Origin of the sequence: Lacinutrix mariniflava (assembly GCF_001418015.1) — a bacterium.
In the GTDB taxonomy this organism is placed as follows: domain Bacteria; phylum Bacteroidota; class Bacteroidia; order Flavobacteriales; family Flavobacteriaceae; genus Lacinutrix; species Lacinutrix mariniflava.
The window spans coordinates 922744-980414 of sequence record NZ_LIQG01000026.1 but is presented as its reverse complement, the minus strand read 5'-3'; the positions used below and the strand labels follow the sequence as shown (position 1 = coordinate 980414).

Sequence of the window (57671 nt, the reverse complement as noted above, 5' to 3'; positions counted from 1 at the left end):
GGTGATGATTTAGGAGAACGCATGAAAAATGCTTTCGAAAATGGGTTTAAAAAAGGTTACGAAAAAATAATAATCGTTGGTAGCGATTTATACGACTTAAATACCGAAATAATAAATCAAGCTTTTAAGCAATTAGATACTAACGATAATGTTATTGGTCCTGCAGAGGATGGTGGCTATTATCTATTAGGCATGAAAACACTTAACCCATCTGTTTTCGACATTGAAAATTGGGGAACCGAAACGGTTTACAAACAAACCATCTCAAAATTAACATCTAGTCTGTATGTTTTAGAGACTTTAAACGACATAGATTATGTCGAAGACTTAAAGCCTTACGATATTTTTAATAAATATTTAAAATAAAACAAAACGACTATGAAAACAAAACTACTTTATTTAGCTGCATTTTTTGCGGCTTTTTTTCAATTAACACATGCACAATGCGTAGAAAACGTAAGTGGCTTTAATAACAATACATCTGTACCAATGTACAATATATCGGGAGATGTTAATGTTACAGTAAACCCTGACAATACTGTTACTTTAGATTTAGGCGACAATTTCATGACTGCCGATGGTCCTGATGTAAGAGCATATCTTGTAAAATCTAATGGCGCATCGGATGCCACTTTAAAGAACACACAAATTGCTAATTTAGATACTATAGAATTTGGAATAGTTGGTGATAATACAACATCTATTAATGGTGCCAAATCATTTACAATTTCAATTCCTAGTGGTGATACTATAGAAGATTACGACAAAGTATTTTTTTACTGCTTTTCATTTAACCAATTTTGGGATCTAGGAACATTTACTTCTTTTAACTCAACCAATTGCGCTTTATTAAGTGTTAACGAAAACGAGTTATTAAACAACGTCTCTTTTTACCCAAACCCTACAAACAATCAAATTGAGATTTCGAATCCTAAACAGTTAAATTTAGATATAAATCTATATAATGTACTTGGTAAAAAAGTATTAGAGGCAAATACAGTTTCTTTAAGAAATCAAACTTTAAATTTATCTTCATTAAATTCTGGCGTATATTTGGTAGAAATTAAAGCCGAAGGTAGAAGCATTACTAAGAAGCTTGTTAAGCAATAAAATTAATGATTAAATATATTAATGAAACTGTAGAATACCTTCAAGAGAAAGGATTTAAAAGTCCTGAAATTGGAATTATTCTAGGAACTGGTTTAGGACAACTTATTAATGAGGTTGAAATTATTGAAGAAGTAAGCTATAACCATATTCCAAACTTTCCTACTGCAACAGTAGAATTCCATAAAGGCAAATTAATTTATGGAACCTTAGAAGGTAAAACAGTAATTGTTATGCAAGGCCGTTTTCATTTATACGAAGGTTACACGTTACAAGATGTAACATATCCTGTGCGTGTAATGGAGAAACTAGGTATTAAAACATTATTAGTTTCTAATGCCTCTGGAGCCATTAATCTTGATTATAAAAAAGGTGAATTAATGCTTATAGATGACCATATTAATTTACAAGGTGGCTCTCCATTAGCATTTAAAGGTGTTGAAACATTAGGCGAACGTTTTGCAGATATGAGTGCGCCTTACAATCTAGAAATCAACTCAAAATTTAAAGCCATTGCCAAAGCAAATAACATAACACTACACGAAGGTGTTTATGCAAGTGTTGTTGGTCCACAATTAGAAACAAGAGCAGAATATAGAATGCTTAAACTTATTGGTGCAGACGCTGTTGGAATGAGCACAGTACCAGAAATTATAGTAGCTAATCATTTAAATTTAAAAGTAGCTGCAGTTTCTGTATTAACTGATGAGTGCGATCCAGACAACCTTAAACCTGTAGATATTAGCGAAATTATTGCTATGGCAGGCAAAGCAGAGCCTGATATGATTACATTATTTAAAGATTTAATAAAAAGTTTATAACGTCATTTCATTCTTCGCAATGACAAAAAAATAAAAAAATGAGCTACTTAGACGCAACAAACGATTTATACAAAGAAGCGGCACTAACTCCAGATGTTGGATTATGTTGTACAACCAATCCTATTTGGGAATTACCAGGTTTAAAAATCCCAAAAATAATGCAGGAAATGAATTACGGTTGTGGTAGCACTGTAAATGCAAGAGACTTAACTAATAACCCAAAAATGCTTTATGTAGGTGTTGGTGGTGGTATGGAGTTGTTGCAATTCGCATATTTTAACCGTCAGAAAGGAGGCGTTATTGGTGTAGATGTTGTAGATGAAATGTTAGAAGCTTCAAAGAAAAACTTTTTAGAAGCCGAAGCACAAAACGATTGGTTTAAAAGTGATTTTGTAGACCTTGTAAAAGGAGATGCTTTGAATTTAAATGTTGAAGACAGTTCTATTGATGTTGCAGCACAAAACTGTTTATTCAATATTTTTAAAGCTGAAGATTTAAAGAAAGCTATAGAAGAAATGTATCGCGTTTTAAAACCTCATGGAAAACTAGTAATGAGCGATCCTACTTGCGAGCAACCAATGAATGACACTTTACGTAACGACGACAGACTACGTGCTTTATGCTTAAGCGGAAGCTTACCAATTGCCGAATACGTAAAGGCGTTAACAGATGCTGGTTTTGGAACTATAGAAATTAGAGCCCGTAAACCTTATAGAATATTAGATCCTAAAAATTATCCTACCGAAGAATTAATTTACATAGAGTCTATTGAAGTTGCAGCCATTAAAGATCCAATGCCAGAAGATGGACCATGTATTTTTACAGGTAAAGCAGCTATTTATTATGGAAGCGAAGATTATTTTGATGATAAAAAAGGACACATTTTATTAAAAAACCAGCCTATTGCTATTTGCGATAAAACAGCAGGCGATATAGCCGCTTTAGGAAGAGACGATATTTTTATTAGCGAATCTACTTACCATTACGATGGTGGAGGATGTTGTTAAGAATCAATATTATATTTAAAAACAAAACACATATGTAAATTACATATTGGGTTTTGTTTTTAATAAAGGTTTATAATCGTTTCTAAAATTTAATATTTAAAGCTTCAAATAAATGGCTCATTGTCCATGCAGGCCCAATCATTAAAAACTGAAGGTCTTTTAAAAAAGACGGTTTCTTTCCTTCGTGGTTATGACCAACAAACTGTACAATCCAAGCGATTACAAAAATGGCTACCATTATTGCCCAAACAGGAGCAATATTAGCATTCGCAATTACATTTATTCCTAAAAGCACTAAAGCTGAAAAAACTAACATGCCTATAAAAAGCGTAACAGACAAGCGTAAGTAATAAAACAAACCTAAAACTATTATTAGCGTTCCTAAATGCATAAACGGCGCTAACCACACTGGCACAGCTTCTTGTAGAGAAGAACCTATTGGTATCGCTGAAAATAATCCTATTAGACTAAAGAAAATAGCTGGCACACAAAAGTAGTGTACAATTTTATTAAATCGCGTTTGGTGACTTTCTCCGTATTCGGATAACAAACTATCTATTTTTCTCATGACACTATTAATTTAATGAATGATTATTAAAAAAACTCGAAACAAAAATATGTTATTTTTACTTTAAATATACGACTGAACAATTTATATGGAAAAATATATAGACATTATTAAAAATGCCTATTCTGGCTACTGGAACTACCTTAAAAACGAGATTATAACTATAAACCATTGGGATAATTACTTTTATGGCTTAATAGCAATATCTTTAATTGTATGGTCATTAGAAATTATTTTTCCGTGGCGAAAAAATCAATCTATATTTAGAAAAGACTTTTGGTTAGACACCTTTTACATGTTCTTTAATTTCTTTATTCTAAACCTTATTGTTTTAATAGCATTAACAGATACAACAGCTGCTTTTTTTAATGATATTTTAGGTGTTGTTGGTCTTTCTATTTCTAGTTTTCAACTTTTTGATGTCGACAATTTACCACTCTGGCTAGGGCTATTTATCTTTTTTATTGTTAGTGATTTTTCACAGTGGAATACACACAGACTGCTGCACCGTTTTACATTTCTATGGAATTTTCATAAAGTCCATCACAGTGTTAAAGAAATGGGTTTTGCAGCACATTTACGCTACCATTGGATGGAACCAATAGCGTATAAATCTATACTTTATATTCCTATTGCTATTATTGGTGGCTTTGATGCACAGCATGTTGCTATCGTTCATTTTATTGCTATAACGGTTGGCCATTTAAACCATGCTAATTTAGGCTGGGATTATGGTGTTTTAAAATATGTTTTTAATAACCCAAAAATGCATATTTGGCATCATGCAAAAGAATTACCAGAACATGCAAGGTTTGGTGTTAATTACGGACTAACCCTAAGTATTTGGGATTATCTTTTTAAAACCAGCTATATACCTCACAACGGAAGAGATATAGAACTTGGTTTTGATGGAGATGAAAAATTCCCGAAAGATTTTATTAGTCAAGAATTATATCCATTAAAAAAATGAAACACTTAATATTATTAGCATTAACAGCATTCTTATTTTCTTGTTCTGGAGCAAAAAAAGTAATAGAAAACAGCCCAAAAGAACAACCAAAAGAGATTGTGGCTTCTCCTGTTGAAACAACACCAGAAGTTGTAATAGAAACTCCAATTAAGGTAGTAGAAACAGAACTTGAAATTGAAACAGAAGAGATTATTGAAACTGCTGACGTTATTAAACATGAAACAATAATTGCAAATCCAGAAACTTTTAATCACGAAGCTTGGAATAGTTTATTACAAGACTATGTTTCTGATGCTGGAAACGTAAACTACAAAGATCTTAAGTCTAACAGAAAAAAGTTAACTAATTATATTGCATCATTAAGCGATAACATGCCTAATGACACTTGGAAAAAAGAAGACAAACTAGCCTATTGGATGAACGCCTACAATGCCATGACAGTAGATTTAATTCTTAGAAACTACCCATTACAAAGTATAAAAGATATTAAAGACCCTTGGGATCAGCGTTTATGGAAACTTGATAATAAATGGTATAATTTAGAAGAAATAGAACACCAAATACTTAGAAAAATGGACGAACCGAGAATTCATTTCGGTATTGTTTGTGCTTCATTTTCTTGTCCGAAATTACAAAACGAAGCGTTTACGGCTTCTAATTTAGAAATGCAACTAACTAATGCTACGAGAGAATTTTTAGCGGACAAAAACAGAAACATAATTTCTAAAAACACTTTAAAACTATCAAAGATTTTTAAATGGTTTAAAAAAGATTTTGAACAAAATGGTTCTTTAATAGATTTTCTAAACACATATTCTGATATATCAATTTCAGAAAAAGCCAACAAATCTTATTTAGATTATAACTGGGATTTAAACGATTAATTTAGAACTCAATAAAGCTAAATCACAAGCTATCTAACTTAAGAGCACTAACTTAGCTTCCTAACCGAATAACACTATTTTACATGAAAAAAGCAATTGGATTATTAATAATTACTTTAGTATTAAACAGTTGTTTTTCGGCTAAAGGTCTACCTGTTAAAACTGTAGGAGAAACGAGTACAAATAACACTTCAAATTCAATTACAATAGATCATTCTAATTTTGATGCACTTCTAAAAAAGTACGTAGCAAAAAATGGAGATGTAGACTATAAAGGTTTTAAAACTGAAACAGATAAACTAAATAGTTACATTTTAAATCTAGAACAACAATACCCAAGTAAAGATTGGAGTGTAGAAACCCAATTAGCTTATTTTATTAATGTTTACAATGCAAATACTATAAAGTTAATTATAGACAACTACCCAACAAAAAGCATAAAGGACATTAGTAATCCGTGGTTAAAAAACAGATTTACAATCGGAGGAAAAGATTTTTCGCTTGCTGCTTTAGAAAATGGCATTTTACGTAAAATGAATGAACCTAGAATACATTTTGCTATTAATTGCGCCTCAGCATCTTGTCCTAAATTATTCCCAATGGCTTACACCGAAAAAAATGTAATGGACTTAATGGAAACTGCTACAAAAGAATTTATTAATAATTCTGAAAAAAATAAATTAACTTCGAACACTGCTAAAATATCAGAAATATTTAAGTGGTATGAAAGTGATTTTACTAAAAATGGGACTGTTATAGATTACATAAATAAATATAGTAACACCAAGGTAAATACAAACACCAAAAGCGAGTATTTAGATTACGATTGGAGCTTAAACAAACAAAACCAATAACCACATATTTGCGTAAGTAATTCTATGATTAGCATAGTAATTCCCATTTTAAATGAAGCCGATACTATTGAAGAACTCCTTTTTCATTTAATCGACAATGCTTCGTTACAAAACATACAAGAAATTATTGTTGTCGATGGTGGCAGCACAGATGGTTCTCAAGAAATTGTAGAAAATTTAGATTTAAAGGTGAGACTTATTCACTCTAAAAAAGGAAGAGCCAGACAAATGAATATTGGAGCCAGTGTTGCAAAAGGTGAAATTTTATACTTTTTACATGCCGATTCTTTTCCGCCAACACATTACGACAAACACATTATAGATGAAGTAAAACAGAATAATCAAGCAGGTTGTTTTCGTTTAACTTTCGACAATAACCATTGGTGGTTGCGTATGGCAAGTTGGCTAACACAGTTTTCTTGGCGCGCTTGTAGAGGTGGAGATCAAAGTCAATTTATTACCAAAGCTTTATTTGAAGACATTGGTGGTTTTGATGAAGGTTTTACAATCTATGAAGACAACATTTTAATTAACGAACTTTATAAACGTAAGGAATTTGTTGTTATCAATAAAAAGATAAAAACATCTGACAGACTATACCAACGTCACGGTGTTTTTAAGCTACAATTTCATTTCTGGACTATCTATGTAAAGAAATGGTTTGGAGCTAGCGCCGAAGATTTACATGCTTATTATATAAAGCATATTGCATAATTATTAGATTAAGCACAGTTGAAAAACTAATCTGTTTCAAAAACCTTTCGACCGTGCTTAATGCAATAACATAAAATTATTATTCTCTAATTCGTGCTCTAATTTCGGTAAGTGAAGTATCTATTAACAATTTCCCATCTCTGTAGACTTCTTTTAATTCGCCTTGTTTCTCTTCTTCCCAAGACACTTGGTCTACTAATGTATAGCTCCCGTTTTCTTTAACAATTTTTAATAAACCTTTCGCAGATTTCTTTGTTCCATCATCTGTAATCGGATTTTTATAGATCTCTCGTCCTTCTCCATCGACTTCTCCGTAAGTTGCCTTCATTGCAAAACCAAAAGTATCTCTTGTGTTATATTGATAAGTAAAAGAACCAATGCCCAAGACTACATTTGTAGAGGCAAAACCATTTTCTTTTAAGCGTTCACAAATTTGTGTTGCACGATCTATAGTAATACTATCTCCATAAATAGCACCAATATGCGAGTCTAATTCTTTATAACCTTTACTATTTGTTTTACCTCCAAAAACCTCCCAAAGTAATTGAATCACTCCTTTTTTTTCAGCTTCATTTTTACCATTTGGGTTACCACAAATAATAGCGACTGGATCTCCACTGTCTGGTCTTATAACCACCTTACCATCACGAGCTAATACTTCTTCTTTTAAATTAGGAAGGTATTCTGTGAGTACTTTCCACAAATCCCAAGTATCTGAAACTATAGACACAATACCATTAGGATAAACTTCAGAAATTAACCTCTTAAACGTTTCCTGTTCACCTGTATTTGTTCCCATACACATTACAGAATGTTCTGTTGCTGCAACTGTTCCTCCTACAAGTTCTGTGTCTGAATTCGCATTATAATACGTTTCTAAAAAATCGATGGTTGGTATCGTATCTGTTCCTGTAAAACTTAATAAATGTCCTGCAGAAGATACTGTCGCAGCTTCTAATCCTCCCATGCCTCGCATAGAAAAATCATGACCTTGCCAATCTACAAACTCCGGAACAGAAGATGTTTCTTTTGCATATTGGTCTAATATTTTACGGTATTGTTTTGCTATTGTTGCAGAGTTACATGGTAACCATAATGTTGTAGATAAAATGGTTTCGAAATAATTAGTTAGCCAGAAAAATTCTGCTTCCGTATTATACATCGTTAACATTGGCACACGAATTGGAACCGAAACACCTTCAGGCAATGCTTTAATTACCATTGGCAAATAACCAAAATCGTGTAAATCTTCTATATGTTTAATACCAACCTGGTTTGCTCCTAAATAATTATTGATTCTGCGTTGGTATTTTTTGCAAACTTCAGCTTTTGATTTATTGAAGAAATTAGTTTCGAAATCTTCAATTAAATATTTTTTAATAAAATATTGTAATCCAAAAAACACAACCTCATCAACGTCTTTAATACGACTCATTCTTGGTGTCCAATTCGAATACACCAAGGTTGTTTTGTTTGGATATTGTCTTCTGTGGTCAACTTTGTAACCGTCTGTATATAATAGTGGATTCATAGTTTTATGTTTTTAATTAATTTTCATTTATTAAAATTCTTTCTTTAAATATTCGATAGCTTCATCAAAACTATCAAAAAAAGGCGTGTTATACTTATTGCAAAGCACATTTATATAACGTCTTTGATAAAATTTATTTGGACAAACAACCACCAATTTAGAAGATTTTACATACATCCCTAATTCTAGTATAGAGATGGGCGACTTAGAATCTTCTTTAAAATTTAATATAATCTTATCTGATATAATTAAAGCATCTAATTCCCATTCAATATGTTCTTTCATTTGAGAATCGCTAAAATCGTTATGCTCAATTCTAGTAGCATCTAAAAAATGAACCAAATGTTTCATTTCTTGCATTATTTTTTGCCTCCAACTATTAGACTCATTAAAATCCATACTTCCTGCTAAAAAATAATATTTTTTACGCTCTTCTTTTAATGGCAATATGTTTTTTGACGTATAAATCATTATTTATTTCGTCCTATTTCGTTTGGGTATAATGTGTATACGTTATCACTTTGAAAAACATCTTTAGTATCAATATCTATTGCTGATAACTTACCTTTAAATGCTGCTCCGGTATCGACATTCCATACATTTATAGCATTAATTGGAGTATCTATATTAAAATTAGTTGTTGGTGTATGGCCTATATAAATTTCGTGATAATGCTTTAGCCTTTTAGGATAAAAATTTGAGTCTGTTGTTATGTTTTTATCCATTGCTAAAGCCATTTCCCAAAGTGTTCTATCGTAATAAACATTTTCTTTATTAACTTCTTTTTCTACACCATTTAATGATGTAAAACCTGCGTGAAGGAATAATCGATTTTTATCATCAAGAATATAAAGCTTCATGTTTTTGAAAAAACTAAGATGTGTCGATTTTTCAGCTTCAGAAAACCCATCGTAACTCTCCATAGTTTCTTTTCCTCCATGTTGAAACCAGACCGGATTTACCTCTTCTGTCTCTAACCATTGCTCACACCAAACATCATGATTTCCTTTTATAAATTTACAATTGTATTGTTCTGAAAATTCTATTAAAAACTGAATAACCTGAGCCGCATCACTCCAACCATCGACATAGTCTCCTAAAAAAGTGAAGCTATCGTTTTCTTTAATTTCTACACGTTCTAATAATTGCTCTAAAGCTTTTAATCCGCCGTGGATATCTCCTATTGCTAATGTTCTATTCATAATATTAATGATGCCAAATTAATCCATTTTCATTCAAGTCGAACTGAAATCGTTGTGCGTCTCCAAATTCTTTAAAGACTCTTTTTTTGCCAAGAATTATTTCTTCATAAGCAAGGTACATCTGGTAAGCCGCAATATGAAATGGCATTCGACCACATCCAGTACATAATCCAGGAATACTTACTGAGTTGATAGCATTATTTTTTTTACAAGCTATTAATATTCCTTTCATAGCTAAATATGGATTTACAGAAGTTGCTATATTAAAATTCATTGGTACTCGCATTGTTGGAGCTGATATTAAAAACGGAACTTTTGAATCTCCTGTTTCTAAAGTTATGGTTTTACCTACTAACAATTCACCCTCATCAGATTCGTAAATCAATTTTTTAAGACTATCTTGAATGTGCCAACCAAATCGTTCAGACAACACATAGTCTAAACTTCCATCCATAAACCCAAATGAATTAGCAGGACTTACCACAGCATCGCACTCAATTTTAGAAATATCACCTTTTATTATTTCTACGTTATCAATTTCAGAAAAATATTTGCTCCAAGCCTTTCCTAGAAACTCATCTATAAATACAAGTTTAATTTTCATAATTCAATTTTTAAAATTAATAAACTCTATTGGAACTCTATCTGTTAACCAAACATCATTTTTTGATTGGTAGAATTTAAATCCTTTTTTAAACATGTCACCTGTTCTCACACTTAAAACCAATGGTTTTCCTCGTCTTGACCCAACAGTAATTGCTGTATCTATACTTTTACTTAGGTGCACGTGTTGCCTACTCCTTTTTTGTAGTCCTTCTTTTCTAATCGCTCCTATAAACTTAGAAACCGTCCCATGATATAGGAACATTGGTGGTTCTACTGCTTCAAATTCTAAATCAATAGTTTTTACTGAGTGTCCTTGATTTGCCCTAATTTTTGTTTCATCCTCATTAAATGAGAAACGTTGCTTATCATTTGTAATAACAATTGTTTTTAATTCTTCTACTGAAAAAAAAATCCTTCTACTTTTAGATTTTGTTTGTAACTCATCTATAATTGCCCAACCGTTTTTATCAAGTCTTAAATCTATATGCTCTGGATCGTGTCTTAAAACTAGGCTTAAAAATTTGCTTATTCTTTTTTTATCTTTCTCATTCATTATAGTAAATTTTGATAAATCTCAAAGTTTTCATCATCAAAGCAAACAAAAATCACCTTTTCTAAATCATTAAACTCTTTTACTGTTTGCATCGCTATCTCTGCAGCTAATTGTTTTGGAAAACGATATATTCCTGTACTAATGTTTGGAAAAGCTATCGTTTTTAAACCATGTTCTTTTGCTAACAATAAGCTGTTTTTGTAACAATTAATTAAAGCCTGTTTTTCTTTTTCCAAACGTTTTCCTCCATTATAAACTGGACCAACTGTATGTATTACTTTTTTTGCTGGCAAGTTTCCTGCTGTTGTAATTACAGCCTCTCCTGTTTTACATTTTCCTTGACGATTTCTAATCTCTTGACAGGCTTCTAAAATATCTTTTCCTCCGGCACGATGTATTGCACCATCTACTCCACCGCCACCTAAAAGAGAAGAATTAGCCGCATTTACAATAGCGTCTGCTTCTACTTTAGTGATGTCTCCTTTTATTATTTTAATTCTTAATTTCATTTTAATAATTCTTCTAATTTAACAACCTCAACACCTTCATCAATTGTTCTAAAACTATTGGTAGAATATATTTTAGTAAACGTTTCATTTAACTCATCAACACCTTTACTAAAAATACCGTGACTTACTGCTAAGTAAAGATTTCCTGCATTTTTATTTTTAAGTTCTTTAGCCAAACCTAAAAAGGTTCCACCTCCATCGCAAATATCATCAACTATTAAGCAGTCTTTTCCTTTTAAATCGTCTTCGTAAACTTTAAACCCTTCTAGTTTTCCGTTTTTTACATTTCGTTTTTTAGAACACTCTACTACTTCAACACCTCCTAAATATTCTGAAACTTTATATATTTTCTTTAAGGCACCTCCATCTGGTGAAATTAAAATTAAATCTGTTCCTATATTTTTTATAACCTCCTGGATAAAAGTATGGTTAGAGATAGATTCGCAGTTGTTTAGTACAGCAGATGTTACTTCGGAATGTGCATCGAATACCGTTACTTTATTTAAGTTTAGAGCATTTAAAATATCTGCATATACTTTTACAGATAATGGTTCGCCTTGCACCATAACACGATCTTGCCTCGCTGCAGGAAAATAAGGAATAAACACATTAATTTTCTCTATTTGAAATCTTTGTAAAGCATCTATAGCTAATAGCAACAAACCAAAATCGTTAAAAGATTTTGTTCTTGCTGTTACTGTAACCTCTTTAATATTTGATAAATCTGATGTGATTTTAATATGTGGTTCTCCTCCAGAAAAAGTAAAAGATTGAAATTCTATACTATTTTCTTTACCAAAAGGAGCGAACTGAGAATCTAAATTTAAATACATTTGCGTTGTTTTTACACAAATATAAAAGATTTAATGGTTGCGGCAAAACATTTTGTGTAAAATTTACACAAACTTAATTTCAAAATGAAAGCCTTCCTTTAAAAGACTATCATATTTTGTGGTATTAAACTTAAATAATTTAGCAGGTCTTCCACTTCCTTTTTGTGACATCTTATTTGTTTCTTCTAAAATGCCATAGCTCATTATTTTCTTACGGAAGTTTCTACGATCTATTTCTTTTTCAAGAATTGAAGTATATAAATGTTCTAAATCTGAAAACGGAAATTCCTTATTAAGCAAGTCGAAACCTATAGGTTGGTATGTTAATTTAGACTGTAATCGTGACTTTGCCATTTCGAAAATTGTTTGATGATCGAATGCAAGATTAGGTAAGTTATCTACAGAAAACCATTGTGCTTCTTGAGCATCTGTATCTGCTTTTATTGTAAAATGATTTGGCTTTACTAGTCCGAAATAACTAATTGAAATTACGCGATTTCTTGGATCACGATTTGGTTTCCCAAAGGAGTATAACTGCTCTAAATAATCTATAGTAACTCCCGTTTCTTCTTTTAATTCTCTCTTTACAGCGTCTTCAAGTGATTCGTTTTCTAAAACCAACCCTCCTGGTAACGCCCAAGAATTCTTAAAAGGCTCGATACCTCTTTTTATTAATAAAATGGAAAGATTTCCTTTAGACTCGTAACCAAACACAACAGCATCTACTGCAACTTTGATATCTTGTTTTACAGACATATATTTTGTGTATTATCAACACAAATATAAACATTAATTAAAGACTATAAATTAATGCAATTATAAATTAGGGGCTTTTTGAATGTGTTGCGCGTGCAAAATCTGCTTAAAACAAAGCGCTTACAGATTTCCAGTTTTACTAAAAATACTGACCAATACCAAAAACCAATCCTTGTGTATCTCCATTGGTTACACCAAAACCATAATCGATTCTAAAAATAGCATTAAAGATACGTTTATGTATAAAACGCAAACCTAAACCAGGGTAGATTCTAATATTTTGTGCGTTTCCAAAATCTCCTAAATCACCTCCTGGATTTCTCCATGAGCCAGCATCTACAAAAGCATTACCTTGAAGTGCAAACCAATCTTTTTCGTAAACAGTATGTCGATATTCGGTATTTAAAACCACAGCTCCTGTGCCACGATCTATTGTATTACCAACACCTCTTATGTTTAAATTATTATCTACAGAAAACGGTGCAAAAGGTGTATCATCATTAGAAGAAAAACCAACTCGTAATCTACTTGCCCAATTACCTTTATCTCCTACTCTTTTGTAATAATGAAAATCGTTCCAACCAATTATAAATTCTGGCAAATCATCACTTGTAGAGGTGACATATTGCAGATTAAACACACTTTTAAAACCTGAGACATATTGGTAGTAATAATCTAAATTATTAAACTCATAAATACCTTTGTATAAGAGTTTTTTTACTGATAGCGCTTGTGGTACAGATGGATTTGTTGCTCCTGCTAAATACTGATATTCTTCAAGAAAGTAATTAATTCCAAATTCAAAACGGTTCTTAAAATTTGGTTGATACAAAGCTAAAACCTCATAAGATTTATTTCTATATTTATAATCTGAAGTTGTATTATCGAAAAAAACTGGCTCTTGCGTGTTTAAATCTTGATGATTTAATGCTAAACCCAATTCACGACTAAATAAAAAAGGAGCTCTTAAATTAATACCGTAAGAGCTGAAAATATCTTTCTGGTAAAATCCTCCAAAAGTAATGTTTTGTCCTAATGCATTAAATTCGTATAAACCTAAACGATACGCAAACTCATCGTCGTTAGTTGTATATACATTTACAGATGGAATAATAGTAAAATTCTCTTCAACATTATAAAACACATTGTAATTATTATCATTAGATAAAAATACTTGATAATAAGCATGCGCCACAGCTGGCAACCGTTTTAGTCGTTTTATATCTTCTTCTAAAATAGTTGAATCTAAAACGGCTCCAGCTCTAGCCTTCGCTATTTTTTTTATAAAAGAAGATTTAAGTTTTTTATTGCCCTGAATTTTCAAGTCTAAAATTACGTTCTCTTGCGCGCTGGTAGTATTGAAAAAAATTCCGAATATAAAAAGAAGAGCTATGTTATATCTCATGGTGTATTAAAAGCTTTTTGAGACACTAAATTAACCCAATTATCAAGGCTAACGTCCATTAAAGTAAAATTGTAATTTGTATTATTTTCTAATACAGGAATACCTTCTGTTATGTTCAAAACCACATTTGCGGTGTCGTAAAATTTAAAATTAGCGTCGTATGTATAAGTGCCAGAAACTAAATCGTTATTGGCATTAGACACTATTTGAAAATAAATAGCATTATCACCAAACGCATTAGCTTGCCATAAAAAATGAGGCATTAACTCTTGGTCTAAATCAATATTAACATCTGTATTCCAGACCGTTGGTTTTTGTATTTGTTTTGTACGAATAGGATTAGATATTTTAATATCATTTCCTAATTCGTAAGTAATAACTATCCATTTTTCTATATCGGTATGTCTTGTAAACTTTCCTAAAGATCCATTAAAAAACGGCTCACTTTCTAAAACTAAGTGCTGGTATTTGGTGTAATCTAATTTATTAACAGCTGCAGTTTCTGTTTCATAGTATCTAACATTTGTTGCTCCATCTTCTGGATAATAAAATGTTAAAATAGCATTAGAATTTTCGTCTTTTGCTGCACAAGCTATAACTGCTCCTGTTTCTGTACTATTATTCAACAAATAATCTGCTAATACATTAGATACCGCAGCACTGTCATCATCACTAGAACATGATAATATGGTAAAACTAATTATAAAGATTATTAACTGTTTCATTATTGCTTTTTAAAATGGGCTTTAATAATTTCCTCAACAGGCTTGTTTTGCGGTGTAAACTGACTATTATTCTCACCACCTACAGTATCATGCTCAATAAACCATTTCCATACAAAACCACCAGCAAACCAATCTTCTTTCCAGAAGGTTTCAAACAAAGCTTTAGTTGTATTATTCTGTGCTTCTAGATTTACAACATTCATGCTTCTTTCGGATTTCCAAGGTTCTTTACCTGCATAATCAACACTTCTGTATCCATATTCTGTAAACAAAATTGGCTTTTTGTATGTATCTGAAACCTCCTTTATTACAGGCTTATGTACTTTCCAACCTAACAAACATTCTTCAACCGTTGGCGTTTTACTATCACTAACAGGAAAATAAGCATCTACTCCAATGTAATCTAACTCACTCCAAAAAGGAGTACGTTTAAACTCGTCCCAATTTGCGGCATAGGTTAGTTTTCCTTTATATATTTTTTTTATCTCTATAATTAACGCATTCCAATACTCAGGTCTGTTGGCTACAAATTGCTCTAACTCTGTACCAATACAAAATATATCTGCATTAATTTCTTGAGCTAAATCGGCATATTCTAAAATAAAACTCGAATAAGAGGCTTCCAGTTTTTGCCAATCTTCTTCAACTTCCATTTTTATGTAACCCGTAAATTCTCCACGCCAAACCCAAATTTGAGGTTTAATCATTATTTTTATGCCTTTCGCTTCTAAACTATTAGCATATTGTTTAACACCTGCTCTAGATTCACCAAACCATTGCCTGTCTGTATTATGAACAATCTCTGGGTGTTTTAGATCTTTAATAAACCCAAAAGGCATAACAGTAGCATAATTTGCATTAACGGCTACAACTGGATTTACATGTTTGTCTGTAACAGGAATTCCCGCAGCAACAAAACTTACACCATTAATTTTAGTTTGCGATGTGCAAGATTGCAATACACAAATAAGACATAAAAAAAGGAGATTAATGTATTTCATAGTGTTTAATTATTTACGAAATATAAGAAAAAGATCCCGCTAATAATGCGAGAGACTTTATCTATACCTTTTTATCTTAAAATTTAATTTACTAGAATAATGCTCTAACTCCTAAGCTAAACGTATTACCTAATCCTTGAAAATTATTACCTCTTACTATTTTTCCATAAGATGCCTCAAGATTTAATGTTTGTGTTAATTGGTATTTACCACCAAAACCTAACTGTGTATAATTCTGTTCGAATTCATTCCCTAAATCGATTAAAAATGCTTGTTGTGCATTTACAAATAATGTAGATTTAGCAGAAGGAAAATAACTTAAAAAGGCACTTACTGGTAAAAATAAACTGTTGTTTGCAAAACGCTCTCCAATATTAACGGCTTCACCACTTTCTACAGCATCTGTAGAAGATTCTCCAAAGTTAAAACCAAAATCTGCTTCTGTAAATATTTGCCAATCTCCACCACCAAAGGTTTTATCGTAGAAAAATTTTGTTTCCCAAAACGTACTTCTCTTATCTAAATAAGCAGGTACTGCTTCATCTTTAAATATTGGTAAGTATAAAGAACTTGTAATAGAAAAATTAGGCACACTAGCAAAAGGCTGAACTCTTATAGATGGAGCAATAGTTGTAAAACCACTTCTTGAATCTGTCCCATTATTATCAAAATCGAAGACGCTAAAAGCATTTTGTCCACCGTAATTATTCGCTCTTATTTGAACAATTAAACCCACATTTATTCTTGAGTTATTACTTACACCTGTGTAAACTTCTGTGGTGTTTGTAAAAAAGTTCTGTCTATCAATATCAAAAGATTCTCCTGTACCAGCTCCAGTTGTTTTTGTTTGTGTGTAAAGACTATTAAAAAACTTAATATCCCATTGTCCTTTATTTAATAATTTACTTGGTGTAAATTCTTGAACATTACTTCTAGCTGGCTCATTGTCTTCTTGTGAAAACCCTATAAATCCTACTGCTAATGTTATTGCTAATACTATTACTTTTTTCATTTCCTTGGTTTTAATTTTATTCTTAATTAGTTATTGTTTGTTTATTTTCCAGTTGTAATCAAAATACGAGAGCTTATAATCTGTTGGAATTTTCTCTGTTCTAAACGTATTAATGTATTCTATCTCTGTTGTTCCATTCATAGTAAAATCTTCTTTATACCATTCTAAAATCTTAGAACCTTCAACACGTTTCTTTTTAGCATTAACTTTAATAAAGTAATCACCATTAAAAGCTAACTTCGCTTGTTTTTGTAATTGTGCCTCTAATGTACTTGGCAAATAAGCCTTTCCTATTAATGGAGGGCAACCTACAGCCCCACATACTAAAACAAAGTGAAAACGAGGGTCTTTAAATTGTGCTCTTAAAAGTTTGTGCTCTATATCGTTTAACACAATACTCTTGCCTGCTAAACTGTGCTTTGTTTTATCGAAAAAACCTTTATCATCTAAAGGTGAATTTGTTGGATAATTATCTATTAATCCTTTAATTACAGATAAGTTATAAGCATTTATCCAAAAGGCTTGATAGTTTTTAGCATCACTTTTAGAAACTGTAATACCTTCGGCTATTTTTAATACTTCATCAAGAGTACTTGTATCTTTTTTAATGGCATCGTAGGCCACTTTTCCGTTTAAAACATTTGCTTTTAAAAATGCATCTGCTTGTTTAAAGAATGTATCTAAGTTTTGCGCTTTCGCGGAAAAGCCTCCTAATAAAATTAATGCTACTACTATTATTTTTTTCATTTCAATATTTTTTAACCTATTATTATTTCTGAAAAACTTCAGATAAAATTTACATTCTAATTGTTATAACTTTTGCTTCAGTCTAAAACTCTTTCAAAAACTTTCAACAACTTTCAAAAAAATGTTAAAAAATTAACGTCTCTTTATCGCATTAAAACTTACAATCATCGGTAATTTATATCTATTCTAAATATCTTTTTGAAATTAAGTTTTTACCTTGTCAAGCGACCTACTGTAAATAGAATTAAAAAAACAAACCAAAATATGGAACATGTAGTTATTATAGGAAATGGAATTTCGGGTGTGACTGTAGCCAGACATATTAGAAAAAATTCTGATAAAAAAATCACCATTGTCTCTGCCGAAACCGATTACTTTTTTTCCCGTACTGCTTTAATGTACATATACATGGGACACATGAAGTTTGAACATACGCAACCTTACGAGAATTCGTTTTGGAAAAAAAACCGTATCGAACTCAAAAAAGGTTTTGTAGAAACAATAGAAACAACCTCTAAAACACTTCATTTTACAGGAGGTGATATTTTAGAATACGATAAATTAGTAATTGCAACTGGTAGTAAACCAAACAAGTTTGGTTGGCCTGGACAAGACTTAGAAGGCGCACAAGGTTTATACAGCAAACAAGATCTTGATAGTATAGAACGTAATGCACCAGACAATAAAACCTGTAAACGTGCAGTAATTGTAGGCGGAGGATTAATAGGAATTGAATTAGCCGAGATGTTAAATTCTAGAAGCATACCTGTTACCTTTTTAGTAAGAGAAGACAGTTTCTGGAACGGTGTTTTACCTAAAGGTGAAAGCGCAATGATAAACAGACACATTAAAAACCACCATATCGACTTACGTCTATCCACTAATTTACAAGAAATAAAATCTGACGAAAACGGCAGAGTAAAATCTATAGTTATTACAGAAACAGGAGAAGAGATAGAATGTAATGTTGTTGGCTTAACTGCAGGTGTAGCACCTAATATCGATTTTCTTAAAACGTCTAATATTGAAACTAACAGAGGTGTTTTAGTTAACAGACAATTAGAAACAAATATTCCAGATGTTTATGCTATTGGCGATTGTGCAGAGCAACGCGATGGTGGTATTGGACAACGTAGGACAATTGAAGCCGTCTGGTATACTGGTAGAATGATGGGAGAAGTATTAGCACAAACCATTTGTGGCAATCCTCTTGAGTACAAGCCAGGACATTGGTTTAATTCTGCTAAGTTTTTAGACTTAGAGTATCAAACTTACGGTTGGGTATTTGCAGATCGCGGGCGTCCGGAATACGAAGAACATTTTCACTGGATCCATGAAGACGATACAAAATGTATAACCGTAGCTTACCATAAAGACACTAAAGCCTTTTTAGGCATTAATACTTTTGGTATTAGAATGCGACACGAAACATTCGATCGCTGGTTAACCGAAAAGCGCGATGTAGATTACGTTATTAAAAATCTACCAGAAGCCAACTTCGACCCAGAATTCTATAAGCATTTTGAAAAAGACATTCTAGCCACTTACAATAACAGATTACAAACCGTATAACCCCCAAAAAATGAGCAATAAAATAGATCATAGTATGTCTTTAGCATCACCAGATGCTTTAAACATAACTACAAAACAAAAAATAGCCTTAGCCTTTGGTTTAGTAGGATTATTTATACTAGTACTCGCTTTATTTAATGTAGACTTCCCAAATAGAGCCGTATTTTTAACACTTTCACTAGGCTTAGTTATTGGTGGTACAATTGTATATTCTAGAGAAGCCTATCTAACAAAATTAGAAGGTATTAAAAACGATGGTGTTTGGTTTAAATCTTTAACCTCTAGAGGTGTTTTAGGTTGGGCATTAGGTATTGTACTAACTGTATTTTACATTGTACTTTACTTTTTTCCTGCATTATTAGGACTAGGAACTAATGGAGAGGCAAATACGGGATTAGTTGCACTGTTCGACCCTTTAAGTAACCTTTTAAGTGGTAACAATGCTAGCCAATGGTTTGTTTATGGTACTTTATATACTGTCGCTATTTTAGCATTTGGTTATAAATTTATGCTAAAATACAGACATAACCGTTACCAACAATTACGTACCGGGTCTGTAATGTTTTTTCAAACAGCATTCGCTTTTGTAATTCCAGAATTAATGGCACGTTTAAACTCAGATGATTTTTCATTACCATATAACGACCTTAAAAACATGTGGCCTTTAAACTATTATGCTTTCGACCAATGGAGAGTAGACCAGTTTATAAATGCACAAACAGTTGGGTTATTTTTCTTAATCTTAGGTGTTGTAATGGTTTTTGTAATCTCACCTTATTTAACATACAAATACGGTAAACGTTGGTATTGTTCTTGGGTTTGTGGATGTGGAGGATTAGCAGAAACAGCAGGAGATTCTTTTAGGCAATTAAGTAATAAAGGCGTTAAAGCATGGAAGTTTGAAAGATGGATGATTAATTCTGTCCTTGTTTTTTCAATAGTAACAACAGTAGCTGTAATCTCAACATTTTTAGGTTACGACTCAGAAAAATACTGGTTTACAAAAGGTGTATTTTTAATTAGTATTGGTGTATTCTTAACACTATTATTAGCAGGTATACTATACTACAAAAGAAAAGAATTAAACAAAAGTGCTTTTAGAGGTGCTATTGGTTACTACATTTTAACCATTGCATTTTTAGTATTCTATTCATTTTTCGATTTAAGTCAAATAAAAATTAATGCTAGCTATTTCTCTTTTGGCTTAAACCAAAACACTTACAATTTCGACAGTGCATTAAGAAGCTTTTACGGATTTGGAATTGGCTCAATATTCTCTGGAGTAATTGGTACAGGATTCTATCCTATTTTAGGAAACAGAGCTTGGTGTAGAATGGGTTGTCCAATGGCAACAATTATGGGAATTCAACAACGTTTATTTTCTAAATTTAGAATTACAACAAATGGAGGACAATGTATCTCATGTGGAAATTGTTCTAACAGTTGCGAAATGGGAATCGATGTGCGTGCTTACGCTCAAAAAGGAGAAAACATAGTACGTTCAAGTTGTGTTGGTTGTGGTGTTTGTAGTGCTGTTTGTCCAAGAGGAGTATTAAAATTAGAGAATGATAGTATGGATGGAAGAATAAATCCGACTGAAGTATTATTAGGAAACGATGTTGACCTAATGGACTTTGTAAATAAAAATTAAGTCTAAGTAGTTACGCCACTACCTTTTAGCCCAAAATGAGAAACACACTATTCATATTAATATTGCTTATAAGTTTTAACGCTTTCGCGGAAAAAACCTACTCGAAGGCACATTATAATGATGGTACTTTAAAAGCTGAAGGCTGGATAGAAAACAAACTTAAAACAGGCTATTGGAAATTTTATCATCAAAACGGAAACTTAGAAAAAACAGGTGAATTTAATAACGATTTACACACCGGTTTCTGGAAGTTTTATCACGAAAATAGTAACCTAGAAGCAGAAGGTCATTTTTTAAATAGTAAACGCTCTGGTTTTTGGGCTTACTTTTTTAAAGATAAAATGAAAAACAAAGTCGGCTATTTTGAAAACGGACAAGAAACAGGTTTTTGGAAAGACTATTACACCAATGGTAACATTATGCGTGAAGGTTTTTACAGTAAAGGTCTTTTTAATGGGTATTGGAAATTCTATCACTTTAGTGGTAAACTAAAAAAAGAAGGTAACTTTGCAAACGGAAAACCATTAGAATTCTGGAAAAACTATTATAATAATGGCAATATAAAATCCGAAGGCTTTTTTACTAACGGGCAAAAACATGGTTTCTGGTCTTATTATTTCGATAATGGAAAGCAAGAAAAAACAGGATTTTACAAAGCTGGGCTAGAAACCAAATATTGGACGTTTTACAACAGCAATGGCACTAAAGAAAAAGAAGGTCGTTTTGTAAATGGTAAAAAAGCAGATTGGTGGTTGTTTTACGATAGTATGGAAAAAGTAAATCATCGTTGTCAATTAAAAGACAATCAAAAAAACGGTTATTGCTTAATGTATAAAAACGAAAAACTAGTAGCTGCCAGTAAATTTTCCGAAGGAAAAAAAATTAAAACGTGGACAGATTTGGCCACTTTTAAAAAAGAAAATAAATTAAGTGATCTTAAGTAAATGTCTAAAATAAAAGTAATTATTCCTGCTTATAACGAGCAAGATTCCATAGCAAATGTTATTCGAGACATTCCAGAAACTGTAGAAGAGATTATTGTAATAAACAACAACTCTACAGACGATACCGTTAAAAATGCTAAAAATGCAGGCGCAACAGTACTAACAGAAAACAATAAAGGCTACGGCTATGCCTGTTTAAAAGGCATGGAATACATTGCTAAACTTAACGAAAAACCCGATATTATCGTTTTTTTGGATGGCGATTATAGCGATTACCCAGAAGAATTAACCAAATTAATTGCACCAATACTAAATGATGATATAGATTTTGTAATTGGATCTAGAGTTAAACGACTTAGAGAAGGTGGCTCAATGACACCGCAACAAGTTTTTGGTAATTGGTTAGCTACGTTTCTAATGACATTGTTTTTTGGAGCTAAATACACAGATTTAGGACCCTTTAGAGCCATTAAATATAATAAGCTACTAGGTTTAAACATGGAAGACAAAACCTATGGTTGGACAGTAGAAATGCAATTAAAAGCATTAAAACAGAAATTATCGTACGTAGAAATACCTGTTAAATACAAACAAAGAATTGGAGTAAGTAAGGTCTCTGGAACAGTAAAAGGTACTATATTTGCAGGTTTTAAGATATTAGGATGGATTTTCAAATACAGTTTTAAAAAGTGATTTATTTAAACTTAGTTATTATTATTATTTACTCTGTAGCACTGCTGCTTATCTTTATGTATGCATTGGCTCAGTTAAATCTGCTCTTCAATTATCTCTCTGCTCAAAAAAAGAAGGTAAAAACACCGCATTTAGATTTTAACAATCCAGATAAAGTCCCATTCGTAACCATACAGTTACCTGTTTTTAACGAGGAATATGTAATGGAGCGTTTACTTGTAAATATTGCGCTTATGGAGTATCCAAAAGGCAAACTAGAAATTCAAGTTTTGGACGATTCTACAGACAATACTGTAGAAACTACATGTGCTCAAATTAATGCCTTAAAAGAACAAGGATTAGACATCGTGCATATTTGTAGAACCAATCGCCAAGGTTTTAAAGCCGGTGCCCTAAAAGAAGGCTTAAAAGTTGCTAAAGGCGAATTTATTGCCATTTTCGATGCCGATTTCCTACCTCAAAAAGACTGGCTAAAAAAGACCATACCACATTTTGTAGATCGTAATATTGGTGTCGTGCAAACCCGTTGGGGACACATAAATAGAAACTATTCTACATTAACAAAAATTCAAGCCTTTGCTTTAGATGCACATTTTACATTAGAGCAAGTAGGTAGAAACTCTAAAGGTCATTTTATTAATTTCAATGGTACTGCTGGCGTTTGGCGTAAGCAATGCATTTTAGACGCAGGAAATTGGGAAGGCGACACATTAACCGAAGACCTAGATTTAAGCTACAGAGCACAGCTTAAAAACTGGAAATTCGAATACCTCGAAGATGTTGTAACTCCTGCCGAATTACCTGTGGTTATTAGTGCAGCACGTTCTCAACAATTCCGTTGGAACAAAGGTGGCGCAGAAAACTTTAGAAAAATGATGTGGAGAGTTTTAAAAAGCAAGAACATTTCCTCAAAAACAAAACTACACGGTTTACTACATTTACTTAATAGTACTATGTTTTTAAACGTACTTATTGTAGGTATATTAAGTATTCCAATGCTCTATATCAAAAACGAATATGCGCATTTAAAACCATACTTTTATGTTATGAGTTTCTTTGTGGTTAGTACCATCATTTTCTTTATTTGCTATTGGACAATGTATAAACGTTCTTATGGCGGAGGCTTTAAAAACTTTGTGCAATATATTGGTATGTTTTTTACCTTTTTCTCTATCGCAATGGGCTTTAGTTTACATAACTCTATTGCAGTAATAGAAGGCCATATAGGAAAACGAAGTGACTTTGTACGTACACCAAAATTCAATATTAGTAGCATTAAGGATACCTGGAAAGGCAACAAGTACTTAAAGAAAAACGTCTCTGTAAACGTTATTTTCGAAGGCTTACTAATGTTATATTTTGCATTTGGTATGTACAGCGCATTTATAGTTGGCGATCAAGGTGGCGATTTTGGTTTGTTCCCATTTCACTTAATGTTAACTGTTGGTTTTGGTTTTGTATTTTTTAAATCCTTAACTTCTAAAGCATAATTTTATTTTTGGTTTGCAATAAACTTGCTTAATTGGGCGTTTCTTTTCACTCATACCTACAAGGTTTTAGAAACCTTGCAGGATCGCAAAAAGTCGCGCTTTCCGCTATATCTTTTTTAAGAAAAATAAAAAAGGATGCCGCATTAATCGCTAACGCAGGTTTACCAAAAGCAAATTCTTAAATTATAGAATTTATATAAAACCCATGTTCAACGCTTCTATATTTAAAATAAAAAAACTACAACTGTTACTAACCATAATAAGCGCCGTTCTTTATTTTGTGTTCGCTTATCATTTAGAAAGAACAGAGCATTTTAAGCTTGTATTAATTTACACAGTACTGTTTATTTCTTTTTATGTGTTGCTTAAAAACAATACCGAGAACATCAAGTTTCTTACAGCAGTTGCCTTTATATTTCGAGCTATTTTTATATTAGCCATTCCCAATTTATCTCAAGATTTTTATCGTTTTATATGGGATGGACGTATGATTCTCGAAGGCTTAAATCCATACTTATACACACCAGAATCTTTTATATCACAAGGTCAATTTCCAGTAGCTCAAGCTCAAGAATTGTATGTTGGTATGCGCGAACTTAACGCTAGCCATTTCACCAACTATCCACCAGTAAACCAATTGTGTTTTATTATTGCTGGTATTTTTGCTAACAAAAGTATTGTTGGTGCCGCAATGGTTTTAAGACTACTAATTATTGCTGCAGACTTTGGAACACTTTATTTTGGAAAAAAGCTTTTAGAAAAACTAAAACTACCTGTACATAATATTTTCTGGTACATTTTAAATCCCTTTATAATAATAGAACTCACAGGAAACCTGCACTTCGAAGGTGTCATGATTTTCTTTTTAGTTTGGAGCTTATACTTATTACATGCTAACAAATGGAAATTAGCTGCAGTAGTTTTTGCATTATCCATTGCAACCAAGTTAGTACCACTTATGTTCTTACCATTATTTTTTTGGTGGTTTTATAAACGTAAAGACCAATCCCATGCCATTAACAGCGAAACGAAACAATCTGTCAAAAAGAACGAGATCGACACACTTCCACTTCACTCAGTGCAGGCTTCGCAAACTCTTGGTAATAACATTTGGATAGGAATGACAAAACTAATAACCTTCTACACCATAGTTATAGCAACAACCTTGCTTCTTTTCGCTCCATTTTTCTCAACCCAATTTATAAACAACTACTCAAAAACGGTCGGTTTATGGTTTGGAAATTTTGAATTTAATGCCAGTATTTATTATATTCTACGCGAAATTGGTTATTGGTTTAGAGGCTGGAACGAGATTGCTATTATTGGTAAAGCATTACCTATAATTACCGTTTTATACATTCTATGTTTATCATTATACAGAAAAAAAACAGACGTAAAAAAATTAATTATAGCCATGCTATTTAGTTTTACTATTTACTTATTTTTAAGCACAACTGTACATCCTTGGTACATAGCAACTATTCTTAGTTTAAGTGTGTTTACAAACTATAAGTTTCCCTTAGTGTGGAGTTTTATTGTTATTATTAGCTATCTCGCTTATGCAAACGCAGCCAACACCGAGAATCTTTGGATTATTGGCTTGGAGTATTTGGTCGTTTTTAGTGTTTTTATTTGGGAGGTTTTTATTAAAAATAAAAAAGAATTACAGTAAAGTTTCATTTTTAAGTAATGTCCTAAAACAATTATCTTTTAGTAGTTAATAACAAAATTATGATGATTTGAATACTTGCCCTAACATCCGAATAAAACAAATAGAATTATCAAAAAGATAGTAATAAACAAAAAAAATCACATGTTCTCACATGTGAATTTTTTTTATAGATATAAACTTAATACTAATTAACCTTTTGTAGTTTCGTAATAGTAAGCACTTCTGTTTCACTCTCGAAACCGTCGCTATCTTCTTCAGTTTCAATAACAGTTGTATAAGTCACTTGCATAGTTACACCTAGAAATGTATCAGACTTTAAATCGAAAGCCTTTAAAGCTTCTTCACTAACATTCTGAAACGTTATTGTACTTTCATCTTCATCTTCATTTGTGAAAATAAAATTATAACCATAATCTTCTGCTCCATCAAAAATGGCTGTAATGGTATTAGAATCTTGACTAGAACCAGTAATTATTGTTTCAACTTTAAAACTTGATAACGCTAACATAAAAACCGCTACCAATACTACTTGAATTATTTTTTTTGACTTCATTTTGAATAGTTTTATTATTATTTAAAAATCTTTGAAAACTTTATTTTACTCCAAGTAAAATAAGCTAATCTCTTGTCTAAAATAGTAGATGTTATATGCTCGCTTTATATTGTTTTTATATTATTAATTATAAAAAACATCGTTTACTAATCTTCATCGTTATCTTCCATTTCTGGATCTTGTACAGCTTCTGGATCATTATCATCGAAGTCTTCGTAATCGTCTTCATCATAATTATCCATAGTTACTTCAAGCTTCTCACTGACTTTTACCAAATACTTTGTGTCTTCAGTAATAAGTTCTACAGCTTCAATTAACTCATTTTTGGCATTTTTAAACGAGACAATATCGCGATCGTCATAACCATCTGGAAACTTGTCTACTAACATGGCTAGAATTTCAGGAGTCAATTTTTTAAAATCGACTATCACTCGTTTTAAATTTTCGTGTCTGTTTTTCATTACTTATTATTTTTAATTCTGCTTTAGCAAAACTATCATCTTATTTTATATAAAAATACTATTTACTATTATCAATTCTAACAACATTGTAAAAATCTTTTCGTCTATCCTTTAAATTTTTTACAGCTCCAAAAGAATGTAATTCTCTTAGCAAACTTAAATCTACGTCTGCAACTAAAATCATTTCTGTATTTGTTGTTGCTTCTGCCTTAATTCCATAACTTGGAAACGAGAAATCGCATGGTGTAAATACGGCAGATTGCGCGTATTGGATGTCCATATTATTCACGTTTGGTAAGTTACCAACAGAACCTGCGATTGCAACATAACATTCGTTTTCTATTGCTCTTGCTTGAGCACATAAACGCACACGAGAATAGCCATTTTGAGTATCTGTTAAAAACGGAACAAATAAAATATCCATACCTTCATCTGCAAGTAAACGAGATAACTCTGGAAACTCAGAATCATAACAAATTAAGATTCCTATTTTTCCTGCATCGGTTTCGAACGTTTGTAATTTATTACCACGTTGCATACCCCAAACTTTTGCCTCGTCTGGTGTAACATGTATTTTCTCATAACGTTCTAGACTGCCATCTCTTCTACATAAGTAACCTACATTAAATAACTTATCCTCTATTAATTCTGGCATACTACCAGTAATAATATTAATGTTATAAGAGATAGATAATTGCTGCATTTTCTCGACAATTACCTTTGTATATTTCGCTAATTCTCTAATAGCATCCGGCTCATGTAAATGGTTATATTTAGCCATAAGTGGTGCATTAAAGAACTCTGGAAATAATGCAAAATCTGATCTGTAAGCAGCTACACTATCTACAAAATACTCTACTTGTTGCATTAACTCTTCCAAGCTATTGTAAGTACGCATTTGCCATTGTATTAAACCTAACCTCACAACAGTTTTTACTGTACTTGCCTTTTTGCTTTTCTTAGTATAATAGATGTTATCCCACTCCATTAATACTGCATATTCATTTGATGCAGTATCACCTTCTAAATAGCCTTTTAAAACACGAACAGGATGAAAGTCGTTAGAAATTTGAAAGTTTAAAACAGGATCATGAATTTCTTTGCGTTTTACTTTTTCAATATATTCTTTAGGTGTAAACTCTTTATGTTTATGATAGTTTGGCATTCTACCGCCAAAAACAATGCCTTTTAAATTTAAGTTTTCACAAATTTCTTTTCTATAATCATACAAACGTCGTCCTAAACGCAACCCTCTATACTCTGGTTTTATAAAAACATCAATACCATAAAGCACATCGCCATCTGGATCATGATTTTTAAACGAATCGCCTCTAATTATATCTGCATAGGTATGCTCATCGTCTATCAAATCGTAATCAACAACAAGAGACAAAGCGCAACCAGCTAATTTTCCATCGATTTTTATAACCACTTGCCCTTCAGGAAATATAGTAGTTAAACGTGCGATGTGGTCTTTCTTCCAAAAAGAATCAAGAACTCCACCATAAGACTCAAGTGTTGCCGATTTTAATTCCTCAAAATCATCAACAGTTAAGTACTTTAATTCGATGTTTTCAATTTTATGGTCTTCCATTATAGGTTTAAGAGGTAAGCAAAAATTAATGGTGCCACAATTGTAGCATCACTTTCAATAATAAATTTAGGCGTATCAATATCTAGTTTTCCCCAAGTAATTTTCTCGTTTGGTACTGCTCCAGAATACGACCCATAACTTGTTGTAGAATCACTAATCTGACAGAAATAACTCCAAAAAGGTGTTTCTGGGCGCTCCATATCTTGGTATAACATTGGTACTACACAAATAGGAAAATCACCTGCAATTCCACCTCCAATCTGGAAGAAACCAATACCTTTAGATGAATTATCTGTGTACCAATCTGCTAAAAACGTCATGTATTCTATTCCAGATTTTACTGTACTTGCTTTTAATTCGCCTTTAAGAACGTAACTTGCAAAAATATTTCCCATCGTACTGTCTTCCCAACCTGGACAAACAATAGGTAGGTTTTTTTCGGCAGCTGCATACATCCACGAATCTTTTAAATCGATTTCGTAGTACTCCTCTAAAACGCCAGACAATAACATTTTGTACATGTATTCGTGTGGTAGAAAACGCTCTCCAGCAGCTTCGGCATCTTTCCATATTTTTACAATATGCTTCTGCAATCTTCTAAAGGCCTCTTCCTCTGGAATACATGTATCTGTAACACGGTTTAATCCTTTTTCCAACAAATCCCATTCGTCTTGAGGTGTTAAATCGCGATAATTAGGCACACGTTTGTAATGTGAGTGCGCTACTAAATTCATGATATCCTCTTCAAGGTTTGCTCCAGTACAAGAAATAATTTGCACTTTATCTTGTCTAATCATTTCAGCAAAACTTTTACCAAGTTCCGCAGTACTCATTGCTCCTGCAAGCGACACTAACATTTTAGCTCCACTTTCTAATTGCGCCTCGTAACCTTTTGCTGCATCAACCAAAGCTGCTGCATTAAAATGTAAATAATGTTTTTCTATAAATTGTGAAATTGGTCCTTTAGTACTCATCGTCTTCGTTGTATTTTGCACTGTTATTTTTTTCTTTTAAAGTCTTGAATTCATTATCAAAATCATCTCCTGCATCATCACTTTGAAATTTGTAACTCAACATTTTGTAGTATAATTTAGCTGCTAAAAAATCTGAAGATTTCTCCTCTTTATTCGGGCATAATTCTACTATATCGAAACCTACTACATTTTTTTCTGTAAAAACCTGCTTTAAATATTCTAGAGTTTCGTACCATAATAATCCTCCTGGCTCTGGAGTTCCTGTACTTGGCATAATTGAAGGATCGAAAACATCTAAATCTATTGTAATAAAAACATTCTCCGTCATTTGATCTATTGAAGAATCCACCCAAGTATCATCCATCGCCATTTCATGCGCAAAATAAGTTTTCTCCTTGTCCATTACAGTCGTTTCAATAACGTCCATAGAGCGAATTCCAACTTGTATTAAATTTGTTGTTTGGCTAGCTTCGTAAACCGCACAAGCATGGTTACATTTTGAACCCTCATATTCCTTACGCAAATCTGCATGTGCATCTAATTGTAATACCGTTAGGTTTGTATACATCTCGTTAAACGCGCGAATTGTACCTATAGAAATTGAATGTTCTCCACCAAAAATAGTAACGAACTTGTTCTTTTTAATATAACTTTTGGTTGCTTTATGCACAGCCTCTACCATTGCTTCCGGTGAGCTATTTTCTGTTACTGCATCTGCAAGGTAAACACCTTGTTTATAAACTTCGCTCTCAGTTTCAATATCGTAAAGCTCCATGTTTTCTGAAGCACTTAAAAAAGCCTCAGGACCTTTGTCTGCTCCTTTTTGCCAAGTGCTTGTACCGTCGTAAGGCACAGGAATTAATACGATTTTTGCTGTTTCAAGTTTCGAAAATTCTTCCGAAATACCTGCATAAGATTTAGTTTGCATAGCCTAAAATTTTAAGTAAGTCTTCACTTTTTTGTTGTTCACTAAATAATTTTGTTGTTATATTTCCGTCTGTATCTTTATCTATTAAAATGTGTTTTGGCGACGGTATCAAGCAGTGTTGCAAACCTCCAAAACCACCTATAGTTTCTTGGTAAGCACCTGTGTTAAAAAACCCAATGTATAATGGTTTTTCTTTATTGTACTTTGGTAAATAAATGGCGTTCATGTGCTGCTCGCTATTGTAATAATCATCGCTATCACACGTTAAACCACCAAGTAGAACACGCTCGTAACTAGACTCCCATCTGTTAAGCGGCAACATTATAAAACGCTTGTTAATTGCCCAAGTATCAGGCAATGTTGTGATGAATGATGAATTTATCATGTTCCATTTCTCACGATCGTTTTGTTGTTTTTGGTACAAAATCTCGTAAATGGCTCCACCGCTTTCTCCAACTGTAAAGCTTCCAAATTCTGTAAAAATATTTGGCACATCTACACCTTCTTCCTCACAAGTTGTTTTAATTTGGTTTACTATTTCGTCTACTAAATACTCATAATCGAAATCGAAAACTAATGAGTTTTTTATAGGAAATCCACCACCAATATTTAAACTATCTAAACTTGGACAAATTTTCTTTAAGCTTGTATAGACCTTTAGACATTTTTGTAATTCGTTCCAGTAATAAGCATTATCTCTAATTCCTGTATTAATAAAAAAGTGCAACATTTTAAGGTTTACTTTTTTATTATCCTGAATTTGATTCTTGTAGAAAGGCACAATATTTTTGTATCCAATCCCTAAACGCGACGTGTAGAATTCGAATTTTGGCTCTTCTTCTGATGCTATACGGATGCCGACGTTAAATTTACCTTTTACTTGTTCGGATAATAAATCTATTTCCTCGTAATTATCAATAATTGGGATGCAGTTTTTCTGTCCTCCATTTATTAATCGCGCTATGTTTGTAATGTATTGTGCGCGTTTAAAACCGTTACTAATAATAAAAGTATCGTTATTTATTTTGCCTTCAGCTTTTAAGTTTTCTACAATATCTATATCGAACGCAGATGATGTTTCTATATGAATATCATTTTTTAAAGCTTCATGTAAAATATGTTTAAAATGTGAGCTTTTTGTACAATAGCAATAGTTGTAGTTTCCTTTATAATTATGCTTTTCTATCGCCTTTGCAAACCAGTCTTTTGCACGCTGAATATTATTAGATATTTGTGGTAAATAAGTAAATTTTAAAGGGCCACCATATTCTTCTACTAATTTCATAAGATCGATATCATGAAATTGTAATTGGTTTTTTTCTAGTTTGAATTCCTCTTGTGGGAAATCGAAAGTTTGATTGATTAAATCAATATATTTAGTATTCATTATTATTTAATAAAAATGTTAAAATTGAAAACAGTTAAAAAAAGGCTGAAATCTAGTTCAGTTTAAATAATAGTGAGGAATTCAGACCTGTATAATTAGGTCTGTTGTAGGCACAAAGCCGTAATTGTGCTGGCTAGCAACAATTGTCGTTAAAGCGGAAGTTAGCTCTAAAATTCGGTTGCTTAATCGATAAGCTGCTTTTGAAAATGACTTCCTAATGTCCAAAAGCCCGAACGTATAAACATGGTTCAATTTGTTCAGCTATAATACTTGCTAAAAAACAAGTGTTATTTTTGTCGTGACAAATGAAATACTTTTTTTTCAATTAAAAATAAAAAAGTTATTATTTTTTTATGATTTTTATAAAATTATTTCAAAATACCCTAACGCACTAATAATCTTCACATTAATACAAGTGAAAATCACCTATTATTTATCTATATTCTGGATTCTCGAAAGCCCAATGCGTGCCATCATCCCATTCTTCTCTAGAATTCCCATAATTATCATAACCATTATTTGCTTTCATCATTTTAGCTAAATGCAGTAAATTATAGGTCATAAAGGTGGTGTTTCTATTGGTAAAATCTGAATCGAAACCAACTGGCGATTTTAGTTTCTCTCCTCCAAACTCTGTATCACCATAACTTGGCCCAGGACCTACTTTACCTATCCAACCAGAATCTGCTTGCGGAGGTATTGAATAACCTACATGTTGCATGGCATACAAAATTCCCATGGCACAATGCTTCACTCCATCTTCATTACCAGTTACCATGCAACCTCCTACTTTCCCGTAAAATATGTATTGTCCCTTATCATTAGTTTTAGAGCTCATTGCGTATAAGCGTTCTATTAACTTTTGAGCTTCAGAAGATTTCTCACCCAACCAAATTGGAGTTCCAATTATTAGCACATCTGCAGCCATTACTTTATTAAAAATCTCAGGCCAACTGTCTTTATCGAAACCGTGCTCTGTCATGTCTGGATAAACTCCTGTTGCAACATCCTCGTCTATTAATCGAATAGTTTCGAAAGCAACATTCTCTTTTTTCAAAATGCCTTGAGACACCTTCATTAAGGTATCTGTATGACTTTTTTGAGGTGATTTTTTTAAAGTACAATTTATGTACAATACTGAAAGGTTAGAAAATTTCATAGAATTATTTTTAAGTTAAGAAAGCATTATCCTTTAATACTAAACCAAGATAATAATTTAAAATGCTATCTAAAACTACATAAAAATGATGGTTTTCATGTGCTCATATCATTTTAAAACTAGTTCTTAAGAGAGTTTTAACTTTTTATTTCGCTAATATTAACATGATCTTTAAATTCAACTAACCATAAAACACCCAAATAGTTATTGCTATATAACAACGACATTTAATACTTAATAACTTCTTTTAAAACAAAAAAACCGAGCAAGGCTCGGTTTTTCTTCTAATCTTTCTTGACAGAAAATCTACATCATCATTAACATCTGCACTTCTTGCTCTGTTAATATTTTCCAGTTTCCTCTTGGAATATCTTTTTTAGTTAAGTGTGCTATTTGTACACAATCTATTCTCACTAATTCGTGCTTGAAATAATCGAAAATAGTATGTAACACAGTATTTCCTGTATTCTTAATTTTTATCCCTATTTCGTTTTTCTTATCATTTACGTAGTCAATTTCTTCTACAGTAATTAACTTACCTTCAATACGAATACCTTCACGAATTTTCTTTAAATCGTCTAGCTTTAGATTGCTATCTAGTTCTAAATGAAACAAACGCTCTACACCTTTGTTAGAACTTGTAAAACGAGATACAACTTTCGCATCGTTTGTAAACAATAATAAACCAGTAGAGTTCCTTCCTAAACGACCAATTGGCTTTATACGAGATGGTGTTGCATTTGCTACTAAATCCATAACCGTTCTACCTTTATGCTCACTTGTAGTGGTTGCAAAACCTTTTGGTTTGTTTAATAAAACGTATGCTTTTTTCTCAGGATTAATTCTTGCGCCATCGTAACGTACTTCGTCATCCAACTTCACTTTATAGCCCATTTCAACGACTACTTTCCCATTAACACTTACTAAACCAGTTGCAATATGCACATCTGCATCACGACGTGAACATACACCTGAATTAGCTATATATTTATTTAAACGAATCTCGTCTGAAACAGCTCCTTTTTTAGGCTGAGCTGCTTTTTTCGCTTTAGGGTTTGCGTTATTTATTCCAGTATTATCTTTTCCTGTATTATTCTTGTAAGCTTTCCTTCCTCCATTTGGAGCAGATTTTCCTTGTCTTTGTCCGCCTTGTTTACTCATTGCTTATAATTTTATTCTCAACTATTTTTGAGGATGCAAAGATAGTTTATAATTTAACATGTGCTATACTTAATTAATGCTTTGTTTAGTAAGGACCTCGATACAATCTATTGATTATTAATAATTAAGACTACACCTCGTTTTATTCTCTTAAATAACCAGAATAATTAATCCTTATATTCTACAGTAGATTGCCTTTCTCTATTTACAGTAAGTTTTGTAACGTCGGGACGCGAATAATGACCCACTGGATCAAAATTTTGACGCTCTTCGTATACTCGATTAAAGTCTATTTCTTGTATTATTAATCCTTCTTCATGCAATACAGGTTCTATAATCCATTCTCCATCTGGTCCTGCAATACAACTGCCTCCATTTGCCAAAACATCTGGACAGTCTTTTAATATTGAATCAAGATGAGGCATATTTTTTGGAAACATTTCCTTAGTCATTAAACTAGAAACAGACACCACAAAAGAGCGCGATTCTCTTGCTATAAAACGTGTAATATCTTTTGTATTATGGTCGCTTCCTGGCCAAACTGCAATATGAAGATTCTCTCCTAAACCGTATAAAGCTGTTCTTGGTAAAGGCATCCAGTTTTCCCAACAATTAAGTCCGCCAACTGTAAATTGTTTTAAACTATGCACTTTTAATCCGTTGCCATCTCCTGGAGACCACGTTAATCTTTCGTCGTAAGTAGGCTGTAATTTTCTATGTACAGATTTTATTTCACCTAAGGCACTAATATAAACTAGTGAAGCATATATTGAATGCCCTCCTCTATTTTTAGCACGCTCCATTATACCTAAATAAACAGCAATATTATGTTGCTTTGCTAATTCACAAATAGAATCCAATTCTCCGTCTTCTATTTGAATGGAGTTACGTACATATTCAGCATGTAATTCTTTATTAACTTTTGTATCCCATTCTGCTCCTCCTGTTAAAGCTACCCAAAACGGATAACCAGGAACTAGAGCTTCTCCAAAAACAATAAGTTCGCATCCCTTTTTACCAGCTTCGGTAATAGAATTTGCAACTTTTTTTAACGTTTCAGTTTTATTTAATAACACAGGTGAAATTTGTGCCATTGCTATTTTTAAAATGTTTTCCATTATAAAATACGTTTAAGAACTAAATCTACATCAATTAATAAAATACTAAACACACCTGCAACAATAATAACTTTAAGGATATTATGAAGTATGATATAATGTGTTTTTGTGGTTGACTTCCATAACAAAGAAAGGAAGATAATAAGTAAAATTATTGCGCCATAAAAGTAATACGTCATGTAACCAATTTCGAATTTGGTAATTAACAAATACAAAGGAAGAAGCGTTAAAATCATTAAAAAAGTAATCATTTTTTTTGATGTTACCTCTCCGTAAACTACAGGAATAGTTCTATAATTTAATGCCAAATCACCTTTCATATTTTCTAAATCTTTTGCTAGTTCTCTAATAGAAATAATTAAAAATAAAAATGAGGCATGCACAAAAATGACCGTATCAAAATTTTTATAATAAATAAAAATAGCAAAAAATGGAGCGATAGTCAAAAGTGCAGAGACGATATTACCAACTATAGGTAACTTTTTTAGCTTATGCGAGTAAAACCAAATAGCAAATATATAAGCAGAAAAAAACAACACAGGATTAAACGATACGTAACTTGCCATTACTATTGCCGAAAAATTCAATACAAAGTAAAATGATAATTTGGTATTTTGACTTACCAACTTATCTAACAAAGATTTGTTAGGCCTGTTAATTAAATCCTTTTCAGAATCGTAAAAATTATTAATTATATAACCTGCCGCAACAACTGCTGCCGAAGCTAATACAAGCATTAATAAATTTAAATCTAAGAGTACTTTTTTAACAGGTATATTATGTGCGAATATGTAAACAGATGTTAGATATTGCGCAATTACAATAACAAGAATATTATAACCTCGAACAACGGAAAACAAACTAAAAAACTTGATTAGAATGTGTCTCTGCTTTCTAGTGAACATAAAGTATTAAAGCTAATTTGATGAAATAATGATTACTCTCGAAATTTCAAGACTATACAAAAAATCGTTACTTAGAAATTGTATACCACTTCTAGTTTATAATCTTTAAGTGACAGTTCTGCTTTAGATATATCTTGAGTAAAGCCTAAAATATAACCTCCTCCTCCAGAACCACATAATTTTAGATAATAGTCATTAGTATCTATACCTTTTTTCCAAAGTTCATGAAACTGACTTGGAATCATTGGTTTAAAGTTATTAAGGACCACTTTAGACAATTGTTTTGTATTACTAAAAAGAGACTTAATATCTCCCTTTAAAAAATCTTCAACGCAAGCATCTGTATGCTTTATAAACTGTGTTTTTAACATTTTACGAAAACCTTCTTGCTTCATGTTTTCCATAAAAATACTTACCATTGGCGCCGTTTCTCCTGTTATACCACTATCTAATAGAAACACTGCTCCTTTGCCAGAAGTACTCTGTGTTGGTATTCCTGTAGCTTCAATATTGTCTTTAGAATTAATAAGTATTGGCAAGCTTAAATAACTATTTAAAGGATCTAAACCTGAAGATTTTCCATGAAAAAAAGATTCCATTTCAGCAAAAACAGCTTTTAGTTGAAGTAACTTTTCTCTTGTAAGATTTTCTAGAACTGTAATTTTATTAAGTGCATACTTATCGTAAATAGCAGCAACTAATGCACCACTACTTCCTACACCATAACCTTGAGGTATTGACGAGTCGAAATACATTCCAGAAGCAACATCTGCTTTTAATTTTTCAATTTCAAAAACTACTAAATCTTCACTTATATTATTTAAATATGAAGTAAACTTCTTTAAGCTTTCGTTTGATTTTATAGCAACTTCAGAAGGATTTTCATCTGTCTTTAAAGCTCCATTATAAAAATTATATGGAATAGATAATCCTTTGGAATCTTTAATGATTCCGTATTCTCCGAAAAGTAGAATTTTTGAATAGAAAAGTGGGCCCTTCATATAGTATTTAAATTATTGGTTTCAATTTACAATTGTTTTGCACCAAAACCAATTCTATCGCAAATATAATGACCGTTTTGACAATATGCAACTAACTCTGTCTTAATGAAATCAAGAATTGCATCACTTTCGTTCTCTGGATACAAAATATGCACATTTGCTCCAGCATCTAAAGTAAAACTAATATGTAGTCCTGTTTCTTTTCTAAAGCTCCATATTTTATTAATTATTTCAAGCGTATCTGGCTTCATTAAAATAAAATAAGGCATACTCGTCATCATCATAGCATGTAGCGTTAATGCTTCGTTCTCAACCAAGGCAATAAAAGCATCTAAATCTCCAGATTGAAGAACTCCTTTAATCTTATATATATTTTCTTCAGCTTGCTTAAAACGTTCTTTAGCAAAAGGATGGCCATGCATTAAATTATGACCAACAGTACTACTTACTTGTTTTTCTCCTTTATCTACAAGTAAAATAGTGTCTTGGTAATTTTTAAAATTTTCATGAACTTGATAAGGATATTTAATACCAAATAAATCACTACTACCTTCAATATCGTTATGTTTCCCCCAAACGACTAAATCGCCTTCTAAACTTCTGCATGCACTTCCAGAACCTAGTCTTGCTAAAAATGATGCTTTCTGAATAAAATATTCTTGATATTCCTGGTTTTCACCTTGACCCACCGAGAGTTCCTTTTCAATACTCATTAAACATAGAGCCAATGCACTCATGCCAGAAGCAGAAGATGCAATACCAGAACTATGAGGAAATGTATTCTCCGTTTCAATTTTAAAATGAAAATTTTTCAAAAAAGGCATATAGATTTCAATTCTTTCAAAAAATATCTGAATTTTAGGTTCGAAATCTGGTTTGTGTGTTTTATCTAAAAATACTTGAAAGGAATAGTCTTTACTTTCACTTTCCTTTTTAGAGTAAGTTAACTTTGTTATTGTTTTACAAGCATCCAGCGTAAAACTAATCGATTGGTTCTCGGGTATTTGATTCTCTTTTTTTCCCCAATATTTAACCAAGGCTATATTACTTGGTGAAGACCAAGAAGTTTCACCATTTATTGGTTTATTTGATAAATTCGTAGGAATAAACTTACTTATAGGCATGCGAAAATGAATTTCTACAAATATAGTTTTTAATTCTATTTAAAAATCTCTATTTTCGCCTCATAATATGAGAATCATTCGGTTTAGTGATGTTTACCGATTAAGTTTACTGAATAACACTAAATTTAGGTCTCAAATTATATTAATTGATTGTTGATAAAATAAACTAACATAAGCTTTTAGAGATCCCTTAAACTCTCTCAACTCGAAGCTTAAAAAACCCTCTATAGGGTATACTATAATGGACAAAAAACAAAGAATTATTCTAACAATGCTAGAACTAGTTGTAGAACAAGGTGTGCACGCAACTCCCATGTCTCAAGTCGCAAAAGAAGCTGGTGTCGCTGTTGGAACTATCTATCATTATTTTAAAAATAAAGAACAGATTATAGAAGAGATTTACTCAATGATATGCCAAGATTTTGGCGTTGTCCTAATGGCAAACGTGCCCGAAAATGACGTAAAAAAGCAATTTGAAATTATGTGGATTAACCTATACAATTACTTTGTAGGCAACCCATTAGCGTTTAAATTTATAGAATTTGTTGGTGTACCTCCTATTATTTCATCTGAAATAAGAATTAAAAGTATTCCTCATTTTATTCATATTAGAGACTTCTTTTTAGCGAGCATTTTAAGCAAAGATCTTAGAGATGTTAGCTTAAGATTAATTATGCAAATGAGTTTTGGCAACGTAATATCTGCTACAAGGTTAAAATTTAAAGGTGAGTTAGAAATGAATAGCAAACAAATAGCTGATGCTCTTGAAATGTCTTGGGATTGTATTAAGAATCCACAAAAACATTAAGCAAGTTCCAGTAGTTTAACGATTGTTTTAAAGTTTCTAGAGGTTGCATTTACTTTTAGCTTTTTTTCGATGCTATTCATATTAAATTTTGTTCGACCGTAACCAGTTGATGAATAAAAATAGAGACAATCTCTTACGATAGAGAATTCTTCATTTTCAAAAGTAATCGACTCCACCTCTTTTACAAGATCTGAATCTGGTATATCATCAAATAAAACGAAGTAACTTTCTCTCTTTTTTTCATCGGAAAGATGGCACGAATCAAAAATGAATTGTAATTCTTCTTTCGTTTTTACTATTACAGGCACTAAAAAACTAAAATAAGATTCTATACTTTTTTGAATTATACGCTCTATAGTTTTACTATTCTTCTCTGTAGACTTAAAAACTATATTTCCGCTTTGTATATATGTTTTAACATCCTGAAAATCCGCCTTATTCAATACATCTCTCAATATTGCCATAGGCACTTTTTTATGCCCACCAACATTTATACCTCTTATTAAAGCAACGTATGTTTTCATAATATTAATAATTATGGTTTTTTAACTAGTGACTTTATTTAAAAATATTTTGAGAAACAATATATGCTCCAGTCCATGCATTTTGAAAATTAAATCCACCTGTAACGGCATCAATATTTAACACCTCTCCAACAAAATATAAATTCTCATGTAATTTACTTTCAAAGGTTTTAAAATTTACTTCTTTTAAATTCACGCCTCCTGCAGTAACAAATTCTTCTTTAAAAGTACTTTTACCATCAACGTTAAAAATAGCCTCTGTAAGCTGTTTTGCTAAATTATCTATTTGAATTTTTGTACAATCTGCCCAACGCGTTTCTAAACTTATTTGAGAGGCCAATACTAATTGATACCATAAACGTTTTGGTAAATCGAACTGAGCATAATTTATAATCTTCTTTTTGTTTAACTCCTTCTTAATATCGTTTAATTGTGATATTGCAATATCATAATCTATATTAATAAAATTAACTTCAATAGCAAACTTATATGCTCTTTTTGCTAATTCTAAAGCGCCAAAAGCAGAGAGTTTTAGAATAGAAGGTGCACTCATTCCCCAATGCGTAATTAATAGCGGACCATCAGATTCTAAATTTGAATCTACCACTTTAACATTAACATTTTTCGCAACAACACCAGGTATATCCTTTATGCGATCATCTTTAATATTAAAAGTAAAAAGAGATGGAACAGGTGAAGTTACCGTGTGCCCTAGATTCTCTAACACTTTCCATATTTTAGGATTACTTCCTGTTGCAATAATTATTTTTTTACAAACAAGACTATCTGTTTTAGTATTGACTACCCAGCTATTATCTTGATGCACCAAACTTACAACAGGCTCATTTTTTAGCACTTCTACATTGTGCTTACGTGCCTCGCTAAGAAAGCAATCAATTATAGTTTGAGAGCTATTGGAAACAGGAAACATTCGACCGTCTTCCTCTATCTTGAGCTCGACTCCTCGCTCCTCGAACCAAGCAATAGTATCTCCAGTCATAAACGTATGAAAAGGTCCTAATAACTCTTTTTCACCTCTTGGATAATTAGTGACTAAATCTTGAGGAACAAACTCAGCATGCGTTACATTACAACGTCCACCACCAGAAACCTTCACTTTAGTTAACACATCCTTTCCGCGTTCTAAAACAGCAACCTTTATATTTGGGTTTTGCTCTGCTATGTTTATTGCTGCAAAAAAACCTGAGGCTCCTCCTCCTACTACTATTACGTCTTTTTCAATCATAATCTATCTGGAAAATCACTAATTATTGCATTAACATTATAATATTTCATCCTTTTTATCGCTTCAGGCGTGTTAACTGTCCAAGTATTAACATTAAAGCCTTCTGCTTGAACTTTCTCTACATTTTCCTTTGTTAACATTGTGTAGTCTGGATGTATTGCGGCAGCGTTAATACTTTTTGCAAAAGTTATTGCCTTATCAAAATCGGACTCCATAAGAACGCCTAATGGAATTTTTTTATTGATTTCGAAAACTGCTAATAATTCTTCATTTTTAAAACTTGAAACTAAAAAATCACTGTAATTCCAGTTATGAACCTCTATATAGCTCTCAATTACAGAAACTGTTTCAGAAGCTGTATTTGTTCCTTTTAATTCAATATTAAGAAGACACCTTCTATCGATTACATTTAATACTTCGGTTAGAGTTGGTATTTGATAGTGAATTGAAACGGTTAATTTTTTAATTTCTTCAAAATTGAAGTTTCTAATTTCACCAGTTCCTTTAGTTAGTCTATCGACCGTAAAATCATGAAATACAACTAATTCTCCAGACCTACATTTGTGTACATCTATTTCGATACCATCCACTCCAAACTCGATTGCTTTTAAAATAGATTCAATTGTATTTTCTGCAACATGTCCTTTTGCTCCTCTGTGCCCAAATTTTAAAGCTCCTGACATTTTAATATTATTTTATGATTTAATTTATAATTTTGGCTTAATATATGCGCTACAAATATAAATTACAATTTATGACATTTACATTAAAACCTTTATTCATTTTAAGTTTACTTTTCTTTTCGTGTAACACAGGAAACCTAGAAGTTTTAGCTGATATAGATAGATCTTTAGAAGAAGTTTCTGCCGTGGCTATAATAGAAAACTCAAATTTATACTGGGTAATTGAAGACGCTGGGAACGATAATAATTTGTTCGCACTAAATAGCAAAGGCAATATTGAAAAAACCATCACTATTACTAATGCTAAAAATAAAGATTGGGAAGACTTAGCAACAGATAGTGAAGGAAATATTTATATTGGTGACTTTGGTAACAACAACCATAAAAGAAAAGAATTTGTAATTTACAAGGTTCTGAATACCAACCTCTCTCAGGAGAAAACTGAAGCGGAAATAATTACGTTTAAGCTACCAAAAAATGGGAAATCTCAAGATTTTGAAAGTTTCTTTTTATGGAATAATTATTTCTATGTTTTTTCTAAAAACGAGAAGTACACAGATGTTTTTAAAATTGAAAATAAAACTGGAGATCATGTAGCAGAACTAATAGCTACGCATAAGTTTAAAGGAAAAAATAACAAAATCACCTCTGCTGATATTAGCAAAGATGGCAAAACAATTATTTTATTGAACCACGATAAAGTCTGGAAATTATCGAATTTTAAAGCTGAAGACTTTTTTGGAGGAGAAATTGAAGCATTAGATTTTAAGCATGATTCACAAAAAGAAGGTGTGTATTTTTTAAATAATAAAACCATCATAATTACTGATGAGACCAATAAGCATGATGGTAATATTTATAAATTTAATCTTTAAAATGCAATTCCGAAACCAAAAGAAAACCTCAAGCCTTCTACACTATTAAAGAAATTAAAGGTTCCTTGAACAGAATCTGCTGCAGACACCCAGAAACCACCTCCATAATCGTTGTGCCATTTATCTGAGTAGTCACCTTCTAACCAAACTCTACCAACATCTCCTCCTGCAAACACTCCAATTTGCAATGGTAATGTTGATGTTCTAAAAGATTTGAAACTATATCGGAAATCTGCACTACCTACAAGGGAATTTCGACCTGTAAAACGCTCTGTTCTAAATCCTCTTAATCCGTTTTTTCCTCCAATATTTGCTGCTTGATAAAAAATAAGATCATCTCCAATTCTCACTTGCCCTCGCAAATCTGTTTTTAAAACCAATCTTCTATTTTTAGATAATGCATTATAAAACCCTAAATTAGAATTAAAATAACCATAAGTATTTTTAGTTTCCTCTGGTTCTGTTTTAAAACCTGTTTCAATATTAAAAGTCATTCCACGAGTTGGCACAATTTTATTATCGAAACTTGCATAATTATAATTAGCTTCTATTCCTGTAAAAAAGCGCCTTTCATAAAACCCTTTATTTATAGTTGATGGTGTAAATGTCTCAATAAAACGATCTGTTGATTCACCAATTTCAATAGCCTCAGCAATAACCTTAAATCCATAATCTCCACCAAAATCTCCTCTTTTAAGGAGACCTACACTTGCTTTATAGATACTTGTTTTAACTCTGTTGTAATCTAAATCTAATGCATCATCATTATTAACAGTTTCGTTTCCGTAGCCAAAAAAGTTGTTGGAGAAATTTTCACTTGTTATTAATCCGGAGACATGTAAATTCCAATCTTTATAAAGGTTAGCAAATTCACCTTCGTAGCCAACACTAAAGCCATTGGTAGCAAAATAATAACCACCTTTAAAACGATGTTGCTGTGTAAATGGATTACGCTGAAAACCTTTAGTTGTTTTAATTAATGACACACCAAGCGAAATCCCATCGTCTGGATTATAAGCAAAACTAGGCGTGATTGAACCTGTTTTTACAATGTTTTTATTAAAATCGAATAGGTTATTATTGTAAGTATCTGTAAAATTGATTTTTGCACCATTATTTTCTTGTATCGTATTTGGTTTAGATTTATGATCGTAAACACGAACACGTCTTCCATTTTTAATAATATAGGTGTCGTTATTTTGACCACCAATTATTCTTGTAAAAATTAAGTTATTAGCTTTACCTGTAACTTCAAAAATATCGTCATCATCTAATCCATAAATCCATAATTCTTTTGTGATGTCTTTATTAAAAGTTCTATCTACCAAAACCTCTCCTTTTTCGCCACCAATAATTCTTGAAATTTTTACATTTGTTTCGTTATCACCAATTCTGTTAATTTCAAAATAATCGTCTTTATCTGTTCCTGTAACAATTACTAATTCGTTTAAATAATTGTAATAGCGCTCTGCGATGTCAAGCATATTTGCACGTCTTCCTTTAAGAAGTTCTTGAATTTCAGTTAACGACTCGTCTCTCGCTTCTTCTGGAACTTTTGAAAAAGCCGTAGCAATAACATCATCAGTAATATTATCCATTAAATACTTAGCTTGCTTTAACCACACTTGTTTGTCTGATTTTTGAATTAAAACTTTATCAAGTTTTATCCCTGCACTATTCATCCATTTAATGTCTTTTAATTCTGCATCGTAAACTTGAAGTTGTTTTGTAGAACCAGATAAAACTTTCATAACATCCAGAATCGCGCCATCAAAATTTGAAAACACCTGATCTCGATCTCTTGGAATTGGTCTAAATAATTTATCGCCATTCTCTTGATTAAACTGAGCCCAACGCCATTGGTCTTGATGTCTATCCCAATCACCTAAAAGCATATCGTAAAGCCTAGCTCTAACATATGCGTTTTCGTCTATTTTATACTTTTCGTCTTCTCTTATTTTAACGATAATATCGTGAGTACTTTCTATATCGTCTGCATAACCAAAGTTCTTTTCATCACTATAGTTTTCTTCAGGTCGTTCTTCTATCATGTACAACTCATCTCCATAATCTGTATTATAATCACCTAAAAACTTATGTTTTGGAATGTAGAACAATTCAGGATTTGTATGGTAAACACCAGCTGCATGAGACAAATCTGGAACAACAAAAAATGCATATGGATGAGCCGCAGTATAAAAGTCTAACACAAAATTTTCAACTTTCGTTTTTTCGAAATCATCTTCTACATAATTATCTTTAAACAATACAGTTTGTAAGTATTGTGTTGCACTTTTTCTAAGCGCTCTCATATTTAATTCTCGACCATCCTTTGTCTTTAACCTTAACGATCGTGTTTGATGTCCTCCACCGGCTCTTACAATTTCTAAACCACCATAAAGCGTATCTAGAGTGGCAACTTTTGCTGTTATTTTCTTACTATATAACTCACGATATCTGTCCCCTAATAATGCTGTATGCAGACCTGTTTTATCTGTTTCTTCTTTAGTATATATTGAGGCTTGAACTGTTTGCGGAAACGTATCCGGAAGTGTTTCTACATTAAATACATCTCTGTTTTTTGGCAAAACTTCTTTTGTAAACATAAGTTTTGGTTCTCCATTTTCTGACACATACATACTTACCCAAGTACTTCCATCTTTAAATATTGTTAACTCTGCAAAACCTTGCTGACCTACAGAAAACAATCCATTCTTGCTTAATGCGGCAGCAGATTTTTTAGCACCTGCACCAGAAACAATTTGCTTAATTCCTCCATTTTCTATGTATTGTAATGAGTGTTCGTGTCCAGAAGCAAATACAATATTATCGTATTCCAAAGACAACGTTTCAATACGACTCATTAACTCATTATACCTTTCGTTAAATCTATCTTGTATAGAAACACCTCCTTGAGTTCTTACCTGCGTAAGTAATGACGCTAAAATAGGTAGCGGTATTTTACTTTGAGTTGGGTAAAGATGCTTACTAGCATCGTAAAAACCACCATGCGAACCATTAGTATAAATAGGATGGTGCATTGCAAAAACCACTCGTTTATTTTGTGCCTTTTTTAATTCACCTTCTAATTCTTCAAAAAAACGTTTACGTGTTTTAATCTCACACTCGTCGTTAATTGTTGGATTTTTATTCCAATCTTCTAAATACCATTGACTGTCAACGATAATTAACTGTACTTTATCACTTACATCTATGCTTTCTAATGGGCAACCATTTTCGGGTTGAAAAGTATTTTTACCTAAAGCATCTTCTATATATTTCTCCTCACTTTTTACACCAGACACACCATTTGCGTACCAATCGTGATTTCCAGGAATCATAACAGTATTGCCTTTAAATCCTTCTACAGATGAAATTTGTGCGTTTAGTGCATTCTCCGCATTTTCTCTTCCTTTACTCTCTTTCTTTACTAAACCATCTGGATATATATTATCTCCTAAAAATACAACGTAATCCTTTTTTGTATCTGTATTTAAAATGTGCTTATTAAAAGCCTGTAATCCTAAAGACATTCCGCCAATTGGAGATTTACCAGCATCACCTATTAAAAAAAACTTTCTATTTATTTCTTTATCAGGAAGTGGATTTATAGTTTTTTCATCGTCTTTATATTGCGCTTTAAACGTAGCACAACTTGATAGGGTTAATAATAAAATTGTTAGAATTATGTTATTTTTATTCATAAGGGAACTTTCTGGATTAATTTTTAGTAATTTGGTTATCTTAAAATCCTTAAAAAAATATGTCTTTAATTATTGAAAAAGCCGAAATGTTTGTTCTAGAACTTTTTAAAGAACAACTTCCAAACACTTTTATTTATCACGATTTTACGCACACCAAACGCGTGTATAAAAGTACAAAAGAAATAATTGAAAATTCTGAAATTAATGTTAATGAGGAAGAAATATTATTGTTAGCAGCTTTATTCCATGATACAGGCTATATTAAAACCAGAGAAGGACACGAGGAAGAAAGCGTTAAAATTGCTACAGCATTTTTAACCACTGAAAAAATTGACCAAGATATAATTGATGCCGTAAACGAATGTATTATGGCCACAAAGTTTAAAGAGGTGCCAAACTCTAAATTAGGAGAAATTATTCGTGATGCAGATTCTTCTCACTTTGCTAAAAAATATTTTAATGAAGCAAGCGAATTCCTAAGAAAAGAATACGAAGTACAAGGCATTAAAACATATACAGCAAAAGAGTGGAGAGCCGAAAACATTGAAGTTTTAACTGAAAAACACCGTTACTATTCGCCTTACGCCATAAAAAATTGGCAACCTGAGAAAGACAAGAACATCGCTAAACTGATGAAGAAAAAGAAGAAGAATAAATTTAAAGATAATAAAGAAAAACTAAAAGCAAAGTACAAGGCACAATACAAGAACGAAAGTCCGGAACGCGCAATACAATCTTTTTATAGAACAACTTTAAAAAACCACATCAAACTAAGTGACATTGCAGATACAAAAGCCAATATTCTTTTATCTGTAAATGCCATTATTATTTCTGTTGTTTTAGCAAATTTAATTTCAAAATTAGATACTAATCCTTACCTAACATGGCCAACGGTAATTTTTACTTTATTTAGTGTTATCTCTATGGTAATGTCTATAATTGCGACACGACCGAATGTAACGAGTGGTCAATTTACTAAGGAAGATGTTATAAATAAAGAGGTTAATTTAACCTTTTTTGGTAATTTCCATAAAATGGAACTAAAGGAATTTGAATGGGCTATTAACGAAATGCTTAAGGATAAAGATTACGTTTACAGCGCTTTAACAAAAGATTTATACTTTTTAGGAAAAGTTTTGGAGCGTAAGTATAAAATATTAAGAGTCACTTACACCATATTTATGATTGGTATTATTGCGTCTCTAATTGCTTTTGGAATCGCTGTGAAAAATAATCCTGGAGTTAATTTAGACGATGTATTAGACACTAGTTCTCAAATACAATCGACTCAGTCTAATGCTGTTAATAAAGATACTTTTTTAGTTAATTTTTAATCTCGCTCATTAAATCTTCGTAGGTGTAAAACTCCTTTTTATTAGATTCTTTTTGATACAGAATATTAACGCGTAACGCTTTTAAACCAGTTACACCTTGTAAATCTTCAAGCTCTAAAATCTCAACCTCATCACCTAATTTATGCTTAGATTGCAAGAAGTTTATATATTGTAAATACTCAATTTCATCCTGCTTTTGGGAGTAAACTATAGCTAATTTCCCTTTTACTGTTACACGTTCTGTTGTACCTTTTATATTGGCTTTATCTACGCGTTTTTTAACGACCTCGTATCTTGCATTATAAGTTCCGTCTACATCAAAATGCTTTTCGTCTGTTCTAAATCTAATGGATAATGGTTGATTAAAAACTAAAATCATAGAAGCAACATCTAAAGCAAGTGGATATTTATGTTGTTTGTTATAAAAAGCTCTTTCCATTTCCAACATTACTTGAACTTGCCATAAACGTAAGTTGTATAGATAAATTTCGCTAAAAGAATCCTCTTTTGTTATAGACTCTCCAATGTACATATTGTGCTCTACTCCATCTGTTTTAAAACGTTCGAAAAAGTGAGGATACATTGCCTGTGCTTCAACTTGCTTTTTATCTAATAAAGACGACATGTTTTTATTAATTAAAGCTATAGTATCGTCATAGTTTTTACGATAGAAATAAATAACATCCAAATCTTCGTCTATCTTACTGTAATAATCTTCAATTTCTTCTGATAAATACGTTTTTGATTTTAATTGAAATTTAAAAAGTGTTTCAATTTCATACTTAAAAAACTTAGTAATTTTTTGTTCGCTATCAACTTTAAAATCGTCTTTTAATGCTTTTTTATAAGTTTTAATTTGAAATAAGAGTTGCTCGAAAATAGGCAGCTTCTCAACTTTAAAACCAGATTTAATTATCCTTTCCACCATTTTAAGCTGAAGTGATAAGTCTTTTTGAGTCGCGTTATTTCTAGCTTCAGATGATCCTTTTACATCTATTTGACCAAACAAAGGATACACATTAGCAAAGCTTATTTTATTAAATGTTGGGTTATCTCCTCCATCATATTCCTCTTGCATAAACTTTCTTGCAGCACTTTCAAATTTCCATTTAACACTTGGATGGATGGATGTACACTCTCGTTGAATAATGGCCTGTATCAGGTTTTCTTCATCTCTTTTAGAGCGTTTTACAGCAGATAATATAAACGGCATCACATCTGCCAACTTATTAGAATTAATGCTATTTAAAGCTTTTGGTGTTCTAGAAACTAGTTCTAAAACAGCTAATAACTCACCGTTCTCTGCTATTGGAGCAAAAATAGCACTTTTTAAACCTTGCTCTTTTAAAACTTTTACTTGAGCAGACATGCCTTTAGATAACTTAAAACTCTTATCAACATCTGATATCGCTAAATTAGTTTTCTCTTTTAAAATCTTATCATAACTGTAATGACAAAATAAATTTTCGCACTTAAATTCTTCTTTAGCCTTTAACAAATAACTATTTATACTAGAATCGTGAACCTTCATCAAGGTGTCTTCTGCTTTATTATATATAGAAAAACCGACATCTAAATCTGTTATATTTAATAACGAACGAAATACCTTTTGGAAATCTCCCATAAAGCCTTCGTTCTTATGCTTATTATTTCCTATTAAAGTGGTTTTAATATTAGATATTGATTGATCGTCTGTAACATCAAAAATATTGGAGATTACAAATCCTTTGGAGATATAACTATTTGGTGGGAATTTTTCTTTCCAAAGTCCTATGTTATCAAAGTTATCTAATAACTCATCAAAATCTTCTTCTGTTAATTTTGGCGCTTTATCCGTGGCTATAATTTCCATAAAATCTGCATTATACAAGATTTTATAAATTCTTATAATACCATTAGCATCTGGAATTTCATAATATAATGGTCGCTTAAAATTAGTGTTATAATTATAACAAAAATTCATAATAATAGTACAACTTAGAATATACCAATCGTTTTCTGGCATATTTTTAATTACTAATTCAAAATCTGGCCCAGCCGTTTTTATAATATTTTCAAAACGCTTTGATGCATTAAAAATAAAATTATGATAAGGTACACTTGCTGTCTTTATTTCGTTTAAACTTAAAACTTCACTAAAAGAATCTTGCAGTAAAATCTGAATTTCTTTTTCGTATTTTTTTAAAACTGATATTTCACTAAAACCATCTCTTAATACAGGAATAGACTCTTGTGTTTTTAAAACACGACGTGCTTTAGCGGCAATAAATTGATCATCGCTTTTAGCCAATTCCTCATAGCGCTCAATTAGCTTATTAAAACTAATTTGTAGCGAGAAAGGCAAATTTATGTTATCGTTAAGGTCTTTAATCATTGTTTTAAAATTATACAAAAATACGCTTTATAATGCTTAGTCGTATTTTCTTTAACAAAATGACGTCGTATTAAAACGAAAGAAACCAATCTCTAATTTGGTTAATAGATTAAAGTCACGAAGACTTAATACTTAAAATAGATTTTGACAGAAAAACAAGTCTTTAAATACGCTTTTGCTCTTTGGCAATCTGGGCACCATTCTGCGCCATAAAAATCTATAGTATTCATATATTTATTGTTTTAATTTTATTAAAATGCTAGACTTAGTAAAATATTTAATCTTCCGCCTTCGTCTGAACTAAAATAACCAAAGTTTGCCGTTGTAAAACCTGCAATATTAAAGAATACACCTCCACCTGGCGATGTATGCCACTCGCTAGAGTTATCATTATCTAACCAAACACGACCATAATCGAATCCACCATAAAACCCGTAAGAGATTGGAATAAATGCGTTTCTAATTTTCCCGAAAGACACTCTTAAATCTGAATTATGATAAAATGAATTTTTCCCGCTAAAACGCTCTTGTCTATAGCCTCTTAAACCATCACCATCACCAATTGATGCTGCTTGATGAAATTCGAATGCATTACTTAAATTAAGATGTCCCTTTAGTTTTGTTGCGTATACTAAAATCCCACGTTTATCTATCTTTTTTGTCAATCGAACTTCTGGGATTATGTATGCAAAACCCCTATCTTCATCAAAATTAGCTTTATAACCAGCAGTCAATTTAAATCCAATTCCTGATTTAGGCATCGCTGCATTATCAAAATTTTTATATTCGTAAGACGATTCTACACCAAAGAAATCTTGACCTTCGAAAACATTAGGGTTAACACCAGCTATTTCTATAAATCTTCCAGTCGTTTTTTCTGCCTCAATATTCTCATAGCTAACTCCTAGTTTTATAACGCTTCCATAATAACCTCTATATATAAGAGAAGGTGCAAATGATAGTGTTTGTAATCGTACTCTATTAAAGTCTAAATCTAAATCATCTTCAAAATTGGGTGTTTCATTTCCAAATCCGAAAAAATTATCAGTATAACTTGAAGACGAATATCCAGCTTCGATACCAAGGTTTATCTTTTCAAAAACATTTGCAAACTCTCCAGAATAAGTAACCTCTGCTCCTGATGTTTCTGTAATATAAGCAACACTTAAACTGTGTTTTGCCGTGAACGGATTGCGTTGTAATGAGTTTTTTGTATAGTTAATAGTGGCTCCTATTCTTAATCCATCGTCTGGGTTCGATGCTATAATGGGCAGTATGTTTCTTATGTCTCTGCGGTTCTTTTTAAAATAATACGTGTTTAAATCGTAGTCATCTGAAAGTGTCTTACTTACTGGTGTTTCAAAAGTATTTGGCTTTGATTTTTGATCGAATACACGAAGATTTCTCTTATTCTTAATACGATAGGTATCATTATTTTGACCACCAATTATCTTAATTTTCACGTATTTATTACTCTTACCATCAACTTCAAAAATATCTTCATCGTCTAAACCGTAAATCCATAACTCGTTAGTAATAGACTTATCGTAATCCACGTCCCAAAACTTATCGGCTTTCTCTCCTTTTTTAATACGGTAAATACTCACGTTTGTAATGCCTTCAGGTTTTCTGGTTATCACAAAATGGTCATCTTTATCTGTACCTGTTATAACTACACAAGAGCGAAGATATTCGTACATGCTTACCGCATTCTCTTCAACTTTAGAAATCCTACCCAATAAAGCCTTTTTAGTTCTTGCAACCTTTGCCTGATCAATTTCTTTAGGAAAATTACTAAAAGCCTTATCAATAACTTCTTGGCTTAAATTTTCTTTTATAAAGCGCGCTTCTCGCAACCAATCTTCTTGCGTGTGGTTTGCTAAAACTGCAAAATCGACATCATCACCAGCATCATTAAACCATCTAGTAGAATTATAAGTCCCATCGTAACGCTGCATAAATCGCATAGGCGGACTTAAAGCTGTTAAAGCACCTAGCATAAATCCATCAAAGTCTGAAAACACCTGATCTCTATCTCTCGGAATTGGTTCGTAAAGATCCGTTCCATCTTCTTGTTTTTGCACAGCCCAACGCCATTGGTCTGCATGCCTATCCCAATCTCCAACAATATTATCGAACAAACGGGTTCTAATATAGAGGCTTTCGTTAATAGCAATTTTATCTTTTCTACGAAGCTTCTCTAACAAATCTGTTGTACTTTCTATTTTATTAGTACCACCAAGGCTGGCTACATCTCCATGTCCATCTGTAATACGTTCTTCAATAAAATAAATTTTATCGCCATAAGCTTCATTATAGACATCTAAAGCTTTTTGCTTTGGGATATAATACATTTTTGTGTTGGCATGATAAATATTTAAAGCATCAGACATATCGCCTATGGTTAAACTCCCGTAAGGATTTGCTGTAGTCCAATAATCTTGTAATAGTTGAATAAAGTACGTATCCTCAACATCTGGCTCTAAATATTGTGTTTTGAACATAAAGTATTGTAAAAACCGCAATGCACTTTTTTTAGCAGAACGCATTGCAAATTCTCTCCCATCTTTTGTTTCAAGACGCAATGAGTTTGTTTGGTGTCCACCACCTTTTCTTATAATTGATAATCCACCATACAATGTATCTAAAAGAGCCGTTTTAACATTAATAGCCGTTGCATAGTCCTTTCTAAAATGTTCTCCCCAAAGTTTTTTATAAAAACCGGAGCGGTCTAATTCTTCAGGTTTGTATATAGAAGCTTCGATATATTGTGGTGTTTTTGTTTCATCATAGTCTGGAATTGAAACTGCTTTAGTTGGTGCTATAATTTCTGAAACAAATACAGGTGAAGTAAAATTATTTGAAGCACCATAAAAAGCCACCCACATAGAACCATCTTTATATTCTGTTATTTTTGTAAACCCATTTTCATTTAATGCTACTTTACTTTTTAAGCCTTTTTTCGCTTTCTCAATTTCACCACCTGCTCCACTTATAATTACGGGTATCTTTTTATCTACAATAAATTGCATATTCTGCTCGTGACCAGAAAGAAAAACTACGTTCGTAGATTGCTGCGCAATAGTTAATAAACGCTCACTATATTCTTTATAATACTTATTATTTAAATTTTGAGGATTGATACCAAATGACAACGCATTACCATATTTTCCGTAAGTAGCAATAGGATGATAAACGGCTATTAAAACAGTTTTTCCTTGACTTTTTACAATTTCGTGTTCTACTTCAACATAAAACTCTGTCTTGTTTTTTATATCGCAGTGATCATTAATATTTGGAATATTATCCCAATCTGATATTGCCCATTGCGAATCTAAAATCAATAGATCTATATCATCATTAATTTCTATTTTCTCAATAGGACAACCTTTTTCTGGTTGAAAAACATCCTTGTTATCGAAGATGCCTTCCAAATAATCCTCTTGTGCTTTTAAACCTTTTAATCCTGCTTTCCAATCTGAATATCCTGGAATAAAACGCATACGGTTCGAGAATGGCTTCAACACACCGGCATAACTATCTATATTTAGTTTACCTGCAGTCCTTTTTTCCGAAAAACCGTTGTTTGATGCATTGTTTCCCAATAACAATAGCGTAGCATCACTATCATTTTTCATAGCTTTGGAAAGCGCAGCTACAACACTATTATTTGCATTATTATTGGAAGTCCCAAGGTTTCCTGTAGCATAAAAAGAATGAGACTTTGCTTTATTTGGAAGCTCCTTCCCATTTTGGGCGTAAGCAAATCCGAAGACAAAAAGGGATAGTAACGAATTAATTAATACTTTATTCATGTGTTAGTTATTGGTTGTTATGGCTGTATCATTTATAAAATGATTGGTATTTGTAGTTTACAAAAAGACAAGATATAGGTAAGCTGTTTAGTTCTTTTCTTAAAAACTAATGTTGGGTTAAAATGTCTTTATTTTTATTTTATGTTTTTAATTTACGAATAATTTGTGTCGTTATTTCATTAGCATCATAAAAAAGTAATTCCTTTTTTCATTTAATGCATTACACTGAGCACTGTTTTTTATTGATGTGCTACTAAATTACTTCACGCCATAAGTGTTAACAGTTCTAACAATACAATAGACGTAATTAAATATTTTAACTAACAAAATGGAGCTTTCTTTATAAATAAAACACTAAAAACTAAAGTAAACGCAAATTTAGGGTGTGACAACTGAAGCTTAAAATGGCATTTTAGAGCATTCATTTAAAAAAAAGATAACCTTGAGAGTTAAGCCGCACCTATTAACAGCAAGAACATATTGTTAAAACAAAAAAAAGCTTCAGTATAAACTGAAGCTTTTTTACTCTGTACGGGCGGAGAGACTCGAACTCTCACACCTCGCGGCACTAGATCCTAAGTCTAGCGTGTCTACCAATTCCACCACGCCCGCAACTTATTCCGATAATTTTCGGATTGCAAATATAAACAATAGTTTGAATATTCATAACAACCGTAAAAGAAATTATACTCTTTTTTGTATTTTTACATAAACTCAATTATTTTTAATGAAAAACATAAAAACTTACGTGCAAGAAAACAAGCAACGTTTTCTAGACGAACTAATAGAATTATTAAAGATTCCATCAATAAGCGCCGACTCTGCTTATAAGGAACACACTATCCAAACAGCAGACGTTGTTGCAAAAAGCTTAACAGATGCCGGATGCGATGTTGTGGAAATTTGCGAAACAGAAGGTTACCCAATAATCTATGCTCATAAAATTATAGATAAAAACTTACCAACAGTTTTAGTTTACGGACATTACGATGTACAACCACCAGATCCATTAGAGTTATGGACCTCTCCACCATTCGAGCCTGTAATTAAAGCAACAAAATTACACCCAGAAGGTGCCATTTTCGCTCGTGGTGCTTGCGATGACAAAGGACAAATGTACATGCACGTTAAGGCCATGGAATACATGACAACACAAAACCAACTCCCATGCAACGTTAAGTTCATGATAGAAGGCGAAGAAGAAGTTGGTAGTGTAAACCTTGCAAAATTTGTAAAACAAAATCAAGACAAACTAAGTAACGACGTTATTTTAATTTCAGATACTGGAATGATTGCAAAAGACACACCGTCTATTACAACAGGATTACGTGGCCTTAGTTATGTAGAAGTAGAAGTTACAGGACCAAATAGAGATCTACACTCTGGTTTATATGGAGGCGCAGTAGCAAACCCAATAAACGTGTTAACTAAAATGATAGCTTCGCTTCACGACGAAAACAACCACATTACCATTCCTGGTTTTTACGATAATGTCGAAGAATTATCTTTAGACGAACGTGCACAAATGGCAAAAGCACCATTTTCTTTAGACGATTATAAAGCAGCATTAGATATAGACTCTGTATACGGCGAAGCGGGCTACACTACAAACGAGCGCAACTCTATCAGGCCAACCTTAGACGTTAACGGTATTTGGGGAGGCTACACAGGAGAAGGCGCAAAAACAGTAATAGCAAGTCAAGCTTTTGCAAAAATATCTATGCGTTTAGTACCAAATCAAGATTGGGAAAACATAACCGAGTTATTTAAAAACCATTTCGAAAGCATCGCTCCAAAAGGTGTAACCGTAAAAGTAACACCTCATCATGGTGGACAAGGTTACGTAACACCAATAGATAGCATTGGCTATAAAGCAGCAAGCAAGGCCTACGAAGACACTTTTGGTAAAACACCAATACCACAACGTAGTGGAGGAAGTATTCCTATTGTTGCTTTATTCGAGGAAGAATTAAAAAGTAAAACTATTTTAATGGGCTTTGGTCTAGATAGTGATGCTATTCACTCACCAGACGAACATTTTGGCGTATGGAATTACTTAAAAGGAATCGAAACCATTCCAGGATTTTATAAGCATTTTACAGCATTATCTAAGTAATATTTTTTTATGGTGTAACCACCTTTTGCTTTTAAGTAGCAAAAGGTGGTCGCGTCATCCGTTATATCTTTATTTTGCCATATATGGCAGCAAAATAAAGGATGCCACTTCTACCACTTACACAAACCAAGTGAAAAACCAACACTTAAAACACGTTTTAGAACTTACATTTGCTACTTTTTTAATAAGTACATCTGGTTCTTTAGGGCGTTTTATAGACATGCCAGCTCCAGTAACCATTTGGTGGCGAAGTGCATTAGCCATGTTATTACTACTCGCGTTTTGTAAGTACAAAAAAGTAAATCTTAAAATTCAATCTAAAAGAGATTTAGTCGCTTTTATATTTAGCGCCTTATTTATGGCCTCGCATTGGATTACCTATTTTATAGCCTTACAGCTTTCAAGTGTTGCCATAGGCATGCTTGCTTTATTTACTTTTCCAATAATGACCACCTTTTTAGAACCTCTATTCTCGAAAACAAAATTCGATTATATGCATCTTGTTTTGGGTGCCATGGTCACTTTAGGTATTTATATATTATCTCCAGAATTAGATTTTGAAAGTGACTCTGTAAAAGGTATTCTATTTGGTTTATTTTCAGCTTTTTGCTACGCCATGCGTATTTTAATACTAAAACAACATGTTACAAAATACAACGGAAGTAGTCTCATGTTTTTTCAATTACTAATCATAAGTATTCTTTTATCACCCGTCCTTTTCTTTTTAGACACCACAAATATTACCACACAATTTCCTTATGTAATAATTCTTGCATTAGTAACTACAGCATTAGGTCATACCTTATTTGTACAAAGTTTAAAACACTTTAAAGTAAGTACAGCAAGTATTATAGGTAGTACACAACCCATATTTGGTATTATTATAGCCTTTTTCTTTTTAAACGAAATCCCAACTTGGAACACCTTTTTTGGTGGTTTATTAATATTATCTACAGTAGTTATAGAAAGTTTACGATCCAGAAAAGCTTCATAAAAACCTTATTCTTTAACTATCTTTTGAGTTAGTACCTTTCCATCAACTTTTAAATTAACAAAATAAATACCGTTTGTTAGTGCAGATAATTTCACTTTAGTCAATCGTTCTTCAATAGATTGTTTTAAGACTACTTGACCATTTATATTAACAATTTTCAACTCTGCTTTACTAAATTGAGGTAATTCAATATTTAAAACAGTTTTTACAGGATTTGGAAATATTTTAAGACCATCTATACTAAAAGCTTCAACACCTAAAGTATTTACAGCAAAACACGTACTAATTTCTGTACAGCTACCAGTCGTAATTTCAACTTTATAATTACCATTAACCACCGGAGTATAACTTTGGTTAGTCGCACCAGCAATTACTGTTTCTGTATCGCAATTAGACCATTGATATGTAGCCGAAGATTGACTTGCAGTTAAAGTACTTGCATTTTGGGTCACCGTATTATCAATATTTAAAAGACCTCCTTTTGTAACCATATAACCTGTAATTAATTTAGCAAGCTCATGATAATAAGGAAAATTTAAAGTACTATAATCGTCACCAGAACTATGATAAAAAGGAGTCTGATCGTTAGTTTCCCAAGATTCGCCAACCAAAACAGCAGTATAACCTTGATTCCAAAAACGAGCATGATCACTAGCTGTAGTTCCAGGATTAACAACGTTTACATTTAATGTAAAACCATATGTTGGATTATTTAAAATAGAAACAATATCATCTTTCATTGCAATAGAGTTTCCAAAGTCTCTAACATCTATATCAAAATCGTTATCATTATTTCCATCATAACCCATCATATCAATATTTAAAACACCCAAGATATTATCACCATTAGCAGCAGCTTGAGTTGCATAATAATTAGAACCTACAAGCCCAATTTCTTCTTCATCCCAAAGCGCATAAACAATAGTATTATCTAAACATTGTGTAGATAGTAGTCGTGCAATCTCTAAAACGGCTGCTGTACCACTAGCATTATCATCGGCACAAT

The 57671-nt window shown here is 32.0% G+C and carries 53 protein-coding genes and 1 tRNA gene (2 of these 54 only partly in view); 20 read left to right on the top strand and 34 right to left on the bottom strand.

Annotated features, from left to right (window positions below):
* The 4 genes in view from ASC44_RS11380 to arsM are tightly spaced (at most 38 nt apart) and all read left to right on the top strand, a layout consistent with a single transcriptional unit that may run on beyond the window.
* On the top strand, positions 1–366 hold the 3' portion of the coding sequence (locus ASC44_RS11380; RefSeq protein ID WP_055447716.1) for a TIGR04282 family arsenosugar biosynthesis glycosyltransferase. It extends 234 nt beyond the left edge of the window; the window shows 366 of its 600 coding nt (coding positions 235–600); its start codon lies off the left edge, out of view; it ends in the stop codon at positions 364–366.
* A 12-nt stretch (positions 367–378) separates the two neighbouring features.
* The gene (locus ASC44_RS11375) at positions 379–1110 is read left to right on the top strand and encodes a T9SS type A sorting domain-containing protein (RefSeq protein ID WP_055447715.1); all 732 of its coding nucleotides are present in this window, start codon (positions 379–381) and stop codon (positions 1108–1110) included.
* Positions 1111–1115: 5 nt separating this feature from the next.
* Positions 1116–1928 (top strand): purine-nucleoside phosphorylase, encoded by an 813-nt coding sequence (locus tag ASC44_RS11370; protein ID WP_055447714.1) that lies wholly within the window; start codon positions 1116–1118, stop codon positions 1926–1928.
* Positions 1929–1966: 38 nt separating this feature from the next.
* On the top strand, positions 1967–2935 hold the full coding sequence (gene arsM / locus ASC44_RS11365) for an arsenosugar biosynthesis arsenite methyltransferase ArsM (protein WP_055447713.1): 969 nt from the start codon (positions 1967–1969) through the stop codon (positions 2933–2935).
* Between the two features lie 82 nt (positions 2936–3017).
* Here the strand turns inward: arsM and ASC44_RS11360 are convergent, their stop codons facing one another.
* On the bottom strand, positions 3018–3503 hold the full coding sequence (locus ASC44_RS11360; RefSeq protein WP_055447712.1) for an Mpo1 family 2-hydroxy fatty acid dioxygenase: 486 nt from the start codon (positions 3501–3503) through the stop codon (positions 3018–3020).
* Between the two features lie 88 nt (positions 3504–3591).
* On the opposite strand from ASC44_RS11360, the gene ASC44_RS11355 reads away from it, so the two are divergent.
* From ASC44_RS11355 to ASC44_RS11340, 4 genes are all read left to right on the top strand, one after another.
* Positions 3592–4473, top strand: a complete 882-nt coding sequence (locus tag ASC44_RS11355) for a sterol desaturase family protein (protein ID WP_055447711.1) — start codon at positions 3592–3594, stop codon at positions 4471–4473.
* A complete protein-coding gene (locus ASC44_RS11350; RefSeq protein ID WP_055447710.1) occupies positions 4470–5357 on the top strand; it encodes a DUF547 domain-containing protein in 888 nt (295 codons plus the stop codon). The genes ASC44_RS11355 and ASC44_RS11350 overlap by 4 nt, the downstream gene beginning before the upstream one ends.
* An 83-nt stretch (positions 5358–5440) precedes the next feature.
* A complete protein-coding gene (locus ASC44_RS11345) occupies positions 5441–6211 on the top strand; it encodes a DUF547 domain-containing protein (RefSeq protein WP_055447709.1) in 771 nt (256 codons plus the stop codon).
* A gap of 24 nt (positions 6212–6235) precedes the next feature.
* Positions 6236–6925, top strand: a complete 690-nt coding sequence (locus ASC44_RS11340) for a TIGR04283 family arsenosugar biosynthesis glycosyltransferase (protein WP_055447708.1) — start codon at positions 6236–6238, stop codon at positions 6923–6925.
* A gap of 79 nt (positions 6926–7004) precedes the next feature.
* Here ASC44_RS11340 and ASC44_RS11335 read toward each other — a convergent pair whose 3' ends face one another.
* From ASC44_RS11335 to ASC44_RS11275, 13 genes are all read right to left on the bottom strand, one after another.
* Complete coding sequence (locus ASC44_RS11335) at positions 7005–8456, bottom strand: nicotinate phosphoribosyltransferase (protein WP_055447707.1); 1452 nt, start codon at positions 8454–8456, stop codon at positions 7005–7007.
* Positions 8457–8486: 30 nt separating this feature from the next.
* A complete protein-coding gene (locus tag ASC44_RS11330) occupies positions 8487–8927 on the bottom strand; it encodes a nucleoside 2-deoxyribosyltransferase domain-containing protein (RefSeq protein WP_055447706.1) in 441 nt (146 codons plus the stop codon).
* On the bottom strand, positions 8927–9658 hold the full coding sequence (locus tag ASC44_RS11325; protein ID WP_055447705.1) for a metallophosphoesterase family protein: 732 nt from the start codon (positions 9656–9658) through the stop codon (positions 8927–8929). The genes ASC44_RS11330 and ASC44_RS11325 overlap by 1 nt, the downstream gene beginning before the upstream one ends.
* A gap of 4 nt (positions 9659–9662) precedes the next feature.
* Positions 9663–10262 (bottom strand): macro domain-containing protein, encoded by a 600-nt coding sequence (locus ASC44_RS11320; RefSeq protein ID WP_055447704.1) that lies wholly within the window; start codon positions 10260–10262, stop codon positions 9663–9665.
* 3 nt (positions 10263–10265) lie between these two features.
* On the bottom strand, positions 10266–10817 hold the full coding sequence (locus ASC44_RS11315) for an RNA 2'-phosphotransferase (protein ID WP_055447703.1): 552 nt from the start codon (positions 10815–10817) through the stop codon (positions 10266–10268).
* Positions 10817–11326: an O-acetyl-ADP-ribose deacetylase gene (locus ASC44_RS11310; RefSeq protein WP_055447702.1), complete on the bottom strand. Its 510-nt coding sequence runs from the start codon at positions 11324–11326 to the stop codon at positions 10817–10819. The genes ASC44_RS11315 and ASC44_RS11310 overlap by 1 nt, the downstream gene beginning before the upstream one ends.
* Positions 11323–12159: a ribose-phosphate diphosphokinase gene (gene prs / locus ASC44_RS11305; protein WP_055447701.1), complete on the bottom strand. Its 837-nt coding sequence runs from the start codon at positions 12157–12159 to the stop codon at positions 11323–11325. The genes ASC44_RS11310 and prs overlap by 4 nt, the downstream gene beginning before the upstream one ends.
* Positions 12160–12222: 63 nt before the next feature.
* Positions 12223–12915: an NUDIX hydrolase gene (locus ASC44_RS11300; RefSeq protein ID WP_055447700.1), complete on the bottom strand. Its 693-nt coding sequence runs from the start codon at positions 12913–12915 to the stop codon at positions 12223–12225.
* Between the two features lie 139 nt (positions 12916–13054).
* A complete protein-coding gene (locus tag ASC44_RS11295) occupies positions 13055–14320 on the bottom strand; it encodes a BamA/TamA family outer membrane protein (protein ID WP_055447699.1) in 1266 nt (421 codons plus the stop codon).
* Positions 14317–15045, bottom strand: a complete 729-nt coding sequence (locus ASC44_RS11290) for a hypothetical protein (RefSeq protein WP_055447698.1) — start codon at positions 15043–15045, stop codon at positions 14317–14319. Before ASC44_RS11290 ends, ASC44_RS11295 begins: the two co-directional genes overlap by 4 nt.
* The gene (locus ASC44_RS11285) at positions 15045–16046 is read right to left on the bottom strand and encodes a glycoside hydrolase family 113 (RefSeq protein WP_055447697.1); all 1002 of its coding nucleotides are present in this window, start codon (positions 16044–16046) and stop codon (positions 15045–15047) included. Before ASC44_RS11285 ends, ASC44_RS11290 begins: the two co-directional genes overlap by 1 nt.
* Before the next feature lie 91 nt (positions 16047–16137).
* Positions 16138–17058, bottom strand: coding sequence for a hypothetical protein (locus ASC44_RS11280; protein WP_055447696.1), 921 nt, complete (start codon positions 17056–17058; stop codon positions 16138–16140).
* 30 nt (positions 17059–17088) lie between these two features.
* Positions 17089–17805, bottom strand: a complete 717-nt coding sequence (locus ASC44_RS11275; RefSeq protein WP_055447695.1) for a DUF547 domain-containing protein — start codon at positions 17803–17805, stop codon at positions 17089–17091.
* A gap of 264 nt (positions 17806–18069) precedes the next feature.
* Here ASC44_RS11275 and ASC44_RS11270 point away from each other — a divergent pair, with 264 nt between their 5' ends.
* From ASC44_RS11270 to ASC44_RS11245, 7 genes are read left to right on the top strand one after another with little or no spacing between them, the layout of a single operon-like run.
* A complete protein-coding gene (locus ASC44_RS11270; RefSeq protein WP_055447955.1) occupies positions 18070–19377 on the top strand; it encodes an NAD(P)/FAD-dependent oxidoreductase in 1308 nt (435 codons plus the stop codon).
* A gap of 10 nt (positions 19378–19387) precedes the next feature.
* Positions 19388–21028: a 4Fe-4S binding protein gene (locus ASC44_RS11265; RefSeq protein WP_055447694.1), complete on the top strand. Its 1641-nt coding sequence runs from the start codon at positions 19388–19390 to the stop codon at positions 21026–21028.
* Positions 21029–21063: 35 nt separating this feature from the next.
* Positions 21064–21972, top strand: a complete 909-nt coding sequence (locus tag ASC44_RS17940) for a toxin-antitoxin system YwqK family antitoxin (RefSeq protein ID WP_152973318.1) — start codon at positions 21064–21066, stop codon at positions 21970–21972.
* Positions 21973–22665, top strand: coding sequence for a glycosyltransferase family 2 protein (locus ASC44_RS11255; protein ID WP_055447693.1), 693 nt, complete (start codon positions 21973–21975; stop codon positions 22663–22665).
* Between the two features lie 56 nt (positions 22666–22721).
* Positions 22722–24155, top strand: a complete 1434-nt coding sequence (locus ASC44_RS11250; protein ID WP_420835943.1) for a cellulose synthase family protein — start codon at positions 22722–22724, stop codon at positions 24153–24155.
* A 32-nt stretch (positions 24156–24187) separates the two neighbouring features.
* Positions 24188–24337 carry a hypothetical protein gene (locus ASC44_RS18055; protein ID WP_161805019.1) on the top strand — a complete coding sequence of 50 codons (150 nt, stop codon included), beginning with the start codon at positions 24188–24190 and terminating at the stop codon, positions 24335–24337.
* Positions 24338–24360: 23 nt separating this feature from the next.
* Positions 24361–25827: an MptA/MptB family glycosyltransferase gene (locus tag ASC44_RS11245; RefSeq protein ID WP_055447692.1), complete on the top strand. Its 1467-nt coding sequence runs from the start codon at positions 24361–24363 to the stop codon at positions 25825–25827.
* Between the two features lie 184 nt (positions 25828–26011).
* On the opposite strand, the gene ASC44_RS11240 is transcribed toward ASC44_RS11245, so the two are convergent.
* The 12 genes from ASC44_RS11240 to ASC44_RS11185 all read right to left on the bottom strand — a co-directional run bounded on the left by ASC44_RS11240 (position 26012) and on the right by ASC44_RS11185 (position 38192).
* Complete coding sequence (locus tag ASC44_RS11240; RefSeq protein WP_055447691.1) at positions 26012–26380, bottom strand: hypothetical protein; 369 nt, start codon at positions 26378–26380, stop codon at positions 26012–26014.
* A 146-nt stretch (positions 26381–26526) separates the two neighbouring features.
* Positions 26527–26841, bottom strand: coding sequence for a hypothetical protein (locus ASC44_RS11235; RefSeq protein ID WP_055447690.1), 315 nt, complete (start codon positions 26839–26841; stop codon positions 26527–26529).
* 58 nt (positions 26842–26899) lie between these two features.
* Positions 26900–28435 carry a bifunctional GNAT family N-acetyltransferase/carbon-nitrogen hydrolase family protein gene (locus ASC44_RS11230; RefSeq protein WP_193787268.1) on the bottom strand — a complete coding sequence of 512 codons (1536 nt, stop codon included), beginning with the start codon at positions 28433–28435 and terminating at the stop codon, positions 26900–26902.
* Positions 28435–29409: a deoxyhypusine synthase family protein gene (locus ASC44_RS11225; protein ID WP_055447688.1), complete on the bottom strand. Its 975-nt coding sequence runs from the start codon at positions 29407–29409 to the stop codon at positions 28435–28437. The genes ASC44_RS11230 and ASC44_RS11225 overlap by 1 nt, the downstream gene beginning before the upstream one ends.
* The gene (speB, locus tag ASC44_RS11220) at positions 29399–30337 is read right to left on the bottom strand and encodes an agmatinase (RefSeq protein ID WP_055447687.1); all 939 of its coding nucleotides are present in this window, start codon (positions 30335–30337) and stop codon (positions 29399–29401) included. Before speB ends, ASC44_RS11225 begins: the two co-directional genes overlap by 11 nt.
* A complete protein-coding gene (locus ASC44_RS11215) occupies positions 30327–31724 on the bottom strand; it encodes an arginine decarboxylase (RefSeq protein WP_055447686.1) in 1398 nt (465 codons plus the stop codon). Before ASC44_RS11215 ends, speB begins: the two co-directional genes overlap by 11 nt.
* Before the next feature lie 433 nt (positions 31725–32157).
* Complete coding sequence (locus ASC44_RS11210; RefSeq protein ID WP_055447685.1) at positions 32158–32883, bottom strand: flavodoxin family protein; 726 nt, start codon at positions 32881–32883, stop codon at positions 32158–32160.
* A gap of 306 nt (positions 32884–33189) precedes the next feature.
* On the bottom strand, positions 33190–34044 hold the full coding sequence (locus ASC44_RS11205; protein WP_055447684.1) for a pseudouridine synthase: 855 nt from the start codon (positions 34042–34044) through the stop codon (positions 33190–33192).
* 167 nt (positions 34045–34211) lie between these two features.
* The gene (locus tag ASC44_RS11200; protein WP_055447683.1) at positions 34212–35162 is read right to left on the bottom strand and encodes a carbon-nitrogen hydrolase family protein; all 951 of its coding nucleotides are present in this window, start codon (positions 35160–35162) and stop codon (positions 34212–34214) included.
* Positions 35162–36067: a geranylgeranylglycerol-phosphate geranylgeranyltransferase gene (locus ASC44_RS11195; RefSeq protein WP_055447682.1), complete on the bottom strand. Its 906-nt coding sequence runs from the start codon at positions 36065–36067 to the stop codon at positions 35162–35164. The genes ASC44_RS11200 and ASC44_RS11195 overlap by 1 nt, the downstream gene beginning before the upstream one ends.
* 71 nt (positions 36068–36138) lie before the next feature.
* The gene (locus ASC44_RS11190) at positions 36139–37068 is read right to left on the bottom strand and encodes a mevalonate kinase family protein (protein WP_055447681.1); all 930 of its coding nucleotides are present in this window, start codon (positions 37066–37068) and stop codon (positions 36139–36141) included.
* 26 nt (positions 37069–37094) lie between these two features.
* Complete coding sequence (locus ASC44_RS11185; RefSeq protein ID WP_055447680.1) at positions 37095–38192, bottom strand: diphosphomevalonate decarboxylase; 1098 nt, start codon at positions 38190–38192, stop codon at positions 37095–37097.
* A gap of 241 nt (positions 38193–38433) precedes the next feature.
* Here ASC44_RS11185 and ASC44_RS11180 point away from each other — a divergent pair, with 241 nt between their 5' ends.
* On the top strand, positions 38434–39000 hold the full coding sequence (locus tag ASC44_RS11180) for a TetR/AcrR family transcriptional regulator (protein WP_055447679.1): 567 nt from the start codon (positions 38434–38436) through the stop codon (positions 38998–39000).
* Here the strand turns inward: ASC44_RS11180 and ASC44_RS11175 are convergent.
* The 3 genes from ASC44_RS11175 to ASC44_RS11165 are packed head-to-tail and all read right to left on the bottom strand — an operon-like array spanning position 38997 to position 41453.
* Entirely contained in the window at positions 38997–39524 is a 528-nt protein-coding gene (locus tag ASC44_RS11175) for a DUF1697 domain-containing protein (protein WP_055447678.1), read from the bottom strand. The two genes, ASC44_RS11180 and ASC44_RS11175, sit on opposite strands and share 4 nt — an antisense overlap.
* A gap of 34 nt (positions 39525–39558) precedes the next feature.
* Complete coding sequence (locus ASC44_RS11170; RefSeq protein ID WP_055447677.1) at positions 39559–40770, bottom strand: BaiN/RdsA family NAD(P)/FAD-dependent oxidoreductase; 1212 nt, start codon at positions 40768–40770, stop codon at positions 39559–39561.
* The gene (locus ASC44_RS11165) at positions 40767–41453 is read right to left on the bottom strand and encodes a glycerophosphodiester phosphodiesterase (protein WP_055447676.1); all 687 of its coding nucleotides are present in this window, start codon (positions 41451–41453) and stop codon (positions 40767–40769) included. The genes ASC44_RS11170 and ASC44_RS11165 overlap by 4 nt, the downstream gene beginning before the upstream one ends.
* Positions 41454–41524: 71 nt before the next feature.
* On the opposite strand from ASC44_RS11165, the gene ASC44_RS11160 reads away from it, so the two are divergent.
* Positions 41525–42328: a hypothetical protein gene (locus tag ASC44_RS11160; RefSeq protein WP_055447953.1), complete on the top strand. Its 804-nt coding sequence runs from the start codon at positions 41525–41527 to the stop codon at positions 42326–42328.
* Here the strand turns inward: ASC44_RS11160 and ASC44_RS11155 are convergent.
* Positions 42325–46032, bottom strand: a complete 3708-nt coding sequence (locus ASC44_RS11155; RefSeq protein ID WP_055447675.1) for a metallophosphoesterase — start codon at positions 46030–46032, stop codon at positions 42325–42327. The genes ASC44_RS11160 and ASC44_RS11155 overlap by 4 nt on opposite strands.
* Before the next feature lie 59 nt (positions 46033–46091).
* Between ASC44_RS11155 and ASC44_RS11150 the strand changes: the two genes are divergently transcribed.
* Positions 46092–47366 carry a Pycsar system effector family protein gene (locus ASC44_RS11150; RefSeq protein ID WP_055447674.1) on the top strand — a complete coding sequence of 425 codons (1275 nt, stop codon included), beginning with the start codon at positions 46092–46094 and terminating at the stop codon, positions 47364–47366.
* On the opposite strand, the gene ASC44_RS11145 is transcribed toward ASC44_RS11150, so the two are convergent.
* The 3 genes from ASC44_RS11145 to ASC44_RS11135 all read right to left on the bottom strand — a co-directional run bounded on the left by ASC44_RS11145 (position 47356) and on the right by ASC44_RS11135 (position 54167).
* Positions 47356–49740, bottom strand: coding sequence for a GAF domain-containing protein (locus tag ASC44_RS11145; RefSeq protein WP_055447673.1), 2385 nt, complete (start codon positions 49738–49740; stop codon positions 47356–47358). The two genes, ASC44_RS11150 and ASC44_RS11145, sit on opposite strands and share 11 nt — an antisense overlap.
* A gap of 251 nt (positions 49741–49991) precedes the next feature.
* The gene (locus tag ASC44_RS11140) at positions 49992–53555 is read right to left on the bottom strand and encodes a ShlB/FhaC/HecB family hemolysin secretion/activation protein (RefSeq protein ID WP_055447672.1); all 3564 of its coding nucleotides are present in this window, start codon (positions 53553–53555) and stop codon (positions 49992–49994) included.
* 530 nt (positions 53556–54085) lie between these two features.
* Positions 54086–54167, bottom strand: a tRNA-Leu gene (locus ASC44_RS11135).
* A 115-nt stretch (positions 54168–54282) separates the two neighbouring features.
* On the opposite strand from ASC44_RS11135, the gene ASC44_RS11130 reads away from it, so the two are divergent.
* Positions 54283–55671, top strand: a complete 1389-nt coding sequence (locus ASC44_RS11130) for a dipeptidase (RefSeq protein ID WP_055447671.1) — start codon at positions 54283–54285, stop codon at positions 55669–55671.
* A gap of 130 nt (positions 55672–55801) precedes the next feature.
* A complete protein-coding gene (locus tag ASC44_RS11125) occupies positions 55802–56665 on the top strand; it encodes a DMT family transporter (RefSeq protein ID WP_055447952.1) in 864 nt (287 codons plus the stop codon).
* Positions 56666–56670: 5 nt separating this feature from the next.
* On the opposite strand, the gene ASC44_RS11120 is transcribed toward ASC44_RS11125, so the two are convergent.
* A protein-coding gene (locus tag ASC44_RS11120) for a M28 family peptidase (protein WP_083476280.1) crosses the window boundary here: on the bottom strand, positions 56671–57671 show its 3' portion. Its footprint extends 370 nt past the window's final position; 1001 of the gene's 1371 nt are visible here — the last part of the coding sequence; the start codon falls outside the window, past its right edge — the gene reads right to left on this strand; the stop codon is at positions 56671–56673.

Bases quoted from the DNA above. Each gene is read 5' to 3' on its own strand.
- ASC44_RS11145 (WP_055447673.1), bottom strand. From the start codon at position 49,740: ATGATTAAAGACCTTAACGATAACATAAATTTGCCTTTCTCGCTACAA.
- ASC44_RS11315 (WP_055447703.1), bottom strand. From the start codon at position 10,817: ATGAATGAGAAAGATAAAAAAAGAATAAGCAAATTTTTAAGCCTAGTT.
- ASC44_RS11180 (WP_055447679.1), top strand. From the start codon at position 38,434: ATGGACAAAAAACAAAGAATTATTCTAACAATGCTAGAACTAGTTGTA.
- ASC44_RS11130 (WP_055447671.1), top strand. From the start codon at position 54,283: ATGAAAAACATAAAAACTTACGTGCAAGAAAACAAGCAACGTTTTCTA.
- ASC44_RS11275 (WP_055447695.1), bottom strand. From the start codon at position 17,805: ATGAAAAAAATAATAGTAGTAGCATTAATTTTATTAGGAGGCTTTTCC.
- ASC44_RS11175 (WP_055447678.1), bottom strand. From the start codon at position 39,524: ATGAAAACATACGTTGCTTTAATAAGAGGTATAAATGTTGGTGGGCAT.
- ASC44_RS11355 (WP_055447711.1), top strand. From the start codon at position 3,592: ATGGAAAAATATATAGACATTATTAAAAATGCCTATTCTGGCTACTGG.
- ASC44_RS11345 (WP_055447709.1), top strand. From the start codon at position 5,441: ATGAAAAAAGCAATTGGATTATTAATAATTACTTTAGTATTAAACAGT.
- ASC44_RS11290 (WP_055447698.1), bottom strand. From the start codon at position 15,045: ATGAAACAGTTAATAATCTTTATAATTAGTTTTACCATATTATCATGT.
- ASC44_RS11340 (WP_055447708.1), top strand. From the start codon at position 6,236: ATGATTAGCATAGTAATTCCCATTTTAAATGAAGCCGATACTATTGAA.
- ASC44_RS11350 (WP_055447710.1), top strand. From the start codon at position 4,470: ATGAAACACTTAATATTATTAGCATTAACAGCATTCTTATTTTCTTGT.
- ASC44_RS11190 (WP_055447681.1), bottom strand. From the start codon at position 37,068: ATGAAGGGCCCACTTTTCTATTCAAAAATTCTACTTTTCGGAGAATAC.
- ASC44_RS11335 (WP_055447707.1), bottom strand. From the start codon at position 8,456: ATGAATCCACTATTATATACAGACGGTTACAAAGTTGACCACAGAAGA.
- ASC44_RS11195 (WP_055447682.1), bottom strand. From the start codon at position 36,067: ATGTTCACTAGAAAGCAGAGACACATTCTAATCAAGTTTTTTAGTTTG.
- ASC44_RS11280 (WP_055447696.1), bottom strand. From the start codon at position 17,058: ATGAAAAAAGTAATAGTATTAGCAATAACATTAGCAGTAGGATTTATA.
- ASC44_RS11210 (WP_055447685.1), bottom strand. From the start codon at position 32,883: ATGAAATTTTCTAACCTTTCAGTATTGTACATAAATTGTACTTTAAAA.
- ASC44_RS11265 (WP_055447694.1), top strand. From the start codon at position 19,388: ATGAGCAATAAAATAGATCATAGTATGTCTTTAGCATCACCAGATGCT.
- ASC44_RS11170 (WP_055447677.1), bottom strand. From the start codon at position 40,770: ATGATTGAAAAAGACGTAATAGTAGTAGGAGGAGGAGCCTCAGGTTTT.
- ASC44_RS11140 (WP_055447672.1), bottom strand. From the start codon at position 53,555: ATGAATAAAGTATTAATTAATTCGTTACTATCCCTTTTTGTCTTCGGA.
- ASC44_RS11330 (WP_055447706.1), bottom strand. From the start codon at position 8,927: ATGATTTATACGTCAAAAAACATATTGCCATTAAAAGAAGAGCGTAAA.
- ASC44_RS11155 (WP_055447675.1), bottom strand. From the start codon at position 46,032: ATGAATAAAAATAACATAATTCTAACAATTTTATTATTAACCCTATCA.
- prs (WP_055447701.1), bottom strand. From the start codon at position 12,159: ATGTATTTAAATTTAGATTCTCAGTTCGCTCCTTTTGGTAAAGAAAAT.
- ASC44_RS11255 (WP_055447693.1), top strand. From the start codon at position 21,973: ATGTCTAAAATAAAAGTAATTATTCCTGCTTATAACGAGCAAGATTCC.
- ASC44_RS11300 (WP_055447700.1), bottom strand. From the start codon at position 12,915: ATGTCTGTAAAACAAGATATCAAAGTTGCAGTAGATGCTGTTGTGTTT.
- ASC44_RS11185 (WP_055447680.1), bottom strand. From the start codon at position 38,192: ATGCCTATAAGTAAGTTTATTCCTACGAATTTATCAAATAAACCAATA.
- ASC44_RS11235 (WP_055447690.1), bottom strand. From the start codon at position 26,841: ATGAAAAACAGACACGAAAATTTAAAACGAGTGATAGTCGATTTTAAA.
- ASC44_RS11310 (WP_055447702.1), bottom strand. From the start codon at position 11,326: ATGAAATTAAGAATTAAAATAATAAAAGGAGACATCACTAAAGTAGAA.
- ASC44_RS11325 (WP_055447705.1), bottom strand. From the start codon at position 9,658: ATGAATAGAACATTAGCAATAGGAGATATCCACGGCGGATTAAAAGCT.
- ASC44_RS11320 (WP_055447704.1), bottom strand. From the start codon at position 10,262: ATGAAAATTAAACTTGTATTTATAGATGAGTTTCTAGGAAAGGCTTGG.
- ASC44_RS11160 (WP_055447953.1), top strand. From the start codon at position 41,525: ATGACATTTACATTAAAACCTTTATTCATTTTAAGTTTACTTTTCTTT.
- ASC44_RS11295 (WP_055447699.1), bottom strand. From the start codon at position 14,320: ATGAGATATAACATAGCTCTTCTTTTTATATTCGGAATTTTTTTCAAT.
- ASC44_RS17940 (WP_152973318.1), top strand. From the start codon at position 21,064: ATGAGAAACACACTATTCATATTAATATTGCTTATAAGTTTTAACGCT.
- ASC44_RS11150 (WP_055447674.1), top strand. From the start codon at position 46,092: ATGTCTTTAATTATTGAAAAAGCCGAAATGTTTGTTCTAGAACTTTTT.
- ASC44_RS11370 (WP_055447714.1), top strand. From the start codon at position 1,116: ATGATTAAATATATTAATGAAACTGTAGAATACCTTCAAGAGAAAGGA.
- ASC44_RS11375 (WP_055447715.1), top strand. From the start codon at position 379: ATGAAAACAAAACTACTTTATTTAGCTGCATTTTTTGCGGCTTTTTTT.
- ASC44_RS11285 (WP_055447697.1), bottom strand. From the start codon at position 16,046: ATGAAATACATTAATCTCCTTTTTTTATGTCTTATTTGTGTATTGCAA.
- ASC44_RS11215 (WP_055447686.1), bottom strand. From the start codon at position 31,724: ATGAATACTAAATATATTGATTTAATCAATCAAACTTTCGATTTCCCA.
- ASC44_RS11360 (WP_055447712.1), bottom strand. From the start codon at position 3,503: ATGAGAAAAATAGATAGTTTGTTATCCGAATACGGAGAAAGTCACCAA.
- speB (WP_055447687.1), bottom strand. From the start codon at position 30,337: ATGCAAACTAAATCTTATGCAGGTATTTCGGAAGAATTTTCGAAACTT.
- ASC44_RS11205 (WP_055447684.1), bottom strand. From the start codon at position 34,044: ATGAGTAAACAAGGCGGACAAAGACAAGGAAAATCTGCTCCAAATGGA.
- ASC44_RS11250 (WP_420835943.1), top strand. From the start codon at position 22,722: ATGTATGCATTGGCTCAGTTAAATCTGCTCTTCAATTATCTCTCTGCT.
- arsM (WP_055447713.1), top strand. From the start codon at position 1,967: ATGAGCTACTTAGACGCAACAAACGATTTATACAAAGAAGCGGCACTA.
- ASC44_RS11245 (WP_055447692.1), top strand. From the start codon at position 24,361: ATGTTCAACGCTTCTATATTTAAAATAAAAAAACTACAACTGTTACTA.
- ASC44_RS11165 (WP_055447676.1), bottom strand. From the start codon at position 41,453: ATGTCAGGAGCTTTAAAATTTGGGCACAGAGGAGCAAAAGGACATGTT.
- ASC44_RS11240 (WP_055447691.1), bottom strand. From the start codon at position 26,380: ATGAAGTCAAAAAAAATAATTCAAGTAGTATTGGTAGCGGTTTTTATG.
- ASC44_RS11270 (WP_055447955.1), top strand. From the start codon at position 18,070: ATGGAACATGTAGTTATTATAGGAAATGGAATTTCGGGTGTGACTGTA.
- ASC44_RS11230 (WP_193787268.1), bottom strand. From the start codon at position 28,435: ATGGAAGACCATAAAATTGAAAACATCGAATTAAAGTACTTAACTGTT.
- ASC44_RS11200 (WP_055447683.1), bottom strand. From the start codon at position 35,162: ATGGAAAACATTTTAAAAATAGCAATGGCACAAATTTCACCTGTGTTA.
- ASC44_RS11225 (WP_055447688.1), bottom strand. From the start codon at position 29,409: ATGAGTACTAAAGGACCAATTTCACAATTTATAGAAAAACATTATTTA.